At 71.6% G+C, this 55,682-nt stretch carries 55 protein-coding genes, 2 tRNA genes and 1 other RNA gene; 31 read left to right on the top strand and 27 right to left on the bottom strand.

Going from position 1 to position 55,682, the window contains the following annotated elements; translation table 11 throughout:
• The first annotated feature begins 116 nt into the window (after positions 1–116).
• From ACRX5S_RS19675 to acs, 5 genes are all read left to right on the top strand, one after another.
• The gene (locus tag ACRX5S_RS19675; protein ID WP_436774404.1) at positions 117–1,544 is read left to right on the top strand and encodes a DUF4331 domain-containing protein; all 1,428 of its coding nucleotides are present in this window, start codon (positions 117–119) and stop codon (positions 1,542–1,544) included.
• Positions 1,545–1,744: 200 nt separating this feature from the next.
• Positions 1,745–3,148 carry a tetratricopeptide repeat protein gene (locus ACRX5S_RS19680; RefSeq protein ID WP_436774290.1) on the top strand — a complete coding sequence of 468 codons (1,404 nt, stop codon included), beginning with the start codon at positions 1,745–1,747 and terminating at the stop codon, positions 3,146–3,148.
• Positions 3,145–4,824: a nickel/cobalt transporter gene (locus tag ACRX5S_RS19685; protein ID WP_436774291.1), complete on the top strand. Its 1,680-nt coding sequence runs from the start codon at positions 3,145–3,147 to the stop codon at positions 4,822–4,824. The genes ACRX5S_RS19680 and ACRX5S_RS19685 overlap by 4 nt, the downstream gene beginning before the upstream one ends.
• A gap of 116 nt (positions 4,825–4,940) precedes the next feature.
• The gene (locus ACRX5S_RS19690; RefSeq protein ID WP_436774292.1) at positions 4,941–5,396 is read left to right on the top strand and encodes a hypothetical protein; all 456 of its coding nucleotides are present in this window, start codon (positions 4,941–4,943) and stop codon (positions 5,394–5,396) included.
• Positions 5,397–5,502: 106 nt separating this feature from the next.
• Positions 5,503–7,470, top strand: a complete 1,968-nt coding sequence (acs, locus tag ACRX5S_RS19695) for an acetate--CoA ligase (protein ID WP_436774293.1) — start codon at positions 5,503–5,505, stop codon at positions 7,468–7,470.
• 175 nt (positions 7,471–7,645) lie between these two features.
• Here acs and ACRX5S_RS19700 read toward each other — a convergent pair whose 3' ends face one another.
• Complete coding sequence (locus ACRX5S_RS19700; RefSeq protein WP_436774294.1) at positions 7,646–8,158, bottom strand: protein-tyrosine phosphatase family protein; 513 nt, start codon at positions 8,156–8,158, stop codon at positions 7,646–7,648.
• Between the two features lie 100 nt (positions 8,159–8,258).
• Between ACRX5S_RS19700 and ACRX5S_RS19705 the strand changes: the two genes are divergently transcribed.
• The 5 genes from ACRX5S_RS19705 to ACRX5S_RS19725 all read left to right on the top strand — a co-directional run bounded on the left by ACRX5S_RS19705 (position 8,259) and on the right by ACRX5S_RS19725 (position 13,285).
• Entirely contained in the window at positions 8,259–9,131 is an 873-nt protein-coding gene (locus ACRX5S_RS19705; RefSeq protein ID WP_436774295.1) for a GNAT family N-acetyltransferase, read from the top strand.
• Between the two features lie 115 nt (positions 9,132–9,246).
• A complete protein-coding gene (gene merB / locus ACRX5S_RS19710; protein WP_436774296.1) occupies positions 9,247–9,912 on the top strand; it encodes an organomercurial lyase in 666 nt (221 codons plus the stop codon).
• Positions 9,913–10,247: 335 nt separating this feature from the next.
• On the top strand, positions 10,248–11,594 hold the full coding sequence (nhaA, locus tag ACRX5S_RS19715; RefSeq protein WP_436774297.1) for a Na+/H+ antiporter NhaA: 1,347 nt from the start codon (positions 10,248–10,250) through the stop codon (positions 11,592–11,594).
• 115 nt (positions 11,595–11,709) lie between these two features.
• Entirely contained in the window at positions 11,710–12,129 is a 420-nt protein-coding gene (locus tag ACRX5S_RS19720) for a phage holin family protein (RefSeq protein ID WP_436774298.1), read from the top strand.
• 235 nt (positions 12,130–12,364) lie between these two features.
• Positions 12,365–13,285, top strand: coding sequence for an alpha/beta fold hydrolase (locus tag ACRX5S_RS19725; protein WP_436774299.1), 921 nt, complete (start codon positions 12,365–12,367; stop codon positions 13,283–13,285).
• Between the two features lie 409 nt (positions 13,286–13,694).
• Here the strand turns inward: ACRX5S_RS19725 and ACRX5S_RS19730 are convergent, their stop codons facing one another.
• The 3 genes from ACRX5S_RS19730 to nth form a co-directional block, all read right to left on the bottom strand.
• A complete protein-coding gene (locus ACRX5S_RS19730; RefSeq protein ID WP_436774300.1) occupies positions 13,695–14,879 on the bottom strand; it encodes a MarP family serine protease in 1,185 nt (394 codons plus the stop codon).
• A gap of 226 nt (positions 14,880–15,105) precedes the next feature.
• Positions 15,106–15,894 carry an NUDIX hydrolase gene (locus tag ACRX5S_RS19735; RefSeq protein WP_436774301.1) on the bottom strand — a complete coding sequence of 263 codons (789 nt, stop codon included), beginning with the start codon at positions 15,892–15,894 and terminating at the stop codon, positions 15,106–15,108.
• An 8-nt stretch (positions 15,895–15,902) separates the two neighbouring features.
• On the bottom strand, positions 15,903–16,706 hold the full coding sequence (gene nth, locus ACRX5S_RS19740) for an endonuclease III (RefSeq protein WP_436774302.1): 804 nt from the start codon (positions 16,704–16,706) through the stop codon (positions 15,903–15,905).
• 310 nt (positions 16,707–17,016) lie between these two features.
• Here nth and ACRX5S_RS19745 point away from each other — a divergent pair, with 310 nt between their 5' ends.
• Positions 17,017–17,691 (top strand): Crp/Fnr family transcriptional regulator, encoded by a 675-nt coding sequence (locus ACRX5S_RS19745; RefSeq protein WP_235053408.1) that lies wholly within the window; start codon positions 17,017–17,019, stop codon positions 17,689–17,691.
• A gap of 175 nt (positions 17,692–17,866) precedes the next feature.
• On the opposite strand, the gene ACRX5S_RS19750 is transcribed toward ACRX5S_RS19745, so the two are convergent.
• From ACRX5S_RS19750 to ACRX5S_RS19770, 5 genes are all read right to left on the bottom strand, one after another.
• Entirely contained in the window at positions 17,867–18,694 is an 828-nt protein-coding gene (locus ACRX5S_RS19750) for an MBL fold metallo-hydrolase (protein ID WP_436774303.1), read from the bottom strand.
• Between the two features lie 116 nt (positions 18,695–18,810).
• Positions 18,811–19,656: an NUDIX hydrolase gene (locus tag ACRX5S_RS19755; protein WP_436774304.1), complete on the bottom strand. Its 846-nt coding sequence runs from the start codon at positions 19,654–19,656 to the stop codon at positions 18,811–18,813.
• 199 nt (positions 19,657–19,855) lie between these two features.
• Positions 19,856–20,329, bottom strand: coding sequence for a RidA family protein (locus ACRX5S_RS19760; RefSeq protein WP_436774305.1), 474 nt, complete (start codon positions 20,327–20,329; stop codon positions 19,856–19,858).
• Positions 20,326–20,484, bottom strand: coding sequence for a DUF4177 domain-containing protein (locus ACRX5S_RS19765; RefSeq protein WP_231773247.1), 159 nt, complete (start codon positions 20,482–20,484; stop codon positions 20,326–20,328). The genes ACRX5S_RS19760 and ACRX5S_RS19765 overlap by 4 nt, the downstream gene beginning before the upstream one ends.
• Before the next feature lie 11 nt (positions 20,485–20,495).
• Positions 20,496–20,951 (bottom strand): Lrp/AsnC family transcriptional regulator, encoded by a 456-nt coding sequence (locus tag ACRX5S_RS19770; RefSeq protein WP_436774306.1) that lies wholly within the window; start codon positions 20,949–20,951, stop codon positions 20,496–20,498.
• Between the two features lie 152 nt (positions 20,952–21,103).
• Between ACRX5S_RS19770 and ACRX5S_RS19775 the strand changes: the two genes are divergently transcribed.
• The 4 genes from ACRX5S_RS19775 to ACRX5S_RS19790 all read left to right on the top strand — a co-directional run bounded on the left by ACRX5S_RS19775 (position 21,104) and on the right by ACRX5S_RS19790 (position 26,198).
• A complete protein-coding gene (locus tag ACRX5S_RS19775; protein WP_436774307.1) occupies positions 21,104–22,054 on the top strand; it encodes a tryptophan 2,3-dioxygenase in 951 nt (316 codons plus the stop codon).
• Positions 22,055–22,270: 216 nt separating this feature from the next.
• The gene (gene kynU / locus ACRX5S_RS19780) at positions 22,271–23,518 is read left to right on the top strand and encodes a kynureninase (protein WP_436774308.1); all 1,248 of its coding nucleotides are present in this window, start codon (positions 22,271–22,273) and stop codon (positions 23,516–23,518) included.
• Between the two features lie 311 nt (positions 23,519–23,829).
• Positions 23,830–24,786: an ArsA family ATPase gene (locus ACRX5S_RS19785; RefSeq protein ID WP_436774405.1), complete on the top strand. Its 957-nt coding sequence runs from the start codon at positions 23,830–23,832 to the stop codon at positions 24,784–24,786.
• Positions 24,783–26,198 carry an ArsA family ATPase gene (locus ACRX5S_RS19790; protein WP_436774309.1) on the top strand — a complete coding sequence of 472 codons (1,416 nt, stop codon included), beginning with the start codon at positions 24,783–24,785 and terminating at the stop codon, positions 26,196–26,198. The genes ACRX5S_RS19785 and ACRX5S_RS19790 overlap by 4 nt, the downstream gene beginning before the upstream one ends.
• A gap of 300 nt (positions 26,199–26,498) precedes the next feature.
• On the opposite strand, the gene ACRX5S_RS19795 is transcribed toward ACRX5S_RS19790, so the two are convergent.
• Complete coding sequence (locus ACRX5S_RS19795; protein ID WP_436774310.1) at positions 26,499–26,825, bottom strand: WhiB family transcriptional regulator; 327 nt, start codon at positions 26,823–26,825, stop codon at positions 26,499–26,501.
• Between the two features lie 419 nt (positions 26,826–27,244).
• On the opposite strand from ACRX5S_RS19795, the gene ACRX5S_RS19800 reads away from it, so the two are divergent.
• The gene (locus ACRX5S_RS19800; protein ID WP_436774311.1) at positions 27,245–29,497 is read left to right on the top strand and encodes a transglycosylase domain-containing protein; all 2,253 of its coding nucleotides are present in this window, start codon (positions 27,245–27,247) and stop codon (positions 29,495–29,497) included.
• 123 nt (positions 29,498–29,620) lie between these two features.
• Here the strand turns inward: ACRX5S_RS19800 and ACRX5S_RS19805 are convergent, their stop codons facing one another.
• The gene (locus tag ACRX5S_RS19805) at positions 29,621–30,076 is read right to left on the bottom strand and encodes a GatB/YqeY domain-containing protein (RefSeq protein WP_436774312.1); all 456 of its coding nucleotides are present in this window, start codon (positions 30,074–30,076) and stop codon (positions 29,621–29,623) included.
• Positions 30,077–30,257: 181 nt separating this feature from the next.
• Between ACRX5S_RS19805 and ACRX5S_RS19810 the strand changes: the two genes are divergently transcribed.
• The 4 genes from ACRX5S_RS19810 to ACRX5S_RS19825 all read left to right on the top strand — a co-directional run bounded on the left by ACRX5S_RS19810 (position 30,258) and on the right by ACRX5S_RS19825 (position 33,322).
• Positions 30,258–31,154 (top strand): metallophosphoesterase, encoded by an 897-nt coding sequence (locus ACRX5S_RS19810; protein WP_436774313.1) that lies wholly within the window; start codon positions 30,258–30,260, stop codon positions 31,152–31,154.
• Positions 31,155–31,226: 72 nt separating this feature from the next.
• A tRNA-Pro gene (locus tag ACRX5S_RS19815) sits at positions 31,227–31,300 on the top strand.
• Between the two features lie 328 nt (positions 31,301–31,628).
• Positions 31,629–31,901, top strand: coding sequence for a DUF1905 domain-containing protein (locus ACRX5S_RS19820; protein WP_436774314.1), 273 nt, complete (start codon positions 31,629–31,631; stop codon positions 31,899–31,901).
• Positions 31,902–32,302: 401 nt separating this feature from the next.
• Complete coding sequence (locus ACRX5S_RS19825; RefSeq protein ID WP_436774315.1) at positions 32,303–33,322, top strand: DUF5954 family protein; 1,020 nt, start codon at positions 32,303–32,305, stop codon at positions 33,320–33,322.
• Positions 33,323–33,371: 49 nt separating this feature from the next.
• Here ACRX5S_RS19825 and ACRX5S_RS19830 read toward each other — a convergent pair whose 3' ends face one another.
• Positions 33,372–33,938 (bottom strand): RBBP9/YdeN family alpha/beta hydrolase, encoded by a 567-nt coding sequence (locus ACRX5S_RS19830; protein WP_436774316.1) that lies wholly within the window; start codon positions 33,936–33,938, stop codon positions 33,372–33,374.
• A 60-nt stretch (positions 33,939–33,998) separates the two neighbouring features.
• Between ACRX5S_RS19830 and ACRX5S_RS19835 the strand changes: the two genes are divergently transcribed.
• Positions 33,999–34,499: an Lrp/AsnC family transcriptional regulator gene (locus ACRX5S_RS19835; protein WP_436774317.1), complete on the top strand. Its 501-nt coding sequence runs from the start codon at positions 33,999–34,001 to the stop codon at positions 34,497–34,499.
• Between the two features lie 243 nt (positions 34,500–34,742).
• On the opposite strand, the gene ACRX5S_RS19840 is transcribed toward ACRX5S_RS19835, so the two are convergent.
• On the bottom strand, positions 34,743–35,531 hold the full coding sequence (locus ACRX5S_RS19840) for an SDR family NAD(P)-dependent oxidoreductase (protein ID WP_436774318.1): 789 nt from the start codon (positions 35,529–35,531) through the stop codon (positions 34,743–34,745).
• Positions 35,532–35,644: 113 nt separating this feature from the next.
• On the opposite strand from ACRX5S_RS19840, the gene ACRX5S_RS19845 reads away from it, so the two are divergent.
• The 6 genes from ACRX5S_RS19845 (at position 35,645) to ACRX5S_RS19870 (ending at position 38,155) form a co-directional block, all read left to right on the top strand.
• Complete coding sequence (locus ACRX5S_RS19845; protein ID WP_436774319.1) at positions 35,645–36,265, top strand: TetR/AcrR family transcriptional regulator; 621 nt, start codon at positions 35,645–35,647, stop codon at positions 36,263–36,265.
• A gap of 368 nt (positions 36,266–36,633) precedes the next feature.
• Positions 36,634–36,897, top strand: coding sequence for a hypothetical protein (locus ACRX5S_RS19850; RefSeq protein ID WP_436774320.1), 264 nt, complete (start codon positions 36,634–36,636; stop codon positions 36,895–36,897).
• Positions 36,897–37,238 carry an ArsR/SmtB family transcription factor gene (locus tag ACRX5S_RS19855; RefSeq protein ID WP_436774406.1) on the top strand — a complete coding sequence of 114 codons (342 nt, stop codon included), beginning with the start codon at positions 36,897–36,899 and terminating at the stop codon, positions 37,236–37,238. The genes ACRX5S_RS19850 and ACRX5S_RS19855 overlap by 1 nt, the downstream gene beginning before the upstream one ends.
• Positions 37,239–37,248: 10 nt before the next feature.
• Positions 37,249–37,491 carry a hypothetical protein gene (locus ACRX5S_RS19860; protein WP_436774321.1) on the top strand — a complete coding sequence of 81 codons (243 nt, stop codon included), beginning with the start codon at positions 37,249–37,251 and terminating at the stop codon, positions 37,489–37,491.
• A complete protein-coding gene (locus tag ACRX5S_RS19865; protein ID WP_436774322.1) occupies positions 37,488–37,937 on the top strand; it encodes a pyridoxamine 5'-phosphate oxidase family protein in 450 nt (149 codons plus the stop codon). Before ACRX5S_RS19860 ends, ACRX5S_RS19865 begins: the two co-directional genes overlap by 4 nt.
• A complete protein-coding gene (locus ACRX5S_RS19870; protein WP_436774323.1) occupies positions 37,934–38,155 on the top strand; it encodes a hypothetical protein in 222 nt (73 codons plus the stop codon). The genes ACRX5S_RS19865 and ACRX5S_RS19870 overlap by 4 nt, the downstream gene beginning before the upstream one ends.
• Before the next feature lie 288 nt (positions 38,156–38,443).
• Here ACRX5S_RS19870 and ACRX5S_RS19875 read toward each other — a convergent pair whose 3' ends face one another.
• Positions 38,444–39,178 carry an SDR family oxidoreductase gene (locus ACRX5S_RS19875; protein ID WP_436774324.1) on the bottom strand — a complete coding sequence of 245 codons (735 nt, stop codon included), beginning with the start codon at positions 39,176–39,178 and terminating at the stop codon, positions 38,444–38,446.
• 119 nt (positions 39,179–39,297) lie between these two features.
• Here ACRX5S_RS19875 and ACRX5S_RS19880 point away from each other — a divergent pair, with 119 nt between their 5' ends.
• Positions 39,298–40,008: a TetR/AcrR family transcriptional regulator gene (locus tag ACRX5S_RS19880; protein WP_436774325.1), complete on the top strand. Its 711-nt coding sequence runs from the start codon at positions 39,298–39,300 to the stop codon at positions 40,006–40,008.
• Between the two features lie 119 nt (positions 40,009–40,127).
• Positions 40,128–40,583: a DUF6247 family protein gene (locus ACRX5S_RS19885; RefSeq protein WP_436774326.1), complete on the top strand. Its 456-nt coding sequence runs from the start codon at positions 40,128–40,130 to the stop codon at positions 40,581–40,583.
• Between the two features lie 174 nt (positions 40,584–40,757).
• On the opposite strand, the gene ACRX5S_RS19890 is transcribed toward ACRX5S_RS19885, so the two are convergent.
• From ACRX5S_RS19890 to ACRX5S_RS19900, 3 genes are all read right to left on the bottom strand, one after another.
• Positions 40,758–41,567 (bottom strand): SDR family NAD(P)-dependent oxidoreductase, encoded by an 810-nt coding sequence (locus tag ACRX5S_RS19890; protein ID WP_436774327.1) that lies wholly within the window; start codon positions 41,565–41,567, stop codon positions 40,758–40,760.
• Positions 41,568–41,766: 199 nt separating this feature from the next.
• Entirely contained in the window at positions 41,767–41,895 is a 129-nt protein-coding gene (locus ACRX5S_RS19895; RefSeq protein WP_436774328.1) for a hypothetical protein, read from the bottom strand.
• Positions 41,896–41,941: 46 nt separating this feature from the next.
• Positions 41,942–43,054, bottom strand: a complete 1,113-nt coding sequence (locus ACRX5S_RS19900; RefSeq protein ID WP_436774329.1) for an MBL fold metallo-hydrolase — start codon at positions 43,052–43,054, stop codon at positions 41,942–41,944.
• Between the two features lie 191 nt (positions 43,055–43,245).
• Here ACRX5S_RS19900 and ACRX5S_RS19905 point away from each other — a divergent pair, with 191 nt between their 5' ends.
• A complete protein-coding gene (locus tag ACRX5S_RS19905; RefSeq protein WP_436774330.1) occupies positions 43,246–45,126 on the top strand; it encodes a prolyl oligopeptidase family serine peptidase in 1,881 nt (626 codons plus the stop codon).
• Positions 45,127–45,238: 112 nt separating this feature from the next.
• Here the strand turns inward: ACRX5S_RS19905 and ACRX5S_RS19910 are convergent, their stop codons facing one another.
• From ACRX5S_RS19910 to ffs, 10 genes are all read right to left on the bottom strand, one after another.
• The gene (locus ACRX5S_RS19910) at positions 45,239–46,078 is read right to left on the bottom strand and encodes an SURF1 family protein (RefSeq protein ID WP_436774331.1); all 840 of its coding nucleotides are present in this window, start codon (positions 46,076–46,078) and stop codon (positions 45,239–45,241) included.
• 87 nt (positions 46,079–46,165) lie between these two features.
• Positions 46,166–47,245 (bottom strand): hypothetical protein, encoded by a 1,080-nt coding sequence (locus ACRX5S_RS19915; RefSeq protein ID WP_436774332.1) that lies wholly within the window; start codon positions 47,243–47,245, stop codon positions 46,166–46,168.
• Positions 47,242–47,760: a SigE family RNA polymerase sigma factor gene (locus tag ACRX5S_RS19920; RefSeq protein ID WP_436774333.1), complete on the bottom strand. Its 519-nt coding sequence runs from the start codon at positions 47,758–47,760 to the stop codon at positions 47,242–47,244. The genes ACRX5S_RS19915 and ACRX5S_RS19920 overlap by 4 nt, the downstream gene beginning before the upstream one ends.
• A 601-nt stretch (positions 47,761–48,361) precedes the next feature.
• Positions 48,362–49,438 carry an aspartate-semialdehyde dehydrogenase gene (locus ACRX5S_RS19925; RefSeq protein WP_436774334.1) on the bottom strand — a complete coding sequence of 359 codons (1,077 nt, stop codon included), beginning with the start codon at positions 49,436–49,438 and terminating at the stop codon, positions 48,362–48,364.
• Complete coding sequence (locus tag ACRX5S_RS19930; RefSeq protein WP_436774335.1) at positions 49,435–50,703, bottom strand: aspartate kinase; 1,269 nt, start codon at positions 50,701–50,703, stop codon at positions 49,435–49,437. The genes ACRX5S_RS19925 and ACRX5S_RS19930 overlap by 4 nt, the downstream gene beginning before the upstream one ends.
• Before the next feature lie 248 nt (positions 50,704–50,951).
• The gene (locus tag ACRX5S_RS19935) at positions 50,952–51,578 is read right to left on the bottom strand and encodes a DUF5063 domain-containing protein (protein WP_436774336.1); all 627 of its coding nucleotides are present in this window, start codon (positions 51,576–51,578) and stop codon (positions 50,952–50,954) included.
• Positions 51,571–52,170: a recombination mediator RecR gene (gene recR / locus ACRX5S_RS19940; protein ID WP_436774337.1), complete on the bottom strand. Its 600-nt coding sequence runs from the start codon at positions 52,168–52,170 to the stop codon at positions 51,571–51,573. Before recR ends, ACRX5S_RS19935 begins: the two co-directional genes overlap by 8 nt.
• 192 nt (positions 52,171–52,362) lie before the next feature.
• Positions 52,363–52,713 carry a YbaB/EbfC family nucleoid-associated protein gene (locus ACRX5S_RS19945; protein WP_436774338.1) on the bottom strand — a complete coding sequence of 117 codons (351 nt, stop codon included), beginning with the start codon at positions 52,711–52,713 and terminating at the stop codon, positions 52,363–52,365.
• 192 nt (positions 52,714–52,905) lie between these two features.
• Complete coding sequence (locus ACRX5S_RS19950; protein WP_436774339.1) at positions 52,906–55,317, bottom strand: DNA polymerase III subunit gamma and tau; 2,412 nt, start codon at positions 55,315–55,317, stop codon at positions 52,906–52,908.
• Positions 55,318–55,364: 47 nt separating this feature from the next.
• Positions 55,365–55,461, bottom strand: an RNA gene (gene ffs, locus ACRX5S_RS19955) — signal recognition particle sRNA small type.
• 97 nt (positions 55,462–55,558) lie between these two features.
• On the opposite strand from ffs, the gene ACRX5S_RS19960 reads away from it, so the two are divergent.
• Positions 55,559–55,646 (top strand) — tRNA-Ser (locus ACRX5S_RS19960).
• The last annotated feature ends 36 nt before the right edge of the window (positions 55,647–55,682 follow it).

The following is a 55,682-nucleotide window of genomic DNA, read 5'->3' on the forward strand; positions in this document are numbered from 1 at the left end:
CGGAACCGTCCCAGGACCGAAGGGGCACATTCGACATGACCCGTACCATCGGCACGGCCGGGCGCCCCGGCACGGCCGCGCAGAAACCCGGACCGCCGTCCGGACCGCGGCGGCGGATGACACCGACCGTCGCGCTCCTGGGTGCCGGGGCGTTCCTCGCCACCGCGACGGTCGCCCTGCCGGACGGCAACCCCGCGGGCGCCTCCAGCCACCGCGAGGCGCCGCTGATCGCCACGAGCCCGCAGTTGGACAACACCGACCTGTACGCGTTCGTGAGCCCCGACAGGACCGACACGGTGACGCTGGTCGCGAACTTCGTGCCGTTCCAGGAGCCCAACGGCGGACCGAACTTCCACCCGTTCGCCGCCGACGCGCGCTACAACCTGAACGTCGACGCGGACGGCGACGCGAAGCCGGACGTGACGTACCGCTTCACCTTCAAGAACCAGGACAAGCGCGGCACCAGCACGTTCCTCTACAACAACGGGCCGGTCACCTCGCTCGACGATGAGAACCTGCTGTTCCGGCAGACGTACACCGTCGAGGAGATCCGGCCGGGCAAGGGCCCGCGCAAGCTCGTCGAGAACGCGCTCGCGGCACCGTCCAACGTGGGCAAGGCCTCGATGCCCGACTACGGGGCGCTGCGCGACGCGGCGCTCACCGAACTACCGGGCGGCGGCAAGGTGTTCGCGGGCCAGACCGAGGACCCGTTCTTCCTCGACCTGCGCGTCTTCGACCTGCTGTACGGCGGCGACCTCAGCGAGGTCGGCCAGGACACCGTCGCGGGCTACAACGTCAACACCATCGCGCTGCAACTCCCCAAGAACGCCCTCGCGTTGAACGGCGACGCGGACCGCAACCCGGTCATCGGCGTGTGGAGCACCACCGAGCGGCGCGGCTTCGACATCGTCACCGCGGACGGCAAGAACCGCGACTGGGGCAAGTTCGTCCAGGTCTCGCGGCTCGGGAACCCGCTGGTCAACGAGGTCGTCGTACCGGCCGCGCTGAAGGACCGCTTCAACGCGCTGACGCCCGACCAGGACGCGAAGGTGACGGAGCTGGTGGACCGGGTCAACAACCCGGAGGTGCCGCAGCTCATCGAGAAGATCTACGGCCTCAAGGCCCCGGCCGCGCCGCGCGCCGACCTCGTGGAGATCTTCCTGACCGGAATCGCCAAGGCCACCGACGGGCCGATCCAGGCCGACCTCAACTCGCAGTTGCTCAACAAGGACGTCGACCCGAAGAAGTTCGTGCCCGCGGAGGAATTGCGGCTGAACATGTCGGTGCCGCCCGCGGCGAAGCCCAGCCGGCTCGGCGTGCTCGGCGGCGACCTGGCCGGTTTCCCGAACGGGCGCAGGCTGACCGACGACGTCGTGGACATCGAACTCCAGGCACTGGAGGGCGCGGCGGCCACCGGCAAGCTCGTTCCGGCGCTGGCCAAGGGCGACATGGTCGACGTCAACAACAAGGGCTTCGGCAACACGTTCCCGTACGTCGGGCTCCCGGAGTACTGGCCGGTCAACCGCGCGCTGCCGAAGGGCTGAGCTGGGCCGCGGTCTTCTTCCGCCGGACCTCGCCGCGGACTTGGTCGGCCGAGGTCCCGTCGGCCGGAAATGCCACGGCGCTTCGGACGTAGGCCTTCGACCGGACGCCGTTTGGCCCGGGCCACTTCGGCCGAGAACTCTTCGACACGCCGGCCCGGGGGCACACGCCCCCGGCCGGGCTCCTTTGGGGGGAGCACGCCATGACCGAGCAGGCGACCAGCACATGGGCCGAGGGGACGAACGGCGCTTCCGAGCCACCTTGTTCGACCAACGAGCCCACCACACCGCCCACCTCGCGGACCGCCGGGCACGCGCAGCAGCCGCGTGAACCGCGTGCGCGCGCCCTCCGTTTGCTCGCCGCGACCACCGCCGCGGCAACGCTCCTGATCGGTGTCCCCGCGCTGCTGGCCCCGCCCGACGGCGGTTCGGGTCCGGCGGCTCCGGCGGCCGCGGTTCCGGCCATACCGGACGGGTCGGCCGGCCGCGGTTCGCTCGACGCCGTGATCGCCGCGGCGCAGGGCAAGTTGCGTACCAGCCCAGACGACGCGCGCACGTTGGCGACGCTGGGAGCCGCGTACGTGGAACAGGCCCGCGTGACCGGCGATCCCGCGTACTACCCGCGTGCCGAGGAGGCGTTGGCGCGGGCGCTCGCGCTCTCCGTGCCCGGCTCGGCCGCGCACGTGCCGGCGCTCGTCGGGCTCGCGGCCCTTGCGAACGCGCGGCACGACTTCGCGGCAGCCCGGGAGTTCGCCTCCCGGGCGGTCGAGGCCGAGCCGTTCGACGCGACGGCGCACGGGGCCCTCGCCGACGCACTGACGCAACTCGGCGCCGCCGACGAGGCGACGGCGGCGGTGCAGCGCATGCTCGACCTGCGTCCTTCCGTGGCGTCCTTCACACGGGCCGCCTACGACCTGGAACTGCGCGGCGACACGGACGGTGCGAAGGCCGCGCTGGAGCGGGCGTCGGAGATCGCGGGGACGCCGGACGAGATCGCGTACTGCCGCCGCCACCTCGGCGAACTCGCCCGGCGAACGGGCGACGCGGCCGGCGCGACGGCCCACTTCGACGCCGCTCTGCTCGCCGCGCCCGGCGATGCCGCACTGCGCGCGGGGCGTGCGGCCGCGCTCGCGGCGCTCGACCGCCGGGACGAGGCGCTCGCGGAGTACGCCGCCGCGACGGCCGCGCGCGCGGTGCCGGGCCTGCTGGTCGAGTACGGCGAACTCCTCGACAGAGTCGGCCGCCCGGCCGAGGCCCGTGCGCAATACGACCTCGCCGCAGCGTCCTTCGCGCTCCTGGAGGCCAACGGCGCCGACGACGACCTCGCCCGCGCCCAGTTCGAGGCCGACCACGGCGACCCCGCCGAGGCGTTGCGGCGGGCCCAGGCCCAGTGGGAGCGCGCGCCGTCCGTGTTCGCCGCGGATGCGCTCGGCTGGGCCTTGCACCGCAACGGCCGCGACGTCGAGGCGTTGGAGTACGCCCGGCGTGCGGTCGCGGGCGGCTGGCACGACCCGCTGCCGGTCGGCCACTTGGCGGCGATCGAGGCGGCGACGGGCCGACCGGCAGGACCGCAGGGGGACGTACAGGCGCGTGGAGGTGTGGCGTGACGACGTCCATGACCAGACCTCGTCCGTGGCGGCGCCGCACGGCTCTGGTGCTCGGCGCTCTCGCACTCACGGTGGCCGGGCAGTGCGCGGCCGGTTCGTCCGCATCCGCGCACCCGCTCGGGAATCTGAGCGTCAACCAGTACCACGGTCTGACCGTACGGCCGGACCGCGTCGACGACTTCGCGGTCGTGGACCTCGCCGAGATCCCGACGCTCCAGGAGCGGGACCGCATCGACGCCGACCGCGCGGGCGGCACGTCCCCCACGGAGCTCGCCGCCTACGCGGACAGGACGTGCGCAAGCGTCGCCGCCGACCTGCGCATCACCGTGGACGACCGGGCGTCGTCCTTCCGCGTCACCGCCTCCCGTGCCGAACAACCGCGCGGCAGCGGCGGGTTGGCCACAACGCGGATCGAGTGCGAGCTGACCGCGCCGGTGGACCTCACGACGGAGGCGCGGCTGAGGGTGGCGTCCGCGCACCTGGTCGACCGAGTGGGCTGGCGCGAGTTCACCGCGGTCGGCGCGGGGGTCGCGCTGCCGGACGACGGGACGCCGCGTGTGAGCCCGAGTGCGCAGTTGCGGTCGTACCCGACCGACCTGCTCACCTCGCCCCTCAACGTGCGCGCGGTCGACGTGTGGACGCGCCCGGGCGCCGATGCGGCGCCGCGAGCGAAGGACGCCGCGGCACCGAGTGGCCCGCTTCCGGACTTCGTCGAGGACGCCCACGGCGCGGTGCAGCGCGCTTTCGACAACCTCGTCGGCGCGGACCGCATCACGCCGGTCGCGGGTATCGCGGCGGTCATGCTGGCGCTGCTGCTCGGCGCGTCGCACGCGGTGCTGCCGGGGCACGGCAAGACGGTGATGGCCGCCTACCTGGCGCTGCGGGGTGCGGACGGGCGGCGGCAGGGCGTACGCGACGCGGTGACCGTGGGGGCGACCGTCACGCTGACGCACACCGCGGGGGTCCTGGTGCTCGGGCTGTTGCTGACCGGTTCCGCATCGCTGGCGGGCGACTCGGTGATCGCGTACCTCGGCGCGGCGAGCGGCGTGTTGGTGGTGGCCGTCGGGGCCAGCCTGCTGCGCTCGGCACTGCGGGGCGAAAACCTCGTACACGGGCACGCGCACAGCCACGACCACCATCACGCGCACCCCCACACGCACGACCACGCTCGCACGCACTCCCACGAGCGTGTGCCGGCCACCACAGGCGCACCCCCGCAAGCCGACACCGAACACGCCGCCCAGCCCGGCGCCGGCGAACACCGCGCAACGCACCACCACCACGCGCACACACCTGCGCACACGCACACGCTCACTGACGACCATCGCCCCCGACGCCGAGTTCTCGTAGGCATGGGCATAGCAGGCGGCCTCGTCCCCAGCCCCTCCGCACTCGTCGTCCTCCTCGGCGCCATCGCCCTCGGCCGGACCGCGTTCGGCGTGCTGCTCGTGCTCGCGTACGGCCTCGGTATGGCCGCCGTGCTGATCGCCGCGGGGCTGCTCCTCGTCCGCGTCCGCGAGCGCGCACGCAAGCGCCTCCCGAAGACCACCACCCGCCTTGCCCGACTGATCCGCCCGACCCTGCGCCGAGCCCCGGCCCTCACCGCCCTGTTCGTCGTCGCCGTGGGCCTCGTCCTCGCCTGGCGCGGACTGTCGTCGCCTTCCGCCTTCGGCTGACCGAACCCCGACCCACCAAAAGACCCACGAGAACAAACCCACCGGGACCAGCCCACCGGAACCAACCAACCGGCACCAGCCCGCCCACCTGTCTGCTCCAGTGAGAGGAAGCAGCCATGACCCGCACCACGTTCACGCGACGGCTCGCCATAGTGACCGCGGCGTCCGTCCTCGCCCTGTTGACCGCGTGCTCAGGGGGTGGCGGCAAGAAGGACGCGCCGGCCGCCGGGGACGGCGGCTTCGCGCCCGCGCCGGGCACCGCGGCATGCCAGGAGCACCAAGCCAACGAGCCGGGCGTCGAGTACACGTCGGAAGAGGAGGGCGACACCGGCAAGGTGTTCGAGATGCTCCGCCACTACACGGCCAACGGCCGCAAGCCCTTCTGCGACGGCAAGCCGCCGACCGACCTCGACAAGCGCTGGGCCGGCCTCTTCCTCGGCTTCGGCGCCGACGCGGGGCTGCTCGCGCCGGAGCTCGGCGGCAGCGGGCAGGCCCCCGAGGAGCCCATGGAGGAGCCGATGGAGGAGCCCGTGGAAGCCCCCGAGGCAGACCTCGCGGGCACCGCCCCTTAAAGGTCTAAACCAATTTCTTTCGGCCCCTTGTCAGCCCCGCCCCGTCACTGATTCGCTACTGGCGATAGAAGATGTCACGCAAAGTCTGTTTGACGGAGGAAAACGCGTGAGTGACGCAGCCGAGAACCGCGACGCACTGTCCAACCTGCTCAAGGAGGAGCGACGCTTCCCGCCGCCCCCCGCGCTCGCAGCCTCGGCCAATGTGACGGCCGCCGCATATGCGGCGGCCGACGCCGACCGACTCGGCTTCTGGGCGGCCCAGGCCGCGCGCCTGACCTGGGCGAAGGAGCCGACCGAGACGCTGGACTGGTCGAACGCGCCGTTCGCGAAGTGGTACGCCGACGGCGAGCTGAACGTCGCGTACAACTGCGTCGACCGCCACGTCGAGGCGGGGCTCGGCGACCGCGTCGCGATCCACTGGGAGGGCGAGCCGGGCGACAGCCGGGCGATCACGTACGCCGAACTCCAGCGCGAGGTCTCCAAGGCGGCGAACGCCCTCACCGAGCTCGGCGTCGAGGCCGGCGACCGCGTCGCGATCTACCTGCCGATGATCCCCGAGGCGGTCGTGTCGATGCTCGCGTGTGCGCGCATCGGCGCCCCGCACTCGGTCGTCTTCGGCGGCTTCTCCGCGGACGCCGTCTCGTCCCGTATCCGGGACGCCGACGCGCGCGTAGTCATCACAGCGGACGGCGGCTACCGGCGCGGCAAGCCCTCCGCGCTCAAGCCGGCCATCGACGACGCGCTTGCGACGTGTCCGGACGTACGCAACGTCCTGGTGGTCCGCCGCACCGGCGAGGACGTCGCGTGGACCGAGGGACGCGACGTGTGGTGGCACGACGTCGTGGACGCGCAGTCCGACACGCACACCCCGCGGGCGTTCGACGCCGAACACCCGCTGTTCATCCTCTACACCTCCGGCACCACCGGGAAGCCGAAGGGCATCCTGCACACGTCGGGCGGCTACCTGACCCAGACGTCCTACACACACCACGCGGTGTTCGACCTCAAGCCCGAGACCGACGTCTACTGGTGCACCGCCGACATCGGCTGGGTCACCGGCCACTCGTACATCGTGTACGGCCCCCTCTCCAACGGCGCCACGCAGGTCCTGTACGAGGGCACCCCCGACACGCCGCACCAGGGCCGCTGGTGGGAGGTCGTCCAGAAGTACGGCGTCACGATCCTCTACACCGCCCCCACCGCGATCCGCACGTGCATGAAGTGGGGCGACGACATCCCCGCGAAGTTCGACCTGTCCTCGCTGCGCGTCCTCGGCTCGGTCGGCGAGCCGATCAACCCCGAGGCGTGGATGTGGTACCGCAAGAACATCGGCGGCGACCGCTGCCCGATCGTCGACACCTGGTGGCAGACCGAGACCGGCGCGATGATGATCAGCCCCCTCCCGGGCGTCACCGCCGCCAAGCCCGGTTCCGCGATGCGCCCGCTGCCCGGCATCGCCGCCGACGTGGTGGACGACAACGCCCGGCCGGTCCCCGACGGTGGCGGCGGCTACCTGGTGCTCACCGAGCCGTGGCCGTCGATGCTCCGCACCATCTGGGGCGACGACGAGCGCTTCAAGGACACCTACTGGTCCCGCTGGGAAGGCCTCTACTTCGCGGGCGACGGCGCCAAGAAGGACGAGGACGGCGACATCTGGCTCCTCGGCCGCGTCGACGACGTGATGCTCGTCTCCGGCCACAACATCTCGACCACCGAGGTCGAATCGGCCCTCGTCTCCCACCCGAAGGTCGCCGAGTCCGCCGTCGTCGGCGCCACCGACGCCACCACCGGCCAGGCCATCGTCGCCTTCGTCATCCTCCGCGGCAACGCCGCCGAGGAAGAGGGCATCGTCGACGAACTGCGCAACCACGTCGGCGCCACCCTCGGCCCGATCGCCAAGCCCAAGCGCGTCCTGATCGTCCCCGAACTCCCCAAGACCCGCTCCGGCAAGATCATGCGCCGCCTCCTCCGCGACGTGGCCGAGAACCGCGAACTGGGCGACGTGCAAACCCTCACCGACGCCTCCGTGATGGACCTCATCCAGACCAAGCTCCCCAACGCCTCCGAAGACTGAGGCGCCCGGGACTGAGGCGCCCCGGACTGAGGCACCCGGGACTGAGGCACCGGACAATCCGAAGGCCCCGTACCTCCCAATTGGAGGTGCGGGGCCTTCGTCCCGGCTCGGCCGCGGATGCGGGGTGGCGGCGCCAGGGCCCGGCCGCGTTTCCGACAAGGGGTACGCGGAGCGATCAGGCGGGAGCGTCGAGGTCGGTGAGGAGGCGGGCTATGTTCAGGCCGGTTTCCAGATAGTCGACGAACACTTCGTTGTTGAGGGCGAAGGGGGAGCGGCGTTCGCGGATGATCTTTATGGCGGTGGGGGCGTCGTAACCCAGTTCCACGAGGGTCTGGGCGACGACCAGGCCGGAGCGGTTGTAGCCGGCTTGGCAGCGCACGAGGGTGCGGCGGCCTTCGCGCAGGGCGCCGCGCACGGTGGTCGCCAGGGACTCGACGGTGGCGAGTTGTTCGGGGGTGAGCGGGTCGTCGGGTATGGCGGCGCAGTGGTGTTCGGTGCCGGGGGACGGACCGTGGCCGTCGGACTCGTGCAGGCTGACCACGACGTCGAACTGGTTGCGTACGATCGCCGGTTCGTACGCTCCCCACGGCGACCGGTAGAAGTGCCCGCCCATCCACAGGTTGTGGATGATCTCGTTCCACGGGCTGTCCGGTCCCGGCGTGTCGCGATCCCTCTGGCGGACCCTCACAGCGTCTCCCCTCGCCCTCGCGTTCGCCCTCGTGCTGGCCCTCGCCTCCGGCGACGGAAAAACAATCGCGCGGCGCCCTTTCATCCCCTGATGATGGTTCATGGCTTGGACTCTCACGGACGGTCTCGACGCCTTCCACGCCGCCGCGGGTGCTTTCCTGCACGCCGATCCGGTGACCCACACGCAGCACCTGACGGTCATCCACGCGCTGCGCGAGCGCGGGCCGTACGCGTTCGGGCAGGACGGCCCCGTCTACGGGTGGTGGTCCGACGACGCGGGGGACGTCGCGGGGGCGTTCGTGCATACACCGCCGTTTCCGATGCTCTTGACGCCCACAGTCGAGGCGGCCCTCGAACCGCTCGCGGAGGCGCTGATGGAGAGAGCCGTGCCGGGGGCGGCGACGCTCGGCGTCAATGCCCGGGGTGCCGTCGCGGACGCTTTTGCGCAGGTGTGGACGGCGCGCACAGGTGCGGTGGCGCGCGTCGTCCAGTCCCAACGGCTGTTCCGGCTGGGCACGTTGACGCCGCCCGATCCGGCACCGGCCGGGCGCGCGCGGGACGCCGAACGGTCCGACATCCCCGTGCTGGCGGACTACGTACGGCACTACCAAGTGGAGTCCTCCCCGGAGGCCATGGCGTCGGACGAGATCGCCGCACACGTCGAAATGCGTCTCGTCCACGGCGGCTACACCCTCTGGGAACGCGACGGCGACCTGGTGTCGTTCGCGGGGCAGACCCCGGCCATCGCGGGCGCCGCTCGGGTCGGGCCCGTCTACACGCCTCCCGAGCACCGGGGGCACGGCTACGGGACCGCGGTCACCGCCGCGCGTACCGCGACCGCCCTCGCGTCGGGCGCCGACGAGGTGCTGCTCTTCACCGATCTCGCGAATCCGACGAGTAACAACATCTACCGGAAGATCGGCTACGAACCGGTGGAAGACCGGGTGATCCTGGCGTTCGACCCGCGGCCGTGACGGGCCACCCGGAGCGCGTCCGCGAAGGCGGAGGCTCGCGTTCCGGATCCGACGTACCACCAGAAGTGCCCCGGAACACGGGCGTTCCCCGCGGTGGCGGGGCACAATGCCGGGCATGACCCCGGACACCGAGGCGTTGCGCATCGCCGTGTACGACGCGTTCGCCACGAAAGGCCGCGCGCCGACCCCCGCCGAACTGGCCGCACGCTTCGCGACCGACCAGGGGGCGGTGCGCACGGTCCTGCACACGCTGCACGAGCAGCGCCACGTCGTCCTGGCCCCGGACGGCACGATCGCGATGGCCCACCCGTTCTCGTCGATCCCCCTCGGGTTCTCCGTGATGGGCGCGCGTACGCTGTGGTGGGGCGGCTGCGCGTGGGACGCCTTCGCGATCCCGCACCTGGTGGGCGGCGAGCCCGAGGTTCTGGTGTCGACGCGCTGCCCCGGCTGCGGCGCGCCGCTGGCCTGGGTGGTGGACCGCGACGCGCCCCCGCCCGGCAACCACGTCGCGCACTTCCTCGTACCGACCGCGCACATGTGGGACGACGTCGTCCGCACATGCGGCAACCAGCGGCTCTTCTGCCGCCAGTTGTGCGTCGACGCGTGGCTCAAGGCGACCGGCGACACACGCGGGTACGTCATGGACCTCGCCACCCTGTGGAAGCTGGCGCGCGGCTGGTACGCCGGGCGCCTCGGCCCCGGCTACCGCCGCCGCGAACCGGCCGAAGCCGCCGAGTACTTCCGGTCGGTGGGCCTGCACGGTGAGTTCTGGGGGTTGTGACCGGCGTCGCCGTTGACGATCCGCACCGGCGCCTGCGACGACGACACCGCACTCGGCCCGACAGCTCCTGATCCGAAAATCTTGTCGATATACTGATGCGATCGGGATAGCACCGGGCTGCCTGCACGTTCCCCGAACCACCATGGCAGCCCGGGAAGTACGCGCGACGCTCCGGCCCGCGCCACCGCATCGGCGCCCGACGCACGAAGGGTCTCCCTCGCCAGGAGGCATGCCGGGAAGTCTGGTCGGCGGGGATACGCAACGTATCCGCAGTTTTGTCCGATTCGCAGTGCGGTATAGGCCTGCGATCGCCGTCGCGACCAGGAGGCTCTTCCGTGCGTTCCGCACTCCGCCGTACCTTCCTTCGGCGGCCGTCCACCCTCGCCGAACGGAACTTCGTCGCCGACGCGCTGCGCACCGAGACGGTCGGCGGCGCGCTGCTCCTGATCGCCGCCGTCGTCGCGCTCATCTGGGCGAACTCCGGGTGGAGCAACGCCTACGAGGACCTCAGGGACTTCAGCTTCGGCCCCGACGCGCTCAACCTCCACCTGTCCTTCGGCACGTGGGCCTCCGACGGCCTGTTGGCGATCTTCTTCTTCGTCGCCGGCATCGAACTCAAGCGCGAACTCGTCGTCGGCGAACTCCGCTCGCCCTCGGCCGCCGCACTGCCCGTCATCGCCGCCGTCTGCGGCATGGCGGTGCCCGCGCTCTTCTACTTCGCGGTGAACTCGGGCGGCGGCGACCTCGACGGCTGGGCCATCCCCACCGCCACCGACATCGCGTTCGCCCTCGCCGTGCTCGCGGTGATCGGCACCAACCTGCCGTCGGCGCTGCGCGCGTTCCTCCTGACCCTCGCCGTCGTCGACGACCTGCTGGCCATCATGGTCATCGCGATCTTCTACACCGACCAGGTCAAGTTCTGGGCGCTCGGGCTCGCCGTCGCGGGCCTCGTGGCCTTCTACCTGATGCAGCGCTACCGCGTGCGCGGCTGGTGGCTGTACGTCCCCCTCGCCGTCGTCGTCTGGGCCCTCGTGCACGAGAGCGGCGTGCACGCCACGGTCGCGGGCGTGGCGATGGGCCTGCTGATGCGCGTACTCCCGGACAAGGACGAGGAGCATTCCCCCGCCGAGCACCTTGAGCACGTGGTACGCCCCATCTCGGCCGGCATCGCCGTCCCCGTCTTCGCGCTCTTCTCCGCGGGCGTCGCCGTGTCCGCCACCGCGCTCGAAAACGTGTTCAGCCACCGCATGCCGCTCGGCATCGTGATCGGCCTGGTGCTCGGCAAATCGGTCGGCATCTTCTGCGGCACCTACCTGGCCGCCCGGTTCACCCGTGCGGAGCTCAACGAGGACCTCGCCTGGGCGGACGTCCTCGGCCTGGCGATGCTCGCCGGCGTCGGCTTCACCGTGTCGCTGCTCATCAGCGAGCTGGCCTTCCACGAGACCCCCGGGCTGACCGAGCAGGCCAAGGCCGCGGTGCTGGTCGGCTCGGTGCTCGCCGCGCTCGCCGCCGCCGTACTGCTGCGGATAAGGAACAACAAGTACCGCTCGCTGATCGACGCGGAGAACCTCGACGAGGACGGCGACGGCATTCCGGACGTCTACCAGGAGGACGCCCGGCGCGCCCGCGAGGCCAAGCTCGGACACGCCCCGGCGGCGTTCCGCGACGCCTCCGGCGAATGACGCGGGGCGAAACGCGACACATCTGTCACACCCGTACGCCGCGCCCCGGTGGATAGCGGGCGCCGCGGCAGGGCATGATCGGGGCTACACGCCGGTAGCACGACGAGGAGAGAGCATGTCAGGCACCGAGAGGCCCCGCGCGCAGGACGTGCCCGTCGACAGCCAGCGGTCCCTGGGCGAGCTGTTCTCCGACGCCACGCGGGACATGTCCACGCTGGTGCGCAGCGAGATCGAGCTCGCCAAGAGCGAGATCAAGATCAACGTCGTGCACGCGGCGAAGGGCAGCGGGGCGTTCATCGCGGCGGGCGCGCTGGCGTTCTTCGCGTTCCCGTTCCTGAGCGTCGCGATCGCGTACGGCATCCACGCGCTCGGGCTGGGCCTCGGCTGGTCGTTCCTGATCGTCGGTGGGGCGTACCTGCTGCTCGCGGTCCTGCTCGGGGTGTTCGGCGTCATGTCGTTCAAGAAGGTGCGGCCGCCGCAGCGCACCATCAGGTCGACGCAGGAAACAGTGGCGACACTCAAGAACGTCGGCTGATCGGCGCCGGGCGCGCGGCCGCGCGGGGGGCGGCACGAACGGTGGCACCGGCGGTGACGCAGGCGGTGACGCAATCAGTGGCACAGGCGGGCGGCACAGGCGGTGGCAGAGGCGGCAGCTCCGGCAGTCGGACAGGCGGCCGCAAAGGCCGTCGTACAAGCGGCCGGAACACATGTGACGTACCGGGCGCGCACGGCTCCACCGGACCCACCGCGATGTGTGCAAGTCTGCTGACGTGACGGTTCCCGAGAGCTCAGCGGTCAATATCGACGGTCCCTGGACACACAGGGACATCTCGGCGAACGGTGCGCGCTTCCATATCGCCGAACTCGGCGAGGGGCCGGTCATCCTGCTGCTGCACGGCTTCCCCGAGTTCTGGTGGACGTGGCGCCACCAGATGGAGGCGCTGGCCCGCGCCGGCTTCCGGGCCGTCGCGATGGACCTGCGCGGGTACGGCGGCAGCGATCGTCCGCCGCGCGGCTACGACTCCATCACCCTCGCGCTCGACGTCACCGGCGTCATCCGCTCGCTCGGCGAACCGGACGCGATCGTCGCGGGGCACGGCGTCGGGGCGTCCCTCGCCTGGACCGCCGCGGTGCTGCGCCCCAAGCTGGTACGCCGCCTGGTCGCCGTCTCGATGCCGCACCCCCGGCGGCTGCGCACCGCGCTGCTGACGGACCGCCACCAGATCGCCGCGAGCCGGCACATCTTCTCGTTCCAGCGCCCGTGGGTTCCCGAACGCCGGCTCGTACGCGACGACGCGGCCATGGTCGAGGACCTGATGCGCGATTGGGCGGCCCCCGGCTGGCCGGACACCGAGGTCGCCGAACGCTACCGCCGCGCGATGCTCATCCCGGGCACCGCGCACTGCGCGGCGGAGCACTTCCGCTGGCTCATGCGCTCGCTGCCGCGCCCCGACGGCCTCCAGTACGCCGCGCGCATGAAGACACCGGTGGGAGTGCCGACCCTGCACCTGCACGGCGCGCTCGACACCGCGATCCTGCCGCGCACCGCGGCGGGTTCGGGACGGTACGTCGAAGCCCCGTACCGCTGGCGGCTGCTCGACGGGGTCGGTCACTTCCCGCACGAGGAGGCCCCCGATACGTTCACCCACGAACTGCTCAACTGGCTGAAGGACCCGGAGCCGGAGCGCTGACCGTGCGGCGTCTGCGCGGCGTCCGCGCGGCGCCGGACGGCGGACGCCGCACGGACTGGATCATGTCGATCAACTGAGCGGGAATTCCTGGCAGTTCTCTACAAACCAGGACGAGCCGTACCCGTGAAATCCTGTGCGCATGGCATTGCGCGGTTATCCGCTGAAGCGCCGGGGTAGGCGCCGGGACATGAGCCGGACGTACCACTGGACGTCCCCCGACCGCGCGGGGCATCTCGCGGGACTGGTAGCCATACTGCGTCGGCGCGTGCGCTGGCTTTCGCTGCGGATACGCGCCCGCTAGGCCTCCGGCCCAAGGCACACACCGCATGCCACGACCGCCGCCACGGCGGTGTCCACGCCTGCGGAATTCACGGTCGTGGTTGTCACGCCGGGCTCGGCCTCCGGCCCGCTACAGCGCGCATCCCTGCGTGTCGACCGGCTTGGTGTTCCGGATGCCCGCCTCGATGTCCTCGCGGATCTCGTCGGCGGTGAGCGCGTAGCCGGTCGACTCGTCGTCCAGCGACTTGGCGAAGATCACGCCGTAGACCTTGCCGTCCGGGGAGACCAGCGGGCCGCCCGAATTGCCCTGGCGGACCTTGGCGTACAGCGAGTAGACGTCGCGGCTCACCGTGCCGCGCTTGTAGATGTCCGGTCCCCCGGCCTTGATCTGCGCGCGCACGCGGGCCGCCTCGACGTGGAAGGAGCCGTTCTCCGGGAAGCCGATCACCAGGGAGTCCGAGCCCGGCGGCGCCTTCTGCTCGAACTCCAGGGGCTTGGCCTTGAGTCCGGGCACGGCGAGGACGGCGATGTCGCGGCGCCAGTCGTACAGCACGACCTCCGCCTCGTACTGCTTGCCCTCTCCGCCGATCTGCACGGTCGGCTTGCGCACGCCGCCGACCACGTGCGCGTTGGTCATGACGCGGTTCGGCGCGAACACGAAGCCCGAGCCCTCGATGACCTTGCCGCAGCTCTTCGCGGTCCCGACGATCTTGACGATGCTGTCGCGCGTGCTCTGCACGGCCGGCGAGTTGAGCAGCGCCGGGTCCGGCGGCGGTACCTGCGGGATGTCCTCGTGCACGAACGGGCTGAAGACCTGCGGGAACCCGTTGCTGTCGAGCAGGTTGCTGAACGACGAGAACCACGTGTCCGCGCCCTGCGGCAGCACCTTCTGGACGCCGCCGAGCACCTGGGACCCGCGTACCTCGCGCGCCACCGTCGGCATCGTCGAACCGGCCACCGACGACCCGATCAGCCAGACCACGACCAGCAGCGCCGACACGCTCACCACCGCGCCGCCCGCGGCGTCCACGAGCCGGGCGGGCTGCCAGGTCAGATGGCGGCGCAGTCTGCTGCCCAGCGACGTCGCCATCGCCTGGGCCAGGGTGGCCAGCACGAGCACGACGCAGATCGCCGCGATCGACGGGCCGAGCCCGGGCTCGAAGTGCTCCAGGATGTACGGCACCAGCCACATCCCGAGGACACCGCCGCCGAGGAACCCGATGAACGACAGCACGCCGACGATGAAGCCCTGCCGGTAGCCGGAGACCGCAAACGCCACTGCGGCGACGATGAGGATCAGGTCGAGGACGTTCACCTGGTCACGTTCTCACGGCGGCATGCCGAATGTCCGCAGTGGCGACGGCCTCGTCGACGTGGTGTGACGCGCCTGGCACACGCCCCGCGCCTTGCGATGCACGGCGCCGGAACACGTGAGCGGCAGCAAGACCCGACGGACCCGGCCCGACGACGTCGGGCCGTCGCCCCCAACCGTGTTGACGGTGCGTCAGCCGACGCCCGCGACTCGTCCGGACGGCGGTACGTCAGCCCGAGGCCGGATCGGAGGCGGTCTCCTCGTACCGGTCGTAGCCGCGCCGCGCCAGCCGCCACTGGGCCTCCGTCAGCTCGACCTCGCGCTCGTGGTCCCACGGCCGCTCCCAGCCCGCCAGCGCGAGGGACCGGTCCAGCAGGCCCGCGGTGAAGCCCCACACCACCATCCCGTCGACCAGGAACGCCGGACCGAGGTAACCCGTCGGATGGCGCAGGCGGGCGCGGTGCAGCGGGTCGGCCAGGTCGCCGAGCGGCACCCGGACGACGCGCGCGACCTCGCCCGCGTCCACCGGCGCCACCGGGCAGTCGTCCCGCCACCAGGCCAGGACCGGCGTCACCACGAAGTTGCTGACCGGGATGTAGAGCGACGGCAGAGTCCCGAACACCTGGACGCAGGACGGGTCGAGGCCGGTCTCCTCCTGCGCCTCGCGCAGCGCCGCGTCGACCGGCCCGGCGTCCTCGGGGTCGATCGCGCCGCCCGGGAACGCCGGCTGGCCGGCGTGCTTGCGCAGCGTATGGGCGCGTTCGAGCAACAGGACGTCGGGGCCGTCGTCGCCCTCGCCGAACAGCATCAGCACGGCGGCCTGCCGACCCCCCTGCTCGGGCGGCAGGAAACGGCTGAGCTGCTCGGGGCGGACGGCCCGGGCCGCGTCGGCGAACGGCCGGAGCCACGCGGGCAGTCCGTCCCCGACGATCGGCGCGTCCTGCCCGGTCACCTGCCCCGTCGCTTGCCCCGTCACCTGCCCGGTCATCCGACCTGACACCTGATCGGTCTCGGTCATGCGGTCCCTCATGCGGTCCCTTCTCGTGGTGCCGCCCCATCCTCGGGTGCGGCCCCGGTCGCGAGCACCGGCTTCGCCGGTGGCCGGAGGCGCTGGCCGGGCTGCCCGGCCAGTTCGTACTTCAAGAGCTTGCGGGCCTTCTCGGGGTCGGTCTCCCCTTCCCCGAACGACGGGCACAGCGGCGCGATTCCGCAGACCCCGCAGGCCGGCTTGCGGGCGTGGCAGACGCGGCGGCCGTGGAAGATCACCCGGTGCGAGAGGAGCGTCCAGTCCTTCTTCGGGAACAGCGCGCCGACCTCGTGCTCGACCTTGACCGGGTCCTCCTCGGTCGTCCAGCCGAAGCGCCGGGCCAGGCGGCCGAAGTGGGTGTCGACGCTGATGCCCGGAACGCCGTACGCCTCGCCGAGCACCACGTTGGCCGTCTTGCGGCCCACGCCCGGAAGGGTGACCAGGTCCGCGTGCTTGCGCGGGACCTCACCGCCGAACTTGTCGCACAGCGCCTGCGCGAGGCCCGTGATCGAGCGCGACTTGGCCCGGAAGAAGCCGGTCGGCTTGATGATCGCCTCCAGCTCGGCCGGCTCCGCCTCGGCCAGGGCCCCCGCGTCCGGGTACCGCGCGAACAACGCCGGGGTGACGTTGTTGACGCTGCGGTCGGTCGTCTGCGCGGACAGCACCACGGCCACGAGGAGCTGGAAGGGGTTCTCGTAGTCCAGCTCGCAGTGCGCACCGGGGTAGAGCTCACCCAGCTCCCGGTTGATCCGGCGGGCGCGGCGGACAAGAGCGACGCGGCTCTCCTGCTTTTTCACGGGCACCCGGCCAGAGTACGCAGACGGGTGCTACACATGGGGTGCGCAACCTGCCGGTCGCCCGGGCGGTCGGTGGCGAAACGCGGCGCGGAAACGGCGCGGAGGCGATGCCCGCCGGTCGGTGAGATCCTCGTATCACCACGCATACACATGATCACGCAGGGGGATATGTCCGAGACACCCGGAAGCCTCCGGATAGTGAGTCGGACCACCCGCGTGAACAAACCTGATCCGCGTGCGTCAGACTGTGACCGATCGCACTGTTTGACCGCCAGGCTCCGATCGGGTGATCGGGACCGGCAAGGAGGGACCCCTCGTGGACGACGTTCTACAGCGGGCGCCGCTGTTCGCGGCACTCGAGGACGAGGACGCCGCCGAGCTGCGTGCCTCCATGACCGAGGTCGGGCTTGAGCGCGGCGACTCGCTCTTCCATGAGGGCGACCCGGGCGACCGTCTGTACGTGGTCATCGAAGGCAAGATCAAGCTGCACCGCAGCTCGAACGACGGCCGGGAGAACATGCTCGCGGTGCTCGGCCCGAGCGAGATGTTCGGCGAGCTCTCGCTGTTCGACCCGGGGCCGCGTACCGCCACGGCGACCGCGCTGACCGACGTACGGCTGCTGGGCCTGGGGCACCAGGACCTCCAGCCGTGGCTGAACGGGCGGCCGAAGGTCGCCCTGTCGCTGCTCCGCGCGATAGCCCGCCGCCTCCGCCGCACCAACGAGAGCCTGGGCGACCTGGTCTTCTCGGACGTGCCCGGGCGCGTGGCCAAGGCGCTCCTCGACCTGTCGCGCCGCTTCGGCGTACCGGCCGAGGAGGGCATCCACGTGGCACACGACCTCACCCAGGAGGAGCTGGCCCAACTGGTCGGCGCGTCGCGCGAGACGGTCAACAAGGCCCTCGCCGACTTCGCCAGCCGCGGCTGGCTGCGCCTGGAGGCGCGGGCCGTGGTCCTTCTGGACGTGGAACGACTCTCCCGCCGCTCCCGCTGACGCGGGGCCGCGAAGGGCCTCGGGATACACGACAACAGACCGGCCGGGCGTTCGTCGTCCGGCCGGTCGGCCACGCGTTGGCCCCGGGACACGCGGCGAACCTTTGACGCGCGGCGAACCCTTGAAGCGTTTCGGACCCTCGAAGCGTTTCGAACGGTCGAATCGCGTCAGATGATCAGGGGCGTCCGTTGCGCTTTCTGAGGTAGTCGAGCTGGGCTCGGACGGACATCTCGGCGGCCCACCACAGGCCCTGGTCGACGTCGGCGTAGACGCGTTCGACGACCTCGCGGGCGGTGGTGTCGCCGAGGGCCACGGCCTCCTCGACCTGGGCGAGGCGCTGGGCACGGTGTTCGAGGTAGAACTCGACGACGCCCAGGGCGTCGTCGAGGACGGGGCCGTGGGCGGGCAGGACGCGGCTCACCTCGCCGGTTTGGACCAGCGCGCGCAGGCGGGCGAGCGAATCGAGGTAGTCGCCCAGCGTGCCGTCCGGGTGCGCTACCACCGTGGTGCCGCGGCCGAGGATCGTGTCGCCGGTCAGGACCAGGTCGTCGGCCGGCAGCACGAAGGACAGCGAGTCCCACGAGTGCCCGGGCGTCGCCATGACGCGCAGCTCCAGCCCACCGGTGGTGACGACGTCGCCCTCCACCAGCCCCTCGCTGCCGAGCCGGTGCACGGGGTCGAGCGCGCGGACGCCGCACCCGGCCAGCTCGGCGAGCCGTGCGGCGCCCTCGGAGTGGTCCGGGTGGCCGTGCGTCAGCAGGATCTCGGCGACGCGTACGCCGCGCTCCTCGGCCGCCGCCAGGACCGCGGCCAGATGTCCCTCGTCGAGCGGCCCCGGGTCGATCACCACCGCGCGGTCCGCTTCCGGCTCCGCGACCAGCCACGTGTTGGTGCCGTCCAGCGTCATCGGGCTCGGGTTCGGGGCCAGGACACAGGTGGTACGGGCGGTCGCCGGACCCGCCACGACCTGCCGCGGGTCCCCGGGGATGCGGTAAGAGTCCATGTACCCAGTCTTTCCGAGTCGCTCCGAGTCCGTTCAGGCGGGCCTGGTCTGAGGTCCGTATGCGCACGGCAGGCGTAGCGCGGTCGCCGCCGCCTCCGGCCGCACCCCGCAGTCCCTCACCCGGTCCCGAACGGGTCCGGGATGCCCGCCCACTCGATCACCAGCCGGTCCCCGTCCAACCTCGGCCTGGCCATGATCGCTGTGAGGTCCCGGTCGGCCGCCGCGTCCCGGGCGGCCGCAGGTGAGTCGTATGCCGCCAAATTGCGCAGCGTCTCGATCGTCGGCGGCAGCATGCCCAGTTCCCCGGACTTGAGCCCCTCCAGCGCGTCGGCCGGACGCGCCCACGCGACGCGGTCCGCCTCCCCCGACACGTCGCGCGTACGCTGCCCCTCCGGCAGCGCGGCGACGAAGAACCATGTGTCGTACCGCCGGTCCTCGAACTCCGGCGTGACCCAGCGCGACCACGCGCCCAGCAGGTCGGAGCGCAGCACCAGGCCGCGGCGGTCCAGGAATTCGGTGAGCCCGAGCGTACGGTCGACCAGGGCCACGCGATCGGCCTCCCAGTCGTCGCCCGTGGTGTCGGACACGACCGACTCGGTGTCGGGACCGGCCAGCAGGACGCCCGACTCCTCGAAGGTCTCGCGTACCGCCGCCGCGACGATCGCCCGGGCCTCGGCCGCCGACGTCCCGAACCGCTTGGCCCAGTCCTCGGGCGCCGGGCCCGCCCACGCCACCTCGTGGTCGGCGTCGCGCGGGTCGACGGCCCCGCCCGGGAACGCGTACATGCCCGCCGCGAACTTCATGCCCGCGTGCCGCCGCAGCAGGTACGCCTGAGGTCCGTCGGGCCGCTGCCGCAGCAGAACGACGGTGGCCGCGCGGCGCGGCTCGGCGGGCTCAAGGTCGCCGTCGAGAATCGCGCGGGCGCGCTCCAGCCAGGACGCGGGAAAGCCGGGCGTTGTCATGCGGCGGATGCTACGCGGCGTCGAGAGTTTTTGACAGGTCGTCAGTTTTGCGGTGCGGCACCCACCAAAGGGGGCAGACACCGACGAATCCACCGAACGCAAACTCGGCCGACCGACAACCCGCCGCAAGATCAGCCGTCGGCGCCGGGCCGCCGGGCGACGTCCGAAAACGACGCCGCCCCCGCGCCCCGACGACGCCTCACACCACCTCGACGACGATCTCCACCTCGACCGGCGCGTCCAGCGGAAGCACCGCGACGCCGACCGCGCTCCGGGCATGCCTGCCCGCGTCGCCGAAGACCTCGCCCAGCAGCTCGCTCGCCCCGTTCAACACGGCCGGCTGGCCGGTGAAGCCGGGGTCGCTGGCGATGAACCCGACGACCTTGACCACCCGGCGGACCAGCGCCAGGTCGCCCAGCTCCGCCTTGACCGCGGCCAGCGCGTTGAGCGCGCAGCGCTGCGCGAGGGCCTTGGCGTCCTCGGGCGTCACCTCGGCGCCCACCTTGCCGGTCTGCGGCAGCGTGCCCTCCACCATCGGGAGCTGCCCCGACGTGTGGATGTAGTTGCCGGTACGCAGCGCCGGCACGTAGGCGGCCACCGGCGGCACCACACCCGGAAGGGTCAGGCCGAGCTGCGTCAGCCGATCCTCCGGGTGCACGAACTCGTCCGTCACGATTGCTTCTCCCGCTTGAAGTACGCCACCAGGTTCTCCGGGTTCGGCCCCGGCACGACCTGGACGAGCTCCCAGCCGTCCTCACCGAAGGTGTCGAGGATCTGCTTGGTGTTGTGGATCAGCAACGGCGCGGTGAAGTACTCCCACTTCTTCATGGGACGGGACTCTAACGCGGCTCGGGGGTGTCGACCGCACGCCACGGGACGGGGCTCGACAGGACCATCGTGCTGGACGGCGTGCCGTGCTCGGCGAGCCGGTCGATCAGCACCTGGAAGTCGTGCATCGTCGGGGTCGCCACCATCAGCAGACAGCAGGCGTCCCCGGTGACCCGGTGCAGTTGCAGCAGCTCGGGCCAGTCGCGTACCTCGTCCGCGTCGCGCCTCAGAAGGCAGCCGGGGCCGTAGCAGCTCATGCGGACGAGGGCGACGACGCCGCGCCCGGCCGCGGCCGGATCGACGTGGGCGTGGTAGCCGGTGATCACCCCGGCGCGCTCCATGCGGCGCACGCGGTCGGCGACGGTGGGCGGGGACAGGCCGACCCGCCGCGCGAGTTCGTTGTAGGACGTACGGGCGTCCCGCTGGAGCTCCGCGAGGAGCCTCCGATCGGTCGCATCCAGCGCCATCTGGGACACCTTTTCGATCGTCAAACTGTGCTTTGTTTCGCTTTTCCATCGTAAGACGATCGGCCCGTATCGCCGCTGATCGTCCATTCACAACCGCTCACCTCGGCGCTTCGATAAAGGCACTCAGCGGACCGGCGGCAAGGTGGTGGGTGATGGGCGGCACGACCGCGGGAACGGAGGTCGGCATGTCCGGGATCTGTCCCATGGGTATGGGCGGCGGCGGCACGAGCGGCGGTACGGGTGGCGGTGGAGCAACCGCGAGCGTGCAACAGCCGCAAGCTCCACCGCCGCAACAGCCGCGCACGAGGTACGCCGACCAGCCGCCGTACGCCGACTACATCGGCCTCGACCGCCTGCTCAGCCTCCAGCACCCGCGCACCGACGAGCCGTCCGAGATGTCGTTCGTCATCGCGTCGCAGGTCATGGAGCTGCTGTTCGCACTGCTCAAGCACGAGTGGACGGTCGCCCGCGAACTGCTCGACCGCGACGAGGTGGCCGACGCCACCCGCGTACTGCGGCGCAGCGTGCGGCAGGCGGACGTCCTCGTGGACTCCTGGGACCTGCTGGCCACGCTGACGCCCGCCGAGTTCGGGGCGTTCCGCGAGGCGCTGGGCGAGGCGTCCGGCTTCCAGTCGCACCTGTACCGCGAGCTGGAATTCCTCCTCGGCCTCAAGCGGGCGAACGTCATGCGCCTGTACGACGAAGTCCCCGCCGTGCACGCCGAACTCGACGCCGCCCTGCACGCCCCGAGCCTGTACGACGCCGCGCTCGCCGCCCTGCACCGCCGCGGCCTGCCGGTGCCCGCCGCGGCGCTGGAGGCCGACCGGACCCGCGCGTACCGGCCGGACCCGGGGGTCGAGGCGGCGTGGGCCGAGGTGTTCGCGACCGGCACCGCTTACCCGGACCTGCGCGACCTGGGCGAAGTGCTCACCGACCTGTCCGAGCGCTGGACCCGCTGGCGGGAACGCCACCTCGCGGCGACGCTGCGCGCACTCGGCAACCGCCCGGGCACAGGCGGCTCGTCGGGGGCGGAGTGGCTGGAGCGGACGGTACGCGACCGGGTCTTCCCGGACTTGTGGACGATGCGCACATCCGTGATCTGATTCGCCGACTCGCACCACCGACCCGCACCACCGAACCGAATCGCCGGTGCGAATCGCCGGTGCGAACAGCCGGTCACACCGCCGGTCCCGAGCGCCGAACCGAACCGCCGCTCCACGAACCGTCTCCGGCCTCCGCCGCCACCGCCCCACCGCCCCACCACCCCACCGACACAAAGCCACCCGAGACCCGCCGCCGATCCGTTTGGGGAACCGACCGTGCCCGACACGTCCCGAGCCCACGCCCAGGCCCTTGACGCCCGCGACCCGCTGGCCCCGCTGCGCAAGCGCTTCCGCCTCCCGGAAGGCGTCCTCTACCTCGACGGCAACTCGCTGGGCGCGCTGCCCGCCGACGTGCCCGGCACCCTCGACGACGTGGTCCTGCGGCAGTGGGGCGTCGACCTGATCCGCTCATGGAACGACAACGACTGGTGGAACGCGCCGACCCGGGTGGGCGCCGCGATCGCGCCCATCCTCGGCGCGGCCGAGGGCCAGGTCGTGTGCGGCGACTCGACCTCCGTGCAGTTGTTCAACGCCCTGGTCGCGGCCGTGCGCCTGCGTCCCGGCCGCCCGGTGATCCTCACCGACCCCGACACCTTCCCGACCGACGGCTACCTCGCCGACTCGGTGGCCCGCCTGTGCGGTGCGACGGTGCGGCGCGTACCCGCCCAGGAGGCGGTGGCGCTGCTCGGCGGCGAGGAGGGGGCGGACGTCGCGGTCGCGGCGTACAACCATGTGGACTACCGCACGGGCGAACTGCGCGACCTCGCCGGCCTCACGCGCGCGGCCCACGACGCGGGCGCGCTGGTGCTGTGGGACGTCTGCCACACCGCGGGTGCGGTCCCGATCGACGCCGACGCACACGACCTGGACTTCGTGGTCGGCTGCTCGTACAAGTACCTGTCGGGCGGCCCCGGCGCGCCGGCGTTTCTGTACGTCGCGCGGCGCCTGCACGAGGTCTTCGACCCCGCGCTCACCGGGTGGCACGGCCACAAGGAGCCGTTTGCGATGGAGGCCGGCTACCGACCCGCCGACGGCATCGCGCGCGCCCGTATCGGCAGCCCGCCGCTGCTCAACATGCTGGCGCTGGAGGCCGCGATCGGCGTCTTCCGGGAGACCGACATGGCCGCGATCCGCGCGAAGAGCCTCGCGCTGACCGACCTGTTCATCGCCTGCGTCGAGGAGTTGGACGCGGGCTTCGGCCTGGAGGTCGTCACCCCGCGCGACCACGCCCGCCGCGGCAGCCAGGTGGCGGTGCGGCACGGCGAGGCGCACCCGGTGATGGCGGCGCTGATCGAGCGCGGTGTGATCGGCGACGTACGCCCGCCCGACATCCTGCGGTTCGGCTTCAACGCGCTGTACGTGTCCTACACGGACGTCGTCGACGCCGCCGCGGTCCTCGGTGACATCCTGGCCACCGGCACGCACCGGGAAGCCCGCTTCGCGGTACGCGCCACCGTCACCTGACCGGGCATCAGGTCCGCGGGTCTGCCGGTTGTCCGGTGATCCGGTTGTTCGGTCGTCCGGTCGTCCGGTCGTCCGGTCGTCCGGTCGTCCGGTCGTCCGGTCGTCCGGTAAGCGCACGCCGGCAGATGTACGCCTGCCACCCCCGCCCCCGTCCCGTGTGGGAGTGATGCCCGTCACCCGCACGGACCGCGGGCGGTTCGGTCGCCCGGGGGGTGGTTAGTCTCGACAATGTGAGCCAGGTGACTGAAGCGGACAATCCCCGCACGGCGGGTCCGGAATCCGACGGGGACACCGATTGGGAGGGCGTCCGCCTGCACATCGTGAGCGGCAAGGGCGGCACCGGCAAGACCTCTGTGGCCGCCGCGCTCGCGCTGGCCCTCGCCCACGGCGGACGCCGGACCCTGCTCGTCGAGGTCGAGGGGCGGCAGGGCATCGCCCAGCTCTTCGAGACCGCCGAACTCCCGTACGAGGAGCGCAAGATCGCGGTGGCCCCGGGCGGCGGCGAGGTGTTCGCGCTGGCCATCGACCCGGAAGAGGCCCTGCTCGACTACCTCGACATGTTCTACCACCTGGGCCGCACCGGTAAGGGCCTCAAGAAGCTGGGCGCGATCGACTTCGCGACCACCATCGCCCCCGGTCTGCGCGACGTCCTCCTCACCGGCAAGGCCTGCGAGTCGGTGCGGCGGCGGCTCAAGGGCGACCGCGGGCAGTGGGCGTACGACGCGGTGGTCATGGACGCGCCGCCGACCGGCCGGATCAGCCGCTTCCTCAACGTCAACACAGAGGTCGCCGGGCTCGCGCGGTTCGGCCCGATCCACTCGCAGGCCGAGGCGGTCATGCGGGTGCTGCGCTCGCCGGAGACGGCCGTACACCTGGTGACGCTGCTGGAGGAGATGCCGGTGCAGGAGACCGTGGACGGCGTCGCCGAACTGCGCGGCACGGGGCTGCCGGTGGGCGGCGTGGTGGTCAACATGGCCCGGCCGCCGCTGAGCGTCGACGACGAGACGGACACCGGGCGCAGACTCGGGCCGGAACTGCTGGACACCGGGTTGCGGGCGGCAGGCGTACGGCCCACCAAGGCGCTCGTGGCGGCGCTGCTGCACGAGGCCGACGAGCACGCGAGCCGGATCGCGCTGGAGACGGAGGAGCGGCGTACCGTACGCGGCCTCGGCCTCCCGGTGTACGAACTGCCGCTGCTCCCCGACGGCGTCGACCTGGGCGGCCTCTACCGCCTCGCCGACGCGCTCCGCGAGCAGGGGGTGGCATGACCCCGGCACGTAGCAGCTCGGCGCGCAGCAGCTCGACAGGCAGTAGTTCGGCGCGTACCGGCTCGGCAGGCACCGGCAGCGCACGCAAGGGCTCCGCAGGCAACGGCTCTGCTCGCAAGGCCACCACGCCCAAGGCCACCGCGCGCAGTGCCCGGCCGGCCACCCACACGCTGGAGATCGACCCGCTGATCGACGACCCGTCGACGCGCATCGTGGTGTGCTGCGGATCGGGCGGCGTCGGGAAGACCACGACCGCCGCGGCGCTGGCCCTGCGGGCCGCCGAACGCGGGCGCGACGTCGTCGTACTGACCATCGACCCCGCGCGGCGGCTCGCCCAGTCGATGGGGCTGACCGAGCTGGACAACACCCCACGGCGGGTGGACGGGGTCGACGAGACCAAGGGCGGCAGCCTGCACGCGATGATGCTCGACATGAAGCGCACGTTCGACGAGATCGTCGAACAGCACGCCGACCCCGAGCGCGCCCGGCAGATCCTGGAGAACCCCTTCTACCAGTCGCTGTCGTCGAGCTTCGCCGGTACGCAGGAGTACATGGCGATGGAGAAGCTGGGCCAGCTCCACTCCGGCGGCTCGTGGGACCTCATCATCGTCGACACCCCGCCGAGCCGCTCCGCCCTCGACTTCCTGGACGCCCCGCAGCGGCTCGGTTCGTTCCTCGACGGGCGGCTCATCCGCATACTGTCCGCGCCGGCGAAGGTCGGCGGGCGCGGTGCGCTCAAGTTCCTGTCGGCGGGCATGGGACTCATGACGGGTGCGCTGAGCAAGGTCGTCGGGACACATCTGCTCACCGACATCCAGACGTTCGTGGCGGCGCTCGACACGACGTTCGGCGGCTTCCGCAAGCGGGCGGACGCGACGTACAAGCTGCTCCAGGCGCACGGCACGGCGTTCCTGGTGGTGGCGGCACCGGAAAAGGACGCGCTGCGCGAGGCGGCGTACTTCGTCGAACGGCTGGACTCCGAGTCCATGCCGCTCGCGGGCCTGGTGCTCAACCGCGTGCACGAGACCAGTGCGGGCCAGTTGTCCGCCGAACGGAGCACCGCCGCGGCCGAGGCGCTGCTGGAACAGGCGTTCGACCTGGACGACGAGTCCAGCGAGGCGCCGACCGAGACCGATGAGGGCGCGTCCGATGAAGGTGCGTCCGATGAACACGAGTCCGCGGAGCCTTTGTGTGAGCCCGGCGCGGACGGGCCGTCGGCGGAGGACCTTCGGCTGGTCGCCGGGCTGCTCACCCTGCACGCGGAACGCCTGCGCATGATCGGACGCGAGGAGCGCGTACGGACGCGCTTCACGTCCATCCACCCGGACGTCCCGATCGTCGAGGTACCCGCGCTCCCCGGCGACGTCCACGACCTCGACGGCCTGCGGACGATCGGCCGCCACCTGGGCTGAACGCCCGTGGGCCGAACGCCCGAACCGCCCGGACCGGTCCCGCCCGGGCCGCCCCTGACAGGCGGCACGTCGCGGATTCACCGACGGACGACCGGTGTTCGGCACGCGGAAGCCCGGCGCGCCACCCGGGTCCCCGAGCCGGGGCCTGACTCCCGGGCCCGGTGGACCATGAGTGCGCGTCGGACGCCTGCGCGTCGGCTGGTGCGCTGTGCGTGGTGCTTACGGGTGGTGCCTACAGGTGGTGCATATAGGTGGTGCGGTGCTCCGGAGCCGCGCGGCGCCGCATGGTGCGGATGGCCGTCAGCCTGCCGCGCGCAACCCCAAATTGTCGTGATAGTCGGCGTGGATGTCCCGCTCGTATTCCTCGCGGGCCGTTTCCAAGAGCCTGCGCCAGGACGTGACCGTCGGCCTGCGGCGCAGCAGAGCGCGGCGTTCCCGCTCGGTCATCCCTCCCCAGACACCGAACTCGACCCGATTGTCGAGGGCGTCGGCCAGGCATTCGGTACGCACCGGACACCCGGTACATACGGCCTTTGCGCGATTCTGGGCCGCCCCCTGCACGAACAGCTCATCCGGATCGCTGGCGCGGCACGCGGCCAGTGCGTTCCAGTCGGTAACCCAGCTCATGCTGGTGCCGTCCTCTCCCGATTCGAGGCTCCCCCTACGGCGGCGACGGGGAAATCCCGTTGCCAAGCAGGACGCTACGAAAAGACGGGCGCGCGCAACAGCCCCTACTGGGCGGTCATGAATGACCCGGACGGACTATGCGCAAATATGGGCCCACCCGTCCGGGTGAAAACTCTTGCGCGACCTGGGGCTATGGCCCGTGGTCCCCCTCCGAGGGGCCGCCGGGTAGGTCCCGCCTTGGACCGAATTCACTCGAAAGGGTGAACGAGGTGAGGGGAGCTGTCCCCCGGCTGCTGTTACAGACTAAGCGAAGTCCCTCCGACTTGCGGGCGGTTTCGCCACGTAGTCTGTGCCGCATGGCCCGTACCCCCTCCGGCAGGACCCGCCCCGGCGCACCCGGTCGAAGTCCCACGCGCCCGATGTCGTTCATAGGATTCACCGGCCGTCTCGCGGCGTTCGTCGGAGCCAGCATCCTGGCCGGCGCTCTCGTCGCGGGCATCGCGCTGCCCATCGTGGGCGGCCTCGGCCTGACCGCGAAGGCCGGTGCGGAGAACTTCGACGACTTCCCGGACGAGTTGGAGGCACCGTTCCTCGCGCAGCCGTCGACGATCTACGACGCCGCGGGCAACCAACTCGCCACGGTGTACGACCGGTACCGCATCCTCGTCGGCATCAACGACGTCGCGCCGCTCATGCGCAAGGCGATCGTGGCCATCGAGGACTCGCGGTTCTATGAGCACGGGCCGATCGACCTCAAGGGCACACTGCGCGCCCTCATCAAGAACCAGTCCGGCGGCGAGGTGCAGGGCGGCTCCAGCCTGACCCAGCAGTACGTCAAGAACATCTTCGTAGAGCTGGCCGGCGACGACCAGGCCAAGGTCGCGGACGCCACGAAGCAGGAGCTCTCCCGCAAGATCAAGGAGCTCAAGTACGCCATCGGGATGGAGCAGCGCTTCACCAAGGACCAGATCCTGGAGCGCTACCTCAACATCATCCCGTTCGGCCAGCGCGCCTTCGGAGTCGAGGCCGCCGCGTTCCGCTACTTCGGCGTCAAGGCCCGCGACCTGACGCTGCCTCAGGCCGCGCTCCTCGCGGGCATCGTCAACGCGCCGACGAAGTACGACCCGATCGCGCAGCCCGAGGCCGCCAAGACGCGGCGCAACATCGTGCTCCAGCGCATGGCCGAGGTCGGCGCGGTGCCGCAGGTCGAGGCGGACCAGGCCAAGCTGACCGAGCTGAACCTCAACGTCCAGACGCTTGAGAACGGCTGCATGGTCGCCAACAAGTTCAACGGCTCGGCCTTCTTCTGCGACTACGTGCGCAACGTGATGAAGAACGACCCGGTCTTCGGCAAGACGAAGGAAGAGCGCGACGCCCTGTGGCGCGCGGGCGGGCTGCGCATCAAGACGACGCTCGATCCGAAGATGCAGGAGGCGGCGTACAAGGCGGCCACCGAGGGTGTGCTGCAACAAGAGGAGGTCGCAGACGCCGTCGTGATGGTCGAGCCGGGCACGGGCAAGATCAAGGCGATGGCGCAGAGCCGGCCGTACGGGTTCGAGGACGTCAAGAACGAGACCGTGATCAACTTCTCGGTGGAGAAGGCGCTCGGCGGCTCGACGTTCGGCTTCCAGCCGGGATCCACGTTCAAGGCCATAACTGCGGCGGCGGCCCTGGAGGCCGGGTTCTCGCCGGGCCAGGCCTACACGACCGAGTCGTACATCATGAAGTACGACAAGGAGAAGTTCACCACCTGCGACAACCAGACGGTGCTCGGTGACGGCTGGGACGGCAAGAAGGGTCTGAAGAACGAGTCGAAGAGCGAGTTCGGCACGTACGACATGCAGACCGCGCTCCAGTACTCGATCAATACCTACTTCGTGATGCTGGAGAAGGACGCCGGCCTCTGCCAGGTCGCGACCCTCGCCGCGAGCATGGGCATCACCCAGGGCAACGGCAAGCCGCTGGACCAGGTCCCCTCGCTGACCCTCGGCAGCCAGACGGTGACCCCGCTGATGATGGCCAACGCGTACGCGACCTTCGCCGCCCGCGGCAAGTACTGCGAGCCGCGCGCGATCACCGAGGTCACACGCCTCGACGGCACCAAGCTGCCGATCCCGGCGATCGACGGCAGCAACTGCCGCCAGGTGATCAAGGCCGAGAACGCCGACATCATCAACTACCTGCTCAACGGCGTGACCGAGCGCGGTACCGGCAAGCAGGCCAACCTCTCGCGCGAGGCGGCCGGCAAGACCGGTACGACGGACGAGAAGAAGAACGCCTGGTTCGTCGGCTACACGCCGCAGCTGTCCACCGCGGTCTGGGTCGGCGGCCCGAAGACGCAGAAGACCATGGAGCCGTCCGGCGGCATCATGATCGGCGGCAAGCGCGTCACCCAGGTCTTCGGCGGCTCGGTCCCGGCACCCATCTGGCAGAAGGCGATGACCAAGGCCCTGGCCGGTCAGCCCGAGCTGCGGTTCACGCCGCCGGCCGCGGGGGTCATCCCGCCGCCCGTGCCGCAGCACGCGCCCAAGCCGGAGGACAAGCCGGACGACGATCAGAACAAGCCCGACCCGAACCGTCCCGGCAACCCGGGGACTCCGGGCACGCCCGGCATCCCGGGGATCCCCGGATTCCCGACCACACCGGCCAGGCCGCCGGGCAACGACCGGTGATCTGTTGACCCGCTGACCCCGGTTCTCCCGATCGGGTCCGAAGCACACGTGAGGCCCGCTCCGATCCCGGAGCGGGCCTCACACGTTTCTCGTTCCGGGGCTGTCCGGTCCGGTCGGCTCCGGTCAGCTCCCCAACTGACTCTTGATCTCGGCGGCGATGCGCCCGCCTTCCGCACGGTCGCCGACCTTGGGCCGGACCACCTTCATGACCTGGCCCATCGCGGACGGCCCGGAGGCACCCGTCTCCGCGATCGCCGCCGCCACGATGTCCTTCAGCTCCGCGTCGTCGAGCTGCTTGGGCAGGTACTCGGCGAGGACCTCACCCTCCGCACGCTCCCGGGCGGCGGACTCGGCGCGGCCCCCCTGGTCGAACGCCTCGGCGGCCTCGCGGCGCTTCTTGGCCTCGCGTACCACGATCTTCAGCACCTCGGCGTCCGAGAGCTCCCTGGCCTCCTTGCCCGCGACCTCTTCGTTCGTCACCGCGGTCAGCGTGAGGCGAAGCGTCGAGGAACGCAGCTCGTCACGCGCGCGGATGGCCTCGGTCAGGTCGTTCTGGAGGCGGCTCTTGAAGGTACCCATGCCCCTAGTGTCGCAGCAGCCCCGCGCACGCCCCCACCCAATTAGCCACCGATCAGCCGCCCGACCTGCAACGCGACCCGCACCCGGCGATACGCGACACGCACCACTCCCTTCTCCCATTACGCCTCCCAGACCAGCGGCGGCTCCCCGTCACCGGCCGTCCTCTGGAACCATGGGAAGAATGCGAACGAAGTTTGCGCTTCCCCTGGGGATCGCCGCCACGGGTGCCGCCTGCCTGACCTACGCCGCCGCCTACGAGGCCCGATCGTTCCGGCTCCGCCGCGTCGACATCCCGGTCCTGCCCCGCGGCGCGCGTCCGCTGCGGGTGCTCCAGGTGTCCGACATCCACATGGTGTGCGGCCAGCGCAAGAAGCAGGACTGGCTGCGCCGACTGGCCGCCCTGAAGCCGGACTTCGTCCTCAACACCGGCGACAACCTTTCCGACCCCGAGGCCGTCCCGGAAACCCTCGACGCGCTGGCCCCGCTGCTCGCCCTGCCCGGCGCGTACGTCTTCGGCTCGAACGACTACTTCGCCCCGCGCCCCAAGGACCCGACGAGCTACCTCCGCCGCGACGACGGCACCCGCCGCTTCGGCGTCGAGAACCCCTGGACCGAACTGCGCGACGGCTTCGACGGGGCGGGCTGGGAGAACCTCAACAACGCACGCGGCCGCCTCAAGCTGGACAGCATCGAGGTGGAACTCGTCGGCCTCGACGACCCGCACATCGACCGCGACCGCTACGAACTCGTCGCCGGGGGCCCGGACCGCGCCGCCCAACTCTCCCTCGCCGTCGTGCACGCCCCCTACCGCCGCGCCCTCGACGCCTTCACCGCCGAGGGCTACCCCCTCGTCATCGCCGGGCACACCCACGGCGGCCAGGTCTGCGTCCCCTTCTACGGCGCCCTCACCACCAACTGCGACCTCGACCGCAAGCGCGTCAAGGGCCTCTCCCGCTACGACTCCGCGGGCAACGAGACCTACCTCCACGTCTCCGCGGGCTGCGGCACCTCCCGCTACGCCCGCTTCCGCTTCGCCTGCCCCCCCGAGGCCACCCTCCTCACCCTCACCCCCGCCTGACCTGCACCTTCTCCCGCACCAAAACCGGATTTCGCCTGGGCCCACCCGTCCGCTAAGCTAAACGCGCATCAACGGGGTGTGGCGCAGCTTGGTAGCGCGCTTCGTTCGGGACGAAGAGGTCGTGGGTTCAAATCCCGCCACCCCGACGCTGATGTACCAGGTCAGGGGCCTGATCCGAGAAATCGGATCAGGCCCCTGACTCGTTTCGCGACTGTTCGCGATCGCGACCGTTCCGATGTTCCGACTGCCGTCTTCTCGATGAGGGCGTCCGCGGTGTAGGGCTCGGCGTCCGTCATGGTTGCCGAGTCATCCGGCGCGGGCTGGTCGGCGGCCCGTCCCGGCTCTGGTGGCGGCCCGGACGCGCAGCAGACACACCTTTGTTCCTTGGCGGCGCGATGAGTTTCGCCGTCTTCCTCCGTCTATTAGGTGAACACGAAGGAAGCGGACGACCAAACTACGGAACAGGTGGCAGCCATGTTGGACCAGCAGTTCACCGCAACCCTGTTGAAGAGCCCGAACAAGGGAGGCTGGACCTACGTCGTGTGGCCCGGGTCCGCCGAGTTCTTCGGCACCCGCGGCCTGGTGAAGGTGCGGGGCACGATCGACGGACACCCGTTTCGGAGCTCGTTCATGCCTCTGGGGGACGGCACCCACAAGCTGCCGGTGAAGGCCGACGTGCGCGCGGCGATCGGCAAGACCGAAGGCGACAGCATCACCGTGCGCCTGGAGGAACGAGTGGACTCATGACACCGCTCGGCCCTCGAAGTCCCGGTTGGTGACCACGAGATCCGACCCCGGCAGTCTGGTCCGGTCGAACTCGGGCCGAGCGACGAACCGCGGGGCACACGCTTCTCGCGGCCGTCGATGACCACACGTTCAGCGGACGCGTGCCGTCAGTGGGAGAGTTGCCGCAGTGTGGCGCCGGAAAGGGCGGCGGGCTTCGGCTCGTGCGAGGCCGCGCCCTCCTCCCCTCGCCGTCGGACGAACCCCGAACGTGCGGCATTCTCCCCGGCGCCGGCGACGAGTCCACGCCCGGGACGGTTGTGGACGCCGACAAGCCGGCGCGGGTGTCCGGCGGTCTGCGGCGCTGTGGTGGGAAGCATCTGCGAAATGCCTCGCGGCGCGGCGGGCGTGGTCACACTGGGTTTATGGCCAGTGACGATGAACAGGCGTGGCCGTTGTGGGTGACCTTGGTGACGGCTCCCGATCACCCGGTGACCGCGGCCGCCGAGGCGGACGCGCGGGACGCGGCTGTGCACTTCGGGCACTACGTGATCCGCGGGCCGGTCTTCGGACTGGTGGCCCGCGCGGAGGGGGAACGGGGATGGCGGGCGCTGACCTCGATCAGCCGGGGCGACGCCCAGTCCGCGCGCGACAGCATGCAGTCGAAGCTGTGGTTCCGTGCGAAGGACGAAGCGGAGGACCGTGTCCAGCGACGCGAACTCCTGCACGCCGTCAAGCGGCTGGAGTCTGAGCGCATCGACGAGATGACCGTGCTCGGCGTCCAGTACAAGGTGGTGCGCGCCGACGAGATCGTCTACACGCGGGACGGCACCGTCGAGGGACCGCGGCCGACCGACCCGGAGCCGGCCGATCCGGAATGGGGCACGCAACGTGTGGGGCCGGACCTCGACGACGGCCTGGTCATCGACCCCGCCATCCCGGTCAGTCCCATGACGGCAGCCGAACGCCACGCCCTGGGCGGGCTGCACTACACCGCGTCCCGGTACCCCGAGGACGTCCGGGCGGACTCCGCGAACGCGCTGCACACCCACCCCGCCGTGATCCTGCTTCCGCCCTCGTTCGCCATCCTTGAGGAGACCCCCGGCACCTGGTCCCCGGTCGGCGGCGGCCTGCACACCACCGCCCAAGAGGCCCGCAAGCAGCTCCACTTCCTTCTGGACTGGCTGTGGCCCCGCGTTCCGCAGGACGGCGGCGGACTCGCACCCGAGCAGTTCCGGGAGGCGGCCGCCCTGCTTCGAGCCGAGCCCCGCGCCCGGGCCTACGAACTGCTGGGCCGCCGGTTCCTCGTCGCCCGCGTGGCCCGCGTTCTGCGCATCGGCCCCGACGGCCCCGAAGGCCCCCGTCCCTCCGACGTCGACATCTCCGACCCCGGCGAGCAACACGCCCCCATGGACGAGGACGGCACCATCCACTACGGAGCCTGAGGCGAAGCCTTGCGCAGACGGGATGGGCGAGTTCCGAGCGGCCGACCGATCACCGACGTGTGAGGGAGTCGAGGAGTTCGCGGCCTTGGGGCCAGAAGCCCAGGTTGCCGGCTGAGTTGAGGTGCCCGTTGGCTCCTGCCGGGTGGTAGCACGCGTGCCACCCGGTTGCGAAGTCGGCGGCTGTTTCGGGGGTGCAGTACGGGTCGTTGGTGCCGGCGACCACGACGCTCGGGCACGGCAGGGGCTGAGCGGACAGCTTGGTGAACGTCGCGGCGGCCTGGCGGGGGAATGCCGGGCCGAGTGGATCGGGCGGGGCGACGAGCAGCGCGCCGAGGACCGGGGTCGACGGGTGCCGGGTCAGCCAGGTGGACGCCGCCCAGCAGCCCAGGCTGTGGGCCACGAGCACGACGCGGTCGTCTTGGCGGGCGGCGGCGTCGTACGCCGACTGGACGGCGTTGACCCAGTCGTCCAGATCAGGGGCAGACCAGGAGGTCGGGGCGATCCTCACCGCCGACGCACCCCACTGCCGTTCCCAGAGGGTCTGCCAGTGCTGTTCGTCCGAGCCGTCGATGCCGGGGATGATGACGTACGCGACCACTGCCTGCCACCGTTTCATTCGTCAGACCCGGATGGTCCCTGGGTACCTGGCGCAGATTCTGGAGGAAGCAGCGGGACGATGGCCGCGGCGCAAATGATCTCAAAGAAGATGGTGCGGACAACGATGGAATCACTCGACCGGATCGACCGGGACATCCTCACTCTGCTCCAGGCCGAGGGCCGGTTGTCCGGCGCCGAGGTGGGGCGTCGCGTGGGGCTCTCGCAGCCTGCGGCCAGTGCGCGCATCCAACGGCTGGAGAAGAGCGGTGTGATCACCGGCTATCGGGCCGTGGTCGACCCGGCGGCCCTTGGGCTGCACATCCAGGCGGTCATTCGGCTGCGGACCACGCATGCGCAGCTTGCGCGCGCCCTGGACTTTGCTTCGCAGACTGCTGAGATCACGTCCATCCTGAGGGTCACCGGCGAAGACTGCCTCATCTTCGACGTCCACTGTCCGGAGGCAGGGCGCCTCGAAGAGGTTGTCGACGCTCTCGCGCGCTTCGGACCCGTGACCACCTCGCTGGTGCTTCGTTCCTATCCCTCGAAGCCGCTGACCAGCGCCACGCCAACGGCGACGTAGCTTGTGGCGGCGGTCTGCGGCGTCGAACCAGCCGTCCAGGGAACGGACTTGCACGGTGAGCCCGTCGGGGGCGACCACGCGGGCGGCGGATGAGGTGGCGGCGTCCCTGCGCGCGCAGCTTCTACGGCAGGGGCGGCCTCAACTGCGGTGACGGCCTCCCGGTGTGCTTCGGACGCGGACTCACGCTGAACGAGGAACTCCACGTTGGTCAGCGGCACTTACCGCTCCAACCGCCGCGCCCGATCAGGCGTTTGTGCCCGCGTCCACCGTGATCGCCGCGCCGGTGATGTGGCGTCCGTCCGGCCCGACGAGGTGCGCGACCGTCGCGGCGACGTCGTCCGGGGCCAGGAACCGTCCCAGCGCCGTGAGTTCGCGTTGTCCGTCGGCGTCCGGGGCGTTCGCGGGGTTCATGTCGGTGTCGGTCGAGCCGGGGTGGACCACGTTCGCCGTGATGCCGCGCGGGCCCAGGTCGCGGGCCAAACCGCGGGTCAGGCCGCCCAGTGCGGCCTTGCTCGCGGCGTACAGCGTCACGCCCGCGAAGGGCACGCGGTCGGCGAGGTTGCTGCCGATGGCGACGATGCGCCCCTCCTGGTCGGGCAGGTGGCGGAGCGCCGCCTGCGAGGCGAGGAAGGCCGCGCGTACGTGCACCGCGAGCGTATGGTCCAGCTCCGCCAGAGTGACGTCCTCCACCGGGCCGCTGGGGAACACCCCGGCGTTGTTGACCAGGATGTCCAGGCGTCCGAACTCGGCGGCGGCCCGGTCGACCGCCGCGGTGACGGCGGCCGCGTCGGCGGCGTCCGAGCGCAGCGCGAGCGCGCGGCGGCCGGACGCCTCGACGTCCGCGACCACCTTGGCGGCGTGCTCCGCCCCGGCCGGACTGACGTACGTGAACGCGACGTCCGCACCGTCGCGGGCGAGCCTGCGGACGATCGCCGCGCCGATCCCCCTGCTGCCCCCGGTGACCAGCGCCGCCCGGCCCGCGAGGGCGCGGCCGTCCCGCGGCAGCTGTGTGGGTGCGGTAGGTGTGCTCATGCCTTGACCTCAATTCTGTGCTGATTGACACAGAACCTTGGCAGGCTCCATCCGCGCACGTCAAGGCATATATTGAAGGAACGACACAGAATTCACGGCGGAAGGACCGACTCATGGCGAGAGCCGCCGGGCGCCCCCGGAGCTTCGACCGCGACACCGCACTCGCAAACGCCATGCGCGTCTTCTGGGAACGCGGCTACGAAGCCACCTCCATGGCCGACCTCACCACCGCCATGGGCATCGCGTCGCCCAGCCTCTACGCCGCGTTCGGCTCCAAAGAGCAGCTCTTCCGCGAGGCCGTCGCCCTCTACGACGCCACCGTGGGTGCCGCCGTCGACCGTGCCCTCGTCGACGAACCCACCGCCCGAGACGCCGTGTCCGCCATCCTGTACGCCAACACCCGCACCGCCGACGCGGACGGCCCGGCCGGCTGCATGCTCGTCGTCGCGGCCACCAACTGCACCGAGGCCAACGCGCCCGTACGCGACCTCCTCGCCTTCCGCCGCGAGGAGGGCCGCCGAGCCCTCCAGGCCCGGCTCGACCAGGCCGTACGCGACGGCGAACTCCCGTTCGGCACCGACACCGCCGCAATCGCCGGCTATTACACCGCCATCGTCCAGGGCCTCTCCATCCGCGCCCGCGACGGCGCCTCCGAAGCCGAACTCACCCGCACCGCCAACCTCGCTATGGCCGCCTGGAACACCGTCGCGGCCGCCGCCCGCCCGACCAACTGACGCACGAAGCAAAGCAGTTGGAGATCGCATGCAGCGGCCGCCCGAAGGTTCGCGAAGCGGGGGTCGGCATCCGGCCCGCGTACGGACTGAGTAGCACCCCCGCAGCCTGACCGACCACGCCCCACCTACCCACCACCACCGCTTGCCGTCTTCACGAATTGAAAGTTTCTGCAATTCCATACATCATGGCCAGTGCGTGCGCCAGATGAGCCGCCCGATGGGCCGTGAGGGTCGTCCGGCTTCGGTCGTGCGCTGCCGACCGCGCTTGTCGGGCACGCGGGCGGCACCGGCCGGTGGAGAACCGGCCGCCGGACCGGTGCGGTGTGCGTGGGTGCGCGCGAGACCGCCGTGAGAGGGCGGTTGCCAGCGTGGACGCGGAAGACGGCGGTGCGGCCGAGGAGTTCGCCGCAGCAGTGCGGGCCCGGGTGGTACAGGCCCGTGCGGACCTCGCGGAGGCGGCGTCCCGGCAGGACGGATCGGCGGTGCAGGAGGCGGTGGACGAGCTGGAGGAAGCGCTGTCGACCGCACGGGCGCACGACGTCGAGCTCCCCGGGCCGGGCATCATCGACTCCGAGCCGCCTGCCCACGGTGGGCCCGAGGGCGGCGAGACCGAGTCGGGGAGAAGCTCATGATGGCGCCGGTTCCGCTGTACCAGGCGAAGGCGGAGTTCTTCCGCATGCTCGGACACCCGGTGCGCATCCGGGTGCTGGAGCTGCTCCAGAACGGCCCGATGCCGGTGCGCGACCTCCTGGCGGCCATCGAGGTCGAGCCGTCCAACCTGTCCCAGCAGCTCGCGGTGCTGCGCCGCTCCGGCATCGTCACCGCCACACGCGACGGGGCGACCGTGGTCTACCAGTTGGCCGGCGGCGACGTCGCGGACCTGATGCGCGCCGCGCGCCGCATCCTCACCGAGATGCTGGCGGGGCAGAACGAACTGCTGGAAGAGCTGCGCGAGGCGGAGGCGTCCGCCTGATGGGCACTTGATGGGCGCCTGCTTCCGCCCGGCGTCGGAACGGCGTGCCTTCGCGGTCTACATCTCCGGGATCCGCACCGGCCACCTCCGCACCCTCGACGCGCTCGACGTGATCGATGAACTGCGGGCTGCCGGGAGGGTGTTCGACAGCACGCCGGAGGCGATCGCGGCAGCCCGGCACAACCTGCACCACACCGGCATCCTTGCCGCCTGCGACATGCGGGAAGACAGCAGAATGGAGAGCGCGCGATGACGGCGAACGGCTCCGCCGCGCCCCGGCTCGTCGAGGTGTCCGGCGCCGAGGCGCTGTGGCTGCTGGGCGGCGCTCGCGGCGGCCGCCTGGTCTTCACGGTCAACGGTGTGCCGGGGGTACGCCCAGCCCGCCACGTATGGGAGCACGGCACCCTGGTCGTCCGGGCGCCGGTGCCCAAGGCCGTGCTCGCCGATCCCGGGCGGACACAGGACCTGGTCCTCTACCAGGCCGACGACATCGACCCGGCGACCGGCGGCGGCTGGCAGGTCACCGCCACCGGCCCGGCCGAAGCCGTCAGCCACCCCGACGAGGCGGCGCACTACCGCAGCGCGCTGCCGGGTTGGGCGCACGGGCCGCACGACCTGATCCTGCGCCTGCGCCCGCAGCTGGTCCACGGCCACCGCCTCGGCCACCTGCTCACCCCCGTGCCGGGAGAACCGTCGTGACCGAACAGCCCGCCACCGCACCGCAGTCGCCGGAGTCCGGGGTCGGATCCGGACCTGCGCCCGAGCCGCGGCCGACGCCGCCGGTCCGGCGCGGGGAGTCCCAGAAGGACATCGAACGCGGCATCATCCGCTGGATGTTCGTCTTCTTCTTTGCCACCCACCTCATCGGCGGGGCGATCTGGCTGGCCATCTACCTGACCGGCAACGGCGGCGGCTGACCCAGCAGTTCGACGCCGCGTCCGGTGGTCGGCACACAAGAGCCGCCCCACAGCGCCCCCGGCGGGGAGACGTCCGCTCGCGCGTCCCTCCGCCCCCGGCGGCACCCCTGTCCGGTGTGGTGCCGGGGCCTGCTGCCCGCGAGGCACGACCAGGTCCGGCCTCAGGTCATCGCCACGATGCGCGACGACCTGCACCCCTCCGTGCGGACCGCGCCGGGCGGCTGAACGGTGCCGGGGCCGCCGTCCCGGAAGCTCCGGGTACGAGGACGACGTGGCGTTCGGCGGGCATCAGACGATCCCGCCGTTGGCGCGGACGACCTGGCCGTTGACCCAGTGCCCGGCCGGGCTCGCGAGGAACGCGACCACCTCGGCGATGTCCCCGGGCGTGCCGAGGCGTTCGAGCGGGGGCTGCTTGGCCAGGTGGTCGACGACCGCCTGGTCCTTGCCGTCGAGGAAGAGGTCGGTGGCCGTCGGTCCGGGCGCGACCACGTTGGCGGTGACGTCCTTGCCGCGGAGCTCCTGGGCGAGGATCTGCGTCATGGTCTCGACCGCGGCCTTGCCGGACGCGTACGCCGCGTACCCGGGGAAGCGCAGGCCGACGACGGACGTCGACAGCGTGACGACGGCGCCGCCGGGCCGGACGCGCCGGGCGGCCTCGCGGGCCATGACGAAGGAGCCGCGGACGTTGGTGCGGTAGAGGGCGTCGAGGTCGGCCAGGTCGAGGTCGGCGACCGGGGAAAGAGCCATGCGTCCGGCCGAGTTCACGACGACGTCGACGCCGCCGAACTCCCGCTCGGCGGCGTCGAACATCGCCGCCGCATCCGCCTCGTCGGCCACGTCGGCGCGGACCGCGACGGCCCGGCCGCCGGCCGCGGTGACGGCGTCGACCGCCTCGGCCGCTGCGTCCGCCGCCGACGCATACCCGACGACCACGGCGTAACCCTGGCCTCCCAACGCCTCGGCGATGGCCCGTCCGATCCCCCGGGAACCGCCGCTGACGACGGCGACACGCTCGCTGCTCATGGAAGCCTCCGATCTCATACCAGCGATACCCGTCTTTCGTATCGCCGTTATGAATCGACCATAGCACCACTTCGCCCCCTGCGCTAGCGCCGCTAGCGTCGCTACGTATCATTGATTCCATGGTGGATCCGGAGCAGCTCAGGACGCAGATGGTGGAGGCCGCCGAGCGGCAGCTCGCGGCGTCGCCGGACTTCGACATCGCGACCCGCTCGGTCTGCGAGGCCGTGGGCGTCACGCAGCCGGTGCTGTACCGCCTGTTCGGCGACAAGCGCGGCCTGCTGGACGCCGTGGCGGACCACGGCTACGAACGGTACGCGCGGCTCAAGGCGGCCCAGGAGCGGACCGGCGACCCGGTCGCCGACCTGCTGGCGGGATGGGACGGCCACATGGCGTTCGCCCGCGCCGATCCGGCGCTCTACCAGCTCATGTTCGCGCCGCGCCCCTGGTCGCACTCGAACGCCCGCGACCGGGTGTTCGAGCTGCTGGTCGCCGCGCTGGTGCGGTGTGCGGCGGTCGGCGCCCTGCGGATGGAACCGCGGGACGCCGCCGGGATGGTCCTCGCCGCCAACGTCGGCGTCGCGCTCGACCACATCGCGGAGCCCGCCCGGTTCGACAGCCCCGAGCGCTCGCACCGGCTGCGCGACGCGGTGTTCGCCCGCGTCCTGACCCCGGCCGCGGCACCGGGTGCCGGGCACGACGACGAGGATCCGGTACGCGCGGCCGCCCGCCGCCTGCACGCCCAACTGCAACTGGCCGGTGCCGAGGCGCTGGAGCCCGAGGAGTCCGCCCTGCTGCTGAGGTGGCTCGACCGCATGACGGGGCCTCGGTAACGACTGAATGCGGACACGAGATGCTCGGGTCGTCGCAGCGAACAGCCACTGTGCGAACGAAATCCCTTATCCGGAAGGACCCCTCGCATTCGCCGCGGCGGCGGGCCACACTGGTGGCCATGAGTGCGATCCACTCGACGCGGCTCGGCACGGCAACTCCGTTGGAGATGACCGGACCCGCGGTGTACGCGGCTCTGTCCGACGAGGAACGGCGCCATTTCGACCGGGAGTTCCACGACGCGCTGAACGTGGCGAGCGCGACGTACGACGTGGAGCCGCTCAGCGAGGTGGTCCGCAGGTGGTGGATCGCCTCCGGCGGCGACCCGGCGGTGGCGCGCCTCGACCGCGATGCGGTGGCCGGACACACCGACCATGCGCAGTGCGTATCGCAGGACGAACCCTGCTGCGGGCACACCGCGTTCGCGTTCGGCAACCAGGCGACGGCGGTCATCGTGCGGTTCGAGGAGGCGTTCCGGAACGCCGCGGAGGAGGCCGCCGTGACGCTGGACCACCTCCCGCTGCGCTACCTCGCGTTCGGCTACCGGGCCGATGTCGGCGCGGTGCGCGGCGCCTGAGGAGTGTCTTCAAATCACCGTCGGACAGCCCGCGGGCCGTGGTGCGTGCGCTGGCAAGGCGCGGCCCGCGGCTCGGCCCGGGTTCGGCTTGGGAGGGCCGTCAAGACCCGGCGCCGCGGGCCCGGCGGGAATTTGAAGACACGACGTTGGGCGCGGGCGGCGGTCCCGCACGGTTCACGGCATGACGACCCCGCCGTTCGGCCGGATCGTCTGCCCGGTGACGAAACGCGCCGCGTCGGAGGCCAGGTAGAGGATCGCGAGCGCGATGTCGCGGGGCTCGCCGATGACGCCGAGTGGCGCCTGTCCGGCGCGGTTTCCGATGGTGCGAGTGCGCGCCTCCTGGTCCACGGTGCCGTCGGGCGCGGTCCAATACCCCTGCACCATGGGGGTGTCGATAAAGCCGGGCGCCACCGAGTTGACGCGCACCCCGGACGGACCGGCCTCGACGGCGAGGGTGCGCGTGAGCATGAGCACCGCCGCCTTGGTCAGCGCGTACACCGAAATGCCGGGCGCCGGCATGTCCGCACCGGCGGACGCCACGTTGACGATCGCCCCGGACCCCTGGGCCGTCATCACGCGGGCGGCGGCCTGGCAGCCGAAGTACGTGCCCTTGAGGTTCACGCCGATGACCAGGTCCAGCGTCTCCTCGGTGGTGTCGACCACCGGGGCGGAGCGGATCACCCCGGCCACGTTGGCCCATACGTCCAGGCTGCCGTGCGTGACGACGGCGTACTCGGCGAGTGCGGTGACCTGGGTGGCGTCGGTGACGTCGGCGGGGACGACGTCCGCGCGCCCGCCGCCCGCGCGGACCGCCTCGGCGGTCGCCGCCAGCCCCGCGGCGTCGACGTCGGCCAGTACGACCGCCGCCCCCGCCTCCGCCAGGACCACCGCCGTCTCGCGCCCGATGCCGGACGCGGCACCGGTGACGACAGCCGTCTTGCCCGGGAGGGTGAACACGTCCGAGTGCCCGGAACCGCCGGTCATGGGACCTCCTGAAACCGTGTTGATTTTGATATATCGAAGGAAGTTTCGATATATCCACGGGGAGCGTGACGCGCGGGCCTGCCGAACGCAAGAGGTGTCGGTCAGCGACCCCTCGGCCGGATTCGATGGGCGAGCGAGATTCCGACCAATGCCAGGGCAGTGGTCAGGGCGAACGTCGAGGCCGGCGCCGTACGCGTCGTCAGCCGTACGCGTCCGCCGGGGCGTTCGCCGCGCCACCGAACCAGCTCGGCACCGCAGTTGCGAGTGTCCGGGACAACCGCATCGCCCCGCCGACCGAGCCCCGGCGGTCGGCGGACGCCTGATCCATCGTGTCCGTGGTCGCCGCAACGAACGGCGGGCGTCCGCCCGGAGGTTCAGCGTGTGGCGACCAGACCCTCCCACCAAGGCGCCTGCGCCGGCAGAGTGGTGGTGACGCGGTCGCCGGGCCGCGGCAGGGCCAGCGCGGTGCCCGTCGCCTTGGCCTCGCGGAGCAGCCGGTCGACCGGCTCCGCCCACGGGTGCGGGGCGAGGTCGAACGTCGCCCAGTGCACCGGGAGCAACAGGCGTCCGCCCAGGTCGAGATGGGCCGCGACGGCCTCCTCGGGATCCATGTGGATGTCCGGCCAACTCGGGCTGTACGCGCCGATCGGCATCAGCGTCAGGTCGAACGGCCCGTGCTCCGCCCCGATCTTGGCGTAGCCGTCGAAGTAGCCGGAGTCCCCCGCGTAGAAGACACGATGCCGCTCGCCCGCGACCACCCAGGAACCCCACAGGGTGTCGTTGCGGCGCAGCGTACGCCCGGAGAAGTGCCGGGCTGCGGTGGCCGTGAAGCGCAGCCCCGCGACGACCGCCTGTTCCTCCCAGTCCAGTTCGACGATGCGCTCCGCCGGGACGCCCCAGCGCTCCAGGTGCGCGCCGATGCCGAGCGGCACCAGGAACGGCGCCGAGTGCGCCGCGAGGAGCGCCCGGATGGTGGCCCGGTCGAGGTGGTCGTAGTGGTCGTGCGAGATGACGACGGCGTCGGGGGCCGGGAGTTCGGCGAGCGGGACGGGCAGCGGGTGCAGGCGGCGCGGCCCGACGAGCTGTGAAGGCGAGACGCGTTCGCTCCACACGGGGTCGAACAGGACTCGGCGGCCTTCGAGTTCGACGAGCGTGCTGGCGTGCCCGTACCAGATCGCGCCGACCCCGTCCTCGGCCGCCGGGGTGCTCGGCACCGACACGAGCGGCACGTCCCCGGCCGGACGCCGCGCCGCACGGTTGCGGGCCATCTCGCGCATGATCTGCGGCGCGCTGCCCGGGTCGAGCACGCTCGCGGGCACGGAGTTGTGAAACGTCCCGTCGCGGAACTGCGGCGACCGCTCCATGCGGGCCAGCCGCTCGCCGCCCGCCTTGCCGCCGAACTCCGCCGGGAGGTCGCGCAGCACCCACCCGGCGGTGGCCAGTGCCACCCCGCCGGTGACCAGGCCGCGCACTGCTTTCGTTGCCATGGGGCTGCTCCTCGGTTCGCCTGGGTATTCAACCGCCGCCGGGCACGTGGTGTTCCCGGACGGTCACCGCTTTCCCCCACCGCCGCGGGCCGCGGTGCCCGTGGGACGCGGATGGGCCCGTGGGGCCGGAGTCACCACGGGAGAGACCGGGGACCCGCCGGGCGGCGGGCGGGCGTAGTTCAATGGAGCGCATGTCCGACTCCGCGTCCACGGTCGCTGCCGTGGGTCCATTTGATTCCGCAGACTCCCCTGGCACCGCCGATTCCGCCGTTCCCTTCGACGAAGCCGCACCCGCCTGGGAAAGGCGTTTCCGGGCCCCCCGGGTGACCCTGCCCGATTGGGCGGAACACGCCCCCGACCGTTCGGTCTTCCTGTCGAACGCGTCGGGCACGTACGAGATCTACGCCTGGGACCGCGGCACCGGCGCGCAGCGGCAGGTCACCGAGCGGGCCAACGGCACCACGATGGCCTCGATCGACCCGACCGGGGAATGGATCTGGTGGTTCGCGGATACCGACGGCGACGAGTTCGGCGTGTGGATGCGGCAGCCGTTCGGCGGCGGTCCCGACGCCGAGGCCGCCCCCGGCCTCGCGCCCTCGTACCCGGCCGGGCTCGCGATCGGCGCCGACGGCCTCGCGGTCGTCGCCCGGTCCACCGACGAGGAGGGCTCGACCGTCCACGTCGTACGCTCCGGCACCGCGCCGACCACCATCTACCGGCACCGCGAGTCCGCCGGGGTATCGGCGCTGTCCGAGGACGACACCCTCGTGGTGATCGAGCACAGCGAGCACGGCGACACGATGCACCCGTCGCTGCGCGCGGTACGCCTGGACGGGACGCTCGTCGCCGACCTGCACGACGGCGCCCCCGGCGAGGCCCCCGCCTCGGGCCTGTCCTGCACCGGCTTCGCCCCGGTCTTCGGCGACTCCCGGGTGCTCGTCTCGCACCAGCGACGCGGCCGCTGGGAGCCGATGATCTGGAACCCGCTGACCGGCGAGGAGCACGAGATCGACCTCGGGCTGCCCGGCGACGTGGGCGTGGACTGGTACCCGGACGCGAGCGCGCTGCTGGTCGAGCACGACCACCACGCCCGGTCCGAGCTGTACCGCTACGACCTCGCGACCGGCACCCTGGAACGCCTCGCCACCCCGGCCGGCACCGTGCTGGGCGCCACCGCGCGGCCGGACGGGAGCGTCGAATACCTGTGGTCCAGCGGCGAGCGCCCGAGCGAGCTGCGCTCGACCGGCGGCGGCACGGTGCTGGTGCCGCCCGGCGACCGGGCGCCCGGCTCGGTCTCGGTCGAGGACGCGTGGGTCGAGGGGCCGGGCGGCTTGATCCACGCGCTGGTGTCCCGGCCCGCGGGCGGCGAGGGGCCGTACCCGACCGTCTTCGAGGTGCACGGCGGCCCGACCGCGCACGACGGCGACCAGTTCGCCCCCGGCGTCGCGGTGTGGATCGACCACGGCTTCGCGGTCGTGCGGGTCAACTACCGGGGGTCGACCGGCTACGGCAAGGACTGGACGGACGCGCTGCGCGAGCGGGTCGGGCTCATCGAGTTGGAGGACATCGCCGCGGTGCGCGAGTGGGCGGTGTCGTCCGGGCTCGCGGACCCCGGGCGGCTGGTGCTGTCCGGCGGTTCGTGGGGTGGCTACCTGACGCTGCTGGGGCTGGGCGTCCAGCCGGAGAACTGGACGCTGGGGCTGGCCGCGGTGCCGGTGGCCGACTACGTCGCGGCGTACGAGGACGAGATGGAGGCCCTGAAGGCGATGGACCGCACGCTCGTCGGCGGCACGCCCGAGGAGGTCCCGGAGCGGTACGCGGCGTCGTCGCCGATCACGTACGTCGACCGGGTGCGCGTCCCGGTGTTCATCAGCGCGGGCCTCAACGACCCGCGCTGCCCGATCCGGCAGATCGAGAACTACGTGGCCAGGCTCGGCGAACTGGGCGCGGTGCACGAGGTCTACCGCTACGAGGCGGGGCACGGCTCGGCGGTTGTCGAGGAGCGCATCCGGCAGGTGCGCAAGGAACTCGACTTCGTGAGGCGGCACCTGGGGATGCCGACGTCGGCGTGAGCGAGGCGGCGAGCGGGTGGGCCCGACGGGTCCGCCCGCTCGCCGGCGCGATGGCATGCGGGGCGCGGCCGACTCCCGCCGACCAGGACTTGTCGGCTCCACGGCATGCCCGTCAGGCGGAGACCTGTGGCTCCTCCGCCCCCTGCGGGGCCAGCCCCAACTCGCGCAGCACCGCGGCCTCCTCGGCCTCCCGGCGCTCCTCGATCTCGCGCCGCACGACCCGCCACCACAGGAACACCGACGCCCCCGCGAAGACGAACCACTGCGCGGTGTAACCCAGGTTCTGCCACGCGCGGCCGGAAATGCCGCCGCCCTTCTGCGCCTTCGCCGGCGGCACCGGGGTGAGTCCGGCCGCGGCCGGGGGCTCCTGAGCGCTGAGTGCCACGTACCCGTCATAGATCGGGTACGGAAGGATGTTCACCAGGTCCGGCGGGTTGATGATCGAGACCTGCCCCGCGGGCAGCCCCACCTGGCGGTCGATGCCCGACCCGTGCTCGGTCTCGGAGAGTTCGAGACGGCCGGTCACGCGCACCTCCCCGGTCGGCACCGGCGGCACCGCCTCCGGCCCCGGGGTGCCCGGCACCCAGCCGCGGACGACGAGCAGGCGGTCGCCGCCGCCCCGCGGTTCGAACGGCGTCAGGACGTACGAGCCCTCACGCCCGTCCACCTTGCGGCCCGGCACCAGGAGTTGGTTGGCCGCGTCGTAGCGGCCCTCCACGAAGACGGGGCGGCCCCGGTCGTCCGAGGTCACGCGCACACCGCCGCGCAACTGCTCGGCGAGCGCCACCGCGGGCTCCACCGAGACCTTGGTCTCGGCGGCCTTCTCGGTGGACTTGCTGTGCTCGTTGTACCGCTGGAACTGCCAGAGCCCCAGCGCCGCGCACACCGGGACGGCCACCAGTACGAGGACGTGGAAGGCCATCCAGCGCGGCTGCAAAAGGAAGCGGTGCACGCAACCACGGTAACCGGGACGAGAAGGGCCGCCGACCCGCGGGTCCCACGCGGGCCGCGCACCGGCCCCGCACCGCGATCCGCCGCGCTACGCCTTCGGGTACGCCCCCGACAGGTACACGTCCGTGCGGTACACCACACCGCCGCAGGCCGCGGTCAGCCGCACGTCCGCGAGCTTCACCCCGCCGTCGGCCAGCGCGTACCCGAGCGCGGGCACGGGCGGCGGCGGACCGGCCGGGTCGCCCGGCGTACAGCTGGTGCTCCCGCCGTTCCCGGTGTCCGGCTGCCAGGCGAACTGGAACTCGTACGTGGCACCCTTGCGCACCGTCAGCGGCCCCGTCGGCGCGGCCACCTGCGGCAGGCGTACCGCCGGGTCGGAGCTCTGGTGCACGATCACCGACACCTGCACCGGCGGATTGCCGGGCGGCGCGGCGACGATGACGTTGCCGGGGCCGGAGATCGAGCAGTCCCGCCGCGACGTGTTGCGGATCTCGACGACGCCGTACGCGATCCCGTCCGACCCCGCCGGGCCGAGCGCCGTGGCCAGGCCCTGCTCCAGGTCGTTGACCGTGCAGGCGGGCGGCGGTGGAGCCGTCGTGGCGCCGGTCGGCCCCACGGTCGCGGTCGCGGTGGTCGGGGTGATGCTCGGACCGACCGGCGCGCTCGACTGCGGCGCGGGCGGCGTGGGGATCAGGCCGAACGTCGGCAGCCCGGTCGGGCTCGGCAGGATGTTCTGGGCCGACGCGCTCGGCCGTGAGTCCTTGTCCTCTTTCCCGGAGCCGTTGGAACCGAGCGAGCCCTGGCCGTCGTCGTCGCGGCCGTCGTCGTCCTCGCCGTTGCCCTCGGTGTCGCCGATGTCCTGCGCGTTGTCCGCGTCGGCCTGCGTGCCGCTCTTCTGCGTCGTCTGGTCGGTGATGACCACGGTGCGCACGACCGGCGTCGCGACGGCGAGCACCGCCACGGTGCCGACCGTGGTCAGGACCATGGCACGGCGGCGCCGGCGCCGCGCGGGCACCGCGGCGCGCAGCCGGTCCAGCGCGTCCGGTGCGGGACGGATGTCCGACACCGCGGCGTCGAGTCTGCGGCGCAGCTCGGCGGGCAGGCTGTCGGGCATCCCGTCGTCGGACCGCCCTCCGGCCGCCCCCGGGTCCTCGTTCATCGCGCTCACGACGTCTCCATCCGGGCCCGCAACGCCTCAAGCCCCCGCGAACCGTATGCCTTGACCGAACCGACCGACAGTCCAAGCAGGTCAGCCACCTGAACCTCCGTCAGATCCGCGTAGTAGCGCAGCACGATCACCTCACGCTGCCTTCTCGGCAGTTCGCGCAGCACCCTGACCAGGGCGTCGCGCAACAGCACACTGTGCGCCCCCTCCTCCGCGGCCGGTTCGTCGACCGCGGGCCGGGGCATCAGGCGCAGTGCCATGAGCCTTCGGCGCAGGGTCGACCGCGAGAGGTTCACGACAGTCTGCCGCAGGTACGCCAGCGTCTTGTCCGGTTCCCGTAGCCGGTGCCGGGCGACGTGGACGCGGACGAACGCCTCCTGCACGACGTCCTCGCACGAATGCGGGTCGTCGAGCAGCAGGGCCGCGAGCCTGAGCAGCGTGCCGTAGTGCGCACGGTATGTCTCGGTCAGCAGATCAACGGAGACCCCCGCATCGTCGGACGCATCCGCGCCCGACATGGTTCTCCGCCCCGGCGCTTCGGCCGACCGCCCGGGACCCGCGTCCGGTGCGGTGTCGGGAGCCAGATCTGACGCCACGTCAGTCACCGCATACCCGAGCAGCGCGTCCATCGACACCCACTCGCCCCCCGGCGGACCGGACGCCGCCGACGAGGGCGCCGGAGGTCCGGCGACCGGCACGTCGACAGGCGGGTGCGCGGCGCGGACGCCCCGCTTGACCCGTGGTTCCACCCCCACCAACTCCGCCACGAACGTTAGACACCCAGCCGCCCCGGAAGGTTGTTCGGAAAGTTCCCGGGAAGTCGTCGGGGACCGCCGGGTCACTCCGGGAAAATCAGGTTGTCGGCCTGGGGAGACACGCTACTGCGTGACGGCCCGTCGGGGAGGGGCTTCTTGCGGGTCGAGACACGGCGGGGCGCGCGTGGGCGGCACCACGCGCGGCCGTGCGGCGCACGGCGGCAGGACGCGGCAACACCCGTCCGGACACCCGGACATGGCGACGCCCCCGGTCCCGCGGGTCGCGGAATCGGGGGCGTCGCCGTGGTCACGCGCGTGCGCCGGAGCGTACCGGCGCAGCCCGGGGGTTCAGTCGCCCGGCGGCTCAGGCCTGCCCGGTCAGCTCGGCCGCGATCAGCTCGGCGATCTGGGCCGTGTTGAGCGCCGCGCCCTTGCGCAGGTTGTCCCCGCACATGAACATGTCGAGCGTGTTCGGGAAGTCCAGCGCCTGACGCACCCGGCCGACCCAGGTCGGGTCCGTGCCGACCACGTCCGCCGGGGTCGGGAACTCGCCGTTGGCCGGGTCGTCGCACAGCACGACCCCGGGCGCCTCGGCCAGGATCTCGTGGGCGCGCGCGACCGTCACGTCGTTCTCGAACACCGCGTGCACGGCCAGCGAGTGCGTGGTGATCACCGGCACGCGGACGCAGGTCGCGGAGACCTTGAGGTCCGGCAGGCCGAGGATCTTGCGCGACTCGTTGCGGACCTTCAGCTCCTCGGACGACCAGCCGTCGTCCTTCAGCGAACCGGCCCACGGCACCACGTTGAGCGCGAGCGGCGCCGGGAACGGCCCGAACTCGCCCACCGCGCGGCGCACGTCGCCCGGCTGCGTGCCAAGCGTCGCGGAGCCGGCAACCTTGGCGAGCTGCTCGCGCAGCGTGTCGATGCCGGGCTGACCGGCCCCGGACGCCGCCTGGTACGACGACACGACCAGCTCGCGCAGGCCCAGCTCGGCGTGCAGCGCGCCCAGCGCGACGACCATGCTGAGCGTCGTGCAGTTCGGGTTGGAGATGATGCCGCGCGGACGCAGGCGCGCCGCGGCCGGGTTGACCTCGGGCACGACCAACGGCACCTCGGGGTCCATGCGGAACGCGCCGGAGTTGTCGACCGCGACCGCGCCCTTGGCGGCGGCGATCGGCGCCCACTGCGCGGACACCTCGTCGGGCACGTCGAACATCGCGACGTCGACGCCCTCGAAGCACTCCTCGGACAGCGCCCGGACCGCGACCTCCTCGCCGCGCACGACCAGCTTCTTGCCGGCCGAGCGGGCGGAGGCGATGAGGCGGATCTCACCCCACACGTCCTGGCGCGTCGACAGCAGGTCGAGCATCACGGTGCCGACCGCGCCGGTCGCTCCGGCGAGGGCGAGGGTGGGCTTGCGGGTACTGCTGGCGGCGCTCATCGGCCGGTACCTCCGTAGACGACGGCCTCCTCGGACTCGGCATCGAGGCCGAATGCGCTGTGGACGGCCTGGATGGCGGTGGGCACCTGGTCGGCGCGGCACACCACCGAAATGCGGATCTCGGACGTGGAGATCAGCTCGATGTTGACGCCCGCGTTCGACAGCGCCTCGAAGAACTCGGCGGTGACCCCGGGGTGCGAGCGCATCCCGGCGCCGACCAGCGAGATCTTCCCGACCTGGTCGTCGTACTGGAGCGATTCGAAACCGATGCTCTCCTGCGCCTTCCCCAGCGACTCTATGGCCTTTTGGCCGTCGGTCATGGGGAGCGTGAAGGAGATGTCGGTGCGACCGGTCGACGCCGCCGACACGTTCTGCACGACCATGTCGATGTTGATCTCGGCCTCGGCCACCGTGCGGAAGATCTTCGCGGCCTCGCCCGGCTTGTCCGGGACCCCGACCACGGTGATCTTCGCCTCGCTGGTGTCGTGGGCGACACCGGAGATGATCGCCTGCTCCACGTCGTCCCCTTCGGACTCGCTTCGTACCCACGTGCCTTCGAGTCCGGAGAAGGACGACCGCACGTGGACGGGCATGTTGTAGCGGCGCGCGTACTCGACGCACCGCAGGTGCAGCACCTTGGAACCGCTCGCCGCCAGCTCCAGCATCTCCTGGTAGCTGATGCGGTTGATCTTGCGGGCCTTCTTGACCACCCGGGGGTCGGCGGTGAACACGCCGTCGACGTCCGTGTAGATCTCGCAGACCTCGGCGTCGAGCGCGGCGGCCAGCGCGACCGCCGTCGTGTCCGAGCCGCCGCGGCCCAGCGTGGTGATGTCCTTCGTGTCCTGCGACACACCCTGGAAGCCGGCGACGATCGCCACGGCGTCCTCGTCGAGCGCGGAGCGGATGCGACCGGGCGTCACGTCGATGATGCGCGCTTTGTTGTGAACGGAGTCGGTGATGACGCCCGCCTGGCTGCCGGTGAACGACCGGGCCTCGACACCGAGGTTTTTGATCGCCATCGCCAGGAGTGCCATCGAGATCCGCTCACCGGAGGTGAGCAGCATGTCGAGCTCGCGCCCGGCAGGGATGGGACTCACCTGCTGCGCGAGGTCGATGAGCTCGTCCGTCGTGTCGCCCATGGCGGACACCACCACGACCACTTCGTGGCCGAGCTTCTTGGTGTCGACGATCCGCTTGGCGACGCGCTTGATGCCTTCGGCATCGGCAACGGAGGAGCCTCCGTACTTCTGCACGACAAGGCCCACGTGCGCTCCTCGTTTCGTGTTAGCTGCGGTCGGCACAGTCTAACGAGGCGGCTCGGGGACCCAACCTCTATTCACATAGTGAGACGTACGTATCACTTTTTGAACAGGCTGGCTGGAAAGCCGCCAAATGTGGCGTACGGACGACCGAAACCGCGAAAAGCTGCGGTTCCGGTTGTCCGCTGGCCAGGACAGTGTGAGGCGGGGGCAGCCGGGTGATCGGTCATTCGGCCGCCGAACCTCGGGCGGGCTCAGGACTTCTGCGGGCCACCCAGGACGACGGCGTCGTCGAGCTGCTCGGCGAGTTCGTCGGCCAACTCGTCGCCCAGCGCGTCGTCGACCGCGGACTCCAGGCCCTCGGCGGTCGCCGCGTCGAGACGGGCGTGCGCGACGACGGACTGCAACGCGCGCAGCACGGCACTGGCGGTCGCACCCCAGTTGGCGAGGTACGAGAACTGCCACCACCACAACGCCTCGGTGGTGCGCCCGGCGCGGTGGTGCGCGAGCCCGTGCATCAGGTCGGTGACCACGTCCGCCATGTCGTCCGAGATGCGGAAGGCGACCGGTTTGGGACGCGGCGTGTACGGGTCGAAGACCTCGTAGTAGACGTCGATCGGTTCGAGCAGCTCGGACAGCGACGAGCGCAGCGCGTCCACGTCCGGATCCGGGCCCGAGTCGGGCTCGAAGCGCTCGTCGGGCACCACGTCGGCGATCGCGCCGAGTCGGCCGCCCGCCAGCATGAGCTGCGAGACCTCCAGCAGCAGCATCGACACGGCCGCCCCGGGCTCCTCGCCGCGGGCCACCTCCGTGACGGCCACCACGAAACTCTCGATCTGGTCGGCGATTTCCGCGGTGAAGTCGGTCAGGTCGTCAGACATCGAGCAGTCGTCTCCCCTCAAAGGCACGCCCGAGGGTCACCTCGTCGGCGTACTCCAGGTCGCCCCCCACCGGCAGCCCGCTTGCCAGTCGGGTCACCTTGAGACCCATCGGCTTGCACAGGCGGGCCAGGTACGTCGCCGTCGCCTCTCCTTCCAGATTCGGATCGGTCGCCAGGATGAGCTCGGTCACGGTGCCGTCCGCGAGCCGGGTCATGAGCTCGCGGATGCGCAGGTCGTCGGGGCCGACGCCCTCGATCGGGCTGATCGCGCCGCCGAGGACGTGGTAGCGGCCGCGGAACTCGCGTGTCTTCTCGACGGCCACGACGTCCTTCGACTCCTCGACGACGCAGATGACCGCGGGATCGCGGCGCGGGTCGAGGCAGATGCGGCACTGGTCGGCCTCGGCGACGTTGCCGCAGGTGGTGCAGAAGCGGACCTTGTCCTTGACCTCGACGAGGGCGTTCACCAGGCGGCGTACGTCGGCGGGGTCGGCGGCGAGGAGGTGGAAGGCGATGCGCTGCGCGCTCTTCGGACCGACGCCGGGCAGACGGCCCAGCTCGTCGATGAGGTCCTGAACGGCGCCTTCGTACACCTGCGGGCTCCTCGGGTCGTCGGTCTCGTGGTGCTGCTTCTGTGCTTCTGTGCTTCTGGTGTTGTGGTGCTTCTGGTGCTGTTCCGCGGCTGTGGGGCTGCGGGTTGTGCCGCCGGGTTTGCGGGCTCTGCTGTGGTGCGGGCCAGTCGTGCGGACCGGTGGGCCTGCGGTCCTGCCTTTCCGTACGACCGACTACATTCCCGGCAGGCCCAGACCGCCGAGACCCCCGCCGCCCAGGCCCTGGGCCAGCGGGCCCATGGTGCGGGAGGCGAGTTCCGCCGCGGCGCGGTTGGCGTCGCGGACGGCGGCGACGATCAGATCGCCGAGTGTCTCCGTGTCCTCAGGATCCACCGCCTTGGGCGAGATCTCCAGAGCGAGCAGCTCCCCGGCGCCGCTGACGGTCGCCGTGACGAGGCCGCCCCCCGCGGTGCCCTGCACCTGGGTGCGCGCCAGCTCCTCCTGCGCGGCCATGAGGTCCTGCTGCATCTTCTGCGCCTGTTGCAGCAGTTGCTGCATGTCGGGCTGGCCTCCACCGGGAAACACGTGTGCACCCTTCGTCGCGGTCCACGGCAACTCGGATCGCGGCTGCCGCTTGGGCTTGAGACTACGGGGTGAAGAGGTGTGGCGGTGTTAAGAGGCACGCGGGAAGGGTGGCGTTGGGGGGCGCACCCGGAATGACGGTCGCCGAGCCGGTCATCGGGACCGTCGCCGTGCCGACACCTTGCCCGCCGACCGTCAGGGGCCCGGGGTTTCCTCGATCACTGTGGCGCCCAGCTCGCGCGCCAGGAGCTCGTGGCTGCTGACACCGCCGAAGCCGACCTCTTCGTCCTCGTACGATCCGGCGTCCGCGTAGTCGACCGCATGGTCCGGCGGGGGCGGCGGTTCGTCGGCGGGGTCGGGCATGTACTCGGGCACGGAGGGCGGCTCGTACGCCTCGATGGGCGGCGGTTCGTCCGTGTAGTGCGGCTCGGGCCGCGATGCGGGGGCCGGGACGGCCGCCATGGGCGGTGGCGACGGCGGCACGGGCGCGGGCATGGGCGACGCCATCGCCTGCGTGACGACGGAGCCCTGTGCCTGCTGGGGCTGCTGAGCCTGGGGTGGTTGTGGTTGTGGTTGTGCTTGTGGCGGGCGCGAGGTTGCCGGCCATGCCCCCGGGGCCTGCTGCGCCGGTGGCTGCTGCTGGGAGTGCGCGGCGGGAGACGTGGGGGGTGCGGAGGCTTGCGTACGCCCGCCTCCGCCACCGGGGGCACCGCCGTTGCCGCCGAAGCCGCTCCCGCCGCCGTTGTGTCCGCCGTGTCCGCCGTGTCCGCCGGACGCGAGGCCGCCACCCGGTCCCGAACCACCGCCGGATCCCGAGCCGCCGCCCGTTCCCGGATCGACGATGCACTCGATGCGCCACTCGACGCCGACCGCATCCATCACGGCCTGGCGCAAGACCTCGTCGTGCCCGCTGTTCACGAACCCGTCGCGGGCCCCGGCGTGTTCGAACGACACCTGGAGCGTCGACCCGTCGAACCCGGCCACGCCCGCGCGCTGGAGCAGCACCCACGTCACCCGCTTGCGCCGCGCGACGGCCTCGATGATCTGCGGCCACATCCCGCGGACCCGGTTCACGTCGCCGCCTCCGCCGACTGCGGGCTGTTGAGGCGCGCGTACGCCCTCCTGCTGCGGCGGCTGGGACTGCTGCTGCGGCCGTTGCGCTTGTTGCTGCTGCTGTTGCTGTTGCTGCTGCGGCGGCCGCGACGTGGCGGGCCAAGCTCCAGGCGTCGTCCCGGACCCGCCGGCCGCCTCAACGGCAGCAGGCGCGGGCGCCTCGGCAGGCACCTCGCGGGGAGTGGGTGCGGGCACGGGCGGCCGTACCTCCGACGCAGGCGCCCGCCGCACCGGCGGAGCGTCGTCGGCACCGCCGCCACCGACCGCCGCCACCGAACCGCCGAATCCGCCGCCCGATCCCCCCAGGTCGACGCGCCGTTCAAGCCGGTCGAGCCGGGCCCCGAGCGACTGCTCGTCCGCTCCGGCACCCGGCAACAGCACTCGCGCGCAGATGAGTTCGAGCTGAAGTCGCGGCGAGGTGGCGCCGCGCATCTCGGTCAGCCCGGTGTTGACGATGTCCGCCGCACGCGTCAGCTCGGCCTGCCCGAACGTGCGCGCCTGCGAGACCATCCGCTGCAACTGGTCGGCCGGTACGTCGATGAGCCCCTTGTCCGCGGCGTCCGGCACCGCGGCCAGGATCACCAGGTCGCGCAGCCGCGACAGCAGGTCCGCGACAAAGCGCCGGGGGTCGAACCCGCCCTCGATCACCCGGTCGATCACCTGGAACGCCGCGGCCCCGTCCCGCGCCGCGAACGCCTCGGCGACGTCGTCCAGCAGCGCCCGGTCGGTGAACCCGAGCAGCGACGTCGCCATCGCGTACGTCACACCGCCCTCGTCGGCTCCGGCCAGCAACTGGTCCATGACCGACATCGAGTCACGCACGGACCCCGCGCCGGCCTGCACGACCAGCGGGAAGACCTCCTTGTCGACCGAGATGCCCTCGGTCGAACACACCTGCTCCAGGTAGTCGCGGAGCACCCCGGGCGGCACGAGCCGGAACGGATAGTGGTGGGTGCGCGACCGGATCGTCCCGATGACCTTCTCGGGCTCGGTCGTCGCGAAGATGAACTTCAGGTGCTCCGGCGGCTCTTCGACCACCTTCAGCAACGCGTTGAAGCCCGCCGACGTGACCATGTGGGCCTCGTCGATGATGTAGATCTTGTAGCGCGAGTTGACCGGCGCGAAGAACGCCTTCTCCCGCAGATCGCGCGCATCGTCCACACCACCGTGCGACGCCGCGTCGATCTCGATCACATCGATGCTGCCCGGCCCGCCTCGCGCCAGATCCGTACAGGACCGGCACTCCCCGCACGGCGTCGGCGTCGGCCCCTGCTCACAGTTCAGACACCGCGCCAGGATCCGCGCGCTCGTCGTCTTCCCGCACCCGCGCGGCCCACTGAACAGGTACGCGTGGTTCACGCGGTTGTTCCGCAGGGCCTGCTGCAAGGGATCGGTCACGTGCTCCTGCCCGATGACCTCGACATAGGTCTCGGGACGGTAGCGGCGATACAGGGCGAGCGACACGACGACGACGATAGCCGGACCGACCCACATCCGGAGCCAGCCGCGTCCCCAACACCCCGCCGCCGACCCCCACGCACACAAAAGACCCCCCGCGCACCCGGCAGAGCCCACCTACCCTTGCTGCCTTCCGGCCCTGGGGGGGTTTAGCAGGATGCCGCCACACGGGGGGTCCGGCCCTACAGTACCCGACCCGAAGCCCCTCGCGCTCCCACCCACCCCTCCCCCGATACTCGTGCGCGACCACCCCGAACCCTCCGGTAAGCTGTCCGGCGGAGGATTCGCCTAGTGGCCTAGGGCGCACGCTTGGAAAGCGTGTTGGGGGCAACCCCTCACGAGTTCGAATCTCGTATCCTCCGCCAGCCTGAACAGGCGAAACGTCGGCCCCGACCGCAGCA

This window comes from Yinghuangia sp. YIM S09857, from assembly GCF_051388915.1.
In the GTDB taxonomy this organism is placed as follows: domain Bacteria; phylum Actinomycetota; class Actinomycetes; order Streptomycetales; family Streptomycetaceae; genus Yinghuangia.

Bases quoted from the DNA above. Each gene is read 5' to 3' on its own strand.
- ACRX5S_RS19675 (WP_436774404.1), top strand. From the start codon at position 117: ATGACACCGACCGTCGCGCTCCTGGGTGCCGGGGCGTTCCTCGCCACC.
- ACRX5S_RS19680 (WP_436774290.1), top strand. From the start codon at position 1,745: ATGACCGAGCAGGCGACCAGCACATGGGCCGAGGGGACGAACGGCGCT.
- ACRX5S_RS19690 (WP_436774292.1), top strand. From the start codon at position 4,941: ATGACCCGCACCACGTTCACGCGACGGCTCGCCATAGTGACCGCGGCG.
- ACRX5S_RS19705 (WP_436774295.1), top strand. From the start codon at position 8,259: ATGGCTTGGACTCTCACGGACGGTCTCGACGCCTTCCACGCCGCCGCG.
- merB (WP_436774296.1), top strand. From the start codon at position 9,247: ATGACCCCGGACACCGAGGCGTTGCGCATCGCCGTGTACGACGCGTTC.
- ACRX5S_RS19720 (WP_436774298.1), top strand. From the start codon at position 11,710: ATGTCAGGCACCGAGAGGCCCCGCGCGCAGGACGTGCCCGTCGACAGC.
- ACRX5S_RS19735 (WP_436774301.1), bottom strand. From the start codon at position 15,894: ATGACCGAGACCGATCAGGTGTCAGGTCGGATGACCGGGCAGGTGACG.
- ACRX5S_RS19750 (WP_436774303.1), bottom strand. From the start codon at position 18,694: ATGGACTCTTACCGCATCCCCGGGGACCCGCGGCAGGTCGTGGCGGGT.
- ACRX5S_RS19755 (WP_436774304.1), bottom strand. From the start codon at position 19,656: ATGACAACGCCCGGCTTTCCCGCGTCCTGGCTGGAGCGCGCCCGCGCG.
- ACRX5S_RS19765 (WP_231773247.1), bottom strand. From the start codon at position 20,484: ATGAAGAAGTGGGAGTACTTCACCGCGCCGTTGCTGATCCACAACACC.
- ACRX5S_RS19770 (WP_436774306.1), bottom strand. From the start codon at position 20,951: ATGGCGCTGGATGCGACCGATCGGAGGCTCCTCGCGGAGCTCCAGCGG.
- ACRX5S_RS19775 (WP_436774307.1), top strand. From the start codon at position 21,104: ATGGGCGGCACGACCGCGGGAACGGAGGTCGGCATGTCCGGGATCTGT.
- ACRX5S_RS19790 (WP_436774309.1), top strand. From the start codon at position 24,783: ATGACCCCGGCACGTAGCAGCTCGGCGCGCAGCAGCTCGACAGGCAGT.
- ACRX5S_RS19795 (WP_436774310.1), bottom strand. From the start codon at position 26,825: ATGAGCTGGGTTACCGACTGGAACGCACTGGCCGCGTGCCGCGCCAGC.
- ACRX5S_RS19800 (WP_436774311.1), top strand. From the start codon at position 27,245: ATGTCGTTCATAGGATTCACCGGCCGTCTCGCGGCGTTCGTCGGAGCC.
- ACRX5S_RS19805 (WP_436774312.1), bottom strand. From the start codon at position 30,076: ATGGGTACCTTCAAGAGCCGCCTCCAGAACGACCTGACCGAGGCCATC.
- ACRX5S_RS19810 (WP_436774313.1), top strand. From the start codon at position 30,258: ATGCGAACGAAGTTTGCGCTTCCCCTGGGGATCGCCGCCACGGGTGCC.
- ACRX5S_RS19820 (WP_436774314.1), top strand. From the start codon at position 31,629: ATGTTGGACCAGCAGTTCACCGCAACCCTGTTGAAGAGCCCGAACAAG.
- ACRX5S_RS19825 (WP_436774315.1), top strand. From the start codon at position 32,303: ATGGCCAGTGACGATGAACAGGCGTGGCCGTTGTGGGTGACCTTGGTG.
- ACRX5S_RS19830 (WP_436774316.1), bottom strand. From the start codon at position 33,938: ATGAAACGGTGGCAGGCAGTGGTCGCGTACGTCATCATCCCCGGCATC.
- ACRX5S_RS19835 (WP_436774317.1), top strand. From the start codon at position 33,999: ATGGCCGCGGCGCAAATGATCTCAAAGAAGATGGTGCGGACAACGATG.
- ACRX5S_RS19840 (WP_436774318.1), bottom strand. From the start codon at position 35,531: ATGAGCACACCTACCGCACCCACACAGCTGCCGCGGGACGGCCGCGCC.
- ACRX5S_RS19845 (WP_436774319.1), top strand. From the start codon at position 35,645: ATGGCGAGAGCCGCCGGGCGCCCCCGGAGCTTCGACCGCGACACCGCA.
- ACRX5S_RS19855 (WP_436774406.1), top strand. From the start codon at position 36,897: ATGGCGCCGGTTCCGCTGTACCAGGCGAAGGCGGAGTTCTTCCGCATG.
- ACRX5S_RS19860 (WP_436774321.1), top strand. From the start codon at position 37,249: ATGGGCGCCTGCTTCCGCCCGGCGTCGGAACGGCGTGCCTTCGCGGTC.
- ACRX5S_RS19865 (WP_436774322.1), top strand. From the start codon at position 37,488: ATGACGGCGAACGGCTCCGCCGCGCCCCGGCTCGTCGAGGTGTCCGGC.
- ACRX5S_RS19875 (WP_436774324.1), bottom strand. From the start codon at position 39,178: ATGAGCAGCGAGCGTGTCGCCGTCGTCAGCGGCGGTTCCCGGGGGATC.
- ACRX5S_RS19880 (WP_436774325.1), top strand. From the start codon at position 39,298: ATGGTGGATCCGGAGCAGCTCAGGACGCAGATGGTGGAGGCCGCCGAG.
- ACRX5S_RS19885 (WP_436774326.1), top strand. From the start codon at position 40,128: ATGAGTGCGATCCACTCGACGCGGCTCGGCACGGCAACTCCGTTGGAG.
- ACRX5S_RS19890 (WP_436774327.1), bottom strand. From the start codon at position 41,567: ATGACCGGCGGTTCCGGGCACTCGGACGTGTTCACCCTCCCGGGCAAG.
- ACRX5S_RS19895 (WP_436774328.1), bottom strand. From the start codon at position 41,895: ATGGATCAGGCGTCCGCCGACCGCCGGGGCTCGGTCGGCGGGGCGATG.
- ACRX5S_RS19900 (WP_436774329.1), bottom strand. From the start codon at position 43,054: ATGGCAACGAAAGCAGTGCGCGGCCTGGTCACCGGCGGGGTGGCACTG.
- ACRX5S_RS19905 (WP_436774330.1), top strand. From the start codon at position 43,246: ATGTCCGACTCCGCGTCCACGGTCGCTGCCGTGGGTCCATTTGATTCC.
- ACRX5S_RS19920 (WP_436774333.1), bottom strand. From the start codon at position 47,760: ATGTCGGGCGCGGATGCGTCCGACGATGCGGGGGTCTCCGTTGATCTG.
- ACRX5S_RS19925 (WP_436774334.1), bottom strand. From the start codon at position 49,438: ATGAGCGCCGCCAGCAGTACCCGCAAGCCCACCCTCGCCCTCGCCGGA.
- ACRX5S_RS19935 (WP_436774336.1), bottom strand. From the start codon at position 51,578: ATGTCTGACGACCTGACCGACTTCACCGCGGAAATCGCCGACCAGATC.
- ACRX5S_RS19950 (WP_436774339.1), bottom strand. From the start codon at position 55,317: ATGTGGGTCGGTCCGGCTATCGTCGTCGTCGTGTCGCTCGCCCTGTAT.